This window comes from Paenibacillus sp. FSL E2-0151 (genome assembly GCF_037993015.1).
GTDB lineage: Bacteria > Bacillota > Bacilli > Paenibacillales > Paenibacillaceae > Paenibacillus > Paenibacillus amylolyticus.
The window spans coordinates 5127769-5185439 of sequence record NZ_CP150308.1; the positions used below are offsets into that span (position 1 = coordinate 5127769).

The window sequence follows — 57671 nt, forward strand, 5'->3', positions numbered from 1 at the left end:
AAGCGAGTCACTCGCAGTCAACGGTAATGTTGATACCTTTGCTATCCAGGACAATATCATCCATGATTCCGATAATATTGGTATTGATCTGATCGGGTACGAGGGTACGTCCGAGGACGACACGTACGATCAGGCTCGGAACGGCATTGTACGAGGAAACGAAGTATACGATATTACGTCCAATAACAACCCCTCCTACGGTAAAGACCTGCCCAATGATACCAACTCGGCGGGCGGCATCTATGTAGATGGCGGGAAAGATCATATCATCGACCAGAACCGGGTATATCAGAGCGATATCGGAATTGAGATTGCCTCAGAGCATGCCGGACGTTCAACCAGCAACATTACCGTGCGTGATAACCTGATTTATTCCAACAGATTGACGGGGATTGCCATGGGAGGTTATGACGAGGAACGAGGAGCTACCGAGGATAGCAAGATTATGTACAATACACTTGTGGGAAATGATACCCTGAATGCAGGCAATGGACAGTTATTCATGCAGTCACGGACAAAGAACAATACGTTCATGCGTAACATTCTCGTATCGGGCAGCTCGGAAGTACTGATATACAACGAATATACTAGCAATACCGGCAATGTGTTTGACCATAATGTCTATTACTCACCAGGTGAGCAGGAAGATGCCCTGTGGGTTTGGAAAAATAAAGCCTACTCCGGCATCGCTGCCTACATCAAGGGATCTGGCAATGATGCACACTCCATATATGTGAACCCGGCATTTATGGATGAACCGAGCGAAGATTTTCGTCCTCAGGCGAACTCTCCGGCTAAGGCGTATGGTTACCTTGCTCCGCGATAAATTAACCCTGAGTCTGCCATCTCAACTTAGTCAATCTTTTTCATGCAAATAAAAGGAGCCTGTGCATGTGGGATCATCTCCCTCATCATGCACAGGCTCCTTTTTGCTTTCTTTTGATGCAATCCAATTCTTAACTTTTTACCATCTGAGCTGCATGTGTCACCCGGTTTCGTCCTCCGGTTTTGGAGGCATACAGGGCGTTGTCCGCTCTTTGGAACAAGGACTTTTCCGTATCTTCCTCTACTACAGTGGCCGCACCGATACTCACAGTAATGTTATATTCACCCCAGTCGGCTGAAGCAACCTGTGAACGATATCGTTCTGCAATACCGATCGCCTGCTCCTCTTCACAATCTGGAAGAATGACAACAAATTCCTCTCCACCGTAACGTGCAACTACATCCGTACTTCGCGATACCGTTTGCAGCAGCCCTGCCAGATTGCCGAGCACCAGATCTCCGATCGGATGTCCGTACGTATCATTAATGCTTTTGAAATGATCAATGTCCACAACGAGAAGGGAGAAATAACGTTGTTTCTCCTGGAACATCATTAAACTTTCAAGCATTTTTTCCTGGAAAAACCTGCGGTTCTTCAATCCTGTCAACAAGTCGGTGGAGGCCAGTGTCTCCAACTGATCATTCACTTTGATTAACGCCTGCTCTTTAATTTTATATTCCTCATGCAGTCGTTCAAGCTCCTTGTTCGCTTCTTGCGTCGCTTGATACAGCTCCTGTAGTTTGGTTTTGGTATGCAAAATATCCTTCTCATGTTCGATTCGCTTACGCATGACTACAACGACACAATCTACCACGCTTTCCCCGTTACGTGTCTGACGAACACCGTTAAGCAGAACAGGAACAGCCTGCTGATCACGGGTACGGAACGTGAAGTACATCTCGTCCACATGTCCATATAACTGGATGTAGGGATAGAAATACGTATGGAAAAACACCTTGTTGCTTACCGACATGGTGGATTCAATATGTTGCCCTATGAGCTCATCGCGTTCATATCCAAGCATCGTAAGCATAGTTTGATTAATCGACTGTACGACGCCCGAATCAGAGATAGAGAAGTATCCACAGGGAGCCAGATCTAATTGTATATCCATGGAATAACTGCCTTTCTTCCGCGTTTTATGCGCTCGTTAAATAATCCTTAATCATTCGGATGGTTTCTTCCGGTTGACTTAGATGCGGATAATGTCCCTTGGCCGTCATCTGTTGCAACCTGCTATTCTTCAGATGGGCGTGTAGATAATCCCCTACTTCTACTGGGGCAATGCTGTCATCCGAGCACTGAAGAATTAATGTTGGCACAGTTGCCTGCTCCAGATCAATACGACAGTCAGATAAAAACGTCACTTCGGCAAATTGTCTCGCAATATGCGGATCTCTGGAGCAGAAGCTTTTCTCCAACTCTTCCGTCAGCTCTTTCCGTTCCGGATTGTTCATCACAATGGGTGCCAGATAACTCGCCCACCCAATAAAATTCATCTGCATCATCTCAAGCAATTCATCGATATCATTCCGATCGAAACCTCCATAATAATTCGGCAGATCATTCACGTAACGTGGGGAGGGCCCTAACATTATAATTTTTTTGAAATATTTAGGGTTCTGAATCGATGCCAGCATACCAATCATACTACTGACGGAATGCCCGACAAATATGGTGTCCTTTAGCTCAAGCGCTTCCATAACTTCCAGCACATCCTGGGCGTATCCTTGAAGGTTGCTATATTTGATAGCATCATAATAGTTAATTTGAGATTCGCCAGATCCAACATAATCAAACAACACCACACGGTAGTTCTCCATAAAACCTGGAATAATGTAACGCCACATATCCTGATCACATCCAAAACCATGAGCAAATACAATCGTTTGGCTACCCGAGCCAAGTACCTTAACATTATTTCTTACAAGTATATCAACCGTCATTGCATATCACCTCTCCGAGGTAGTATTCACTTGAATCATTTTATCTGATTAGTATACCGGAAAATGTTGGAATATGAATTAAAAATAATTAATAACTTCTCTCATCCACTAAAAAATCATGAACTCCTGCTCTGAATACGCGCTTTACAATCTGACGATCGTCAGGTAAAATCAGTTCAACATGTCGCGCGACAGAGATCAATATTACGGAGGAAAACCATGAGTACTTCAACACATAGCTCTACACCTCAGCAACTCTGGGGAAGATCATTCCTATTTATCATGTTAGCCAACGCATTATTGTTTATGGCATTTGAAATGTTGCTTCCCACCTTGCCTTTGTTTGTCTCAAGTCTTGGTGGCGAAGCCTCCCAAATTGGGCTTGTTACCGGCGTATTTATGTTTTCTGCCATCTTGATTCGACCCTTCACTTCTGTTTTGGCAGCTCGAATAGATAAAAAATATCTATTGATTATCGGCATCACTATCTGTGCATTAATGACAGGCGCATACTACCTATCGTCAGGTATTTGGATGATTCTTGTATTTCGAGTGATCCACGGATTCGGATTTGGTTTGGCAACGACATATTTTGCAACGATTGCCACTGAAAACATACCAAGAGATCGCCGGGGAGAAGGTATGGGGTATTTCGGCGTAGGGGAGACGGTCGCTATATCCATTGGTCCATTGATTGGAACAAGCCTGTTGTTTAGGTACGACTACCAGAGCCTGTTTATGGGAGGTATGTGCATTTTGCTGTTAGCTCTCCTAATGACAGTGTTTGTATCCAGAAAGCCGAAAACAGAAGGTAGTAGTGAGTCTATGCAAACTCATGTCCCTTCGGTGAAACTGATTGAAAAGAAGGTACTCTTCCCTTCCCTTCTCATTATGCTCGTTGGCATTGCAGCGGGTTCAATCATGTCCTTTGTGGCTTTATTTGCCGCCGAAAGAGGGTTCGAGAATATAGCCTGGTTTTTCTTCATCGTTGCCATTGCCAGCTTCGCCGTTCGACTGTTTTCGGGGAAAATGTTTGATCGATGGGGACCAGGTTCCGTGTTGTTACCTTCTGCCGTGTTTGCAATCGCGGGGCTACTGGTTCTGATTATCGCCCAGAGTGATGTGCAATTCCTGATCGCCGGTGCGTTATACGGCTTTGGTTTTGGTGCCATATTCCCGGCGATTCAGACCTGGTGTGTGAATCTTGTAGAAGAACATGAGCACGAAAGTGCGATGGCTTCCTTCTTTAACTTCTTTGACCTCGGAATTGGCGGTGGTTCGTTGATCCTGGGCGTTGTGGCTTCTGCATTTTCCTATACGGTGGTGTATGCTATCTCTATAGGCATTTTTGTGGTATATATCTTGTTATATTTGGTATACTTCCAAAAACAGCAGAGGTATACAGCTCGCCAACTGGAGGTAGACATTGAGTAAAAAACGAATCAAGGAAATTGCCATTCAACATTTTAATCGTCTGGGTTACGAGGGGACCAAGATGGCGCAGATTGCCGAAGAGGCAGGCATTCGCAAGCAATCCCTGGCTTATCACTATTCATCTAAAAAAGCGTTATTGCTGGAGTTATATGAGGAAGTTGTGCAGGAGGAACAACAGTTTGTACGCCAATTTTTCAGCGACTCTGTTACCCAAACTCTGGATCAGCAGTTATATGCCTTTTTGCATGAACACAAAAATCGCTTTCTAACTCACCCAAACGTTGCTTTTATGTATATCCTGTCCTTTATCACACCGCTGGAGGTACATGATTTTGTACTGGCCCAGTATCGAACGTACCTCGGGACACTGAAAGAAGAGCTGGCAGCCGTATTTACCAGACATTCCGATATACGCCTGAGTCCGGAAGAAGCCACCGTAGCTTTTGTCACCGTGATGGATGGATTGGATGTACAGCTCGTGTATGAGACACGGCAATCCTATGAACAAGCTTTGGCGATCACCTGGAATGTCTTCTGGTCAGGCATCCAGCGTTAACGGATCAATTACGATTAGACTACACAAATAAGAGGGGCGTCCCACCAGCCATGTTGATGACTTTTGGGACAGCCCCTCTATTTCTTTATTTCACAGTTAGGATCACACGTTGATAATGCTTCAACTGATGCTCTCCATCATCCTGTACTTCGGCAACGATATGAAGAGTATCACCCGATTTGGCATCGTCAGGAACGGTAAATGTCACCGCTTCAGTGTCACTGCCCTGCAATTTTATCGTATCCACCTGCTCATCCTTGGCAAGTTCACGATGTAATCCAAGCTGCAGGTCACCCGCCATTTCAGGCTGAACTTTGTTCGGTGTTACTTTGGAATCCTCATACGTGTCCGCTTCGAAATATCTCCACCACGTATAGGTCAGTTGATCTCCATCCGGGTCTTTACCCTCCGCGTGAAGAGTAACTTCCTCCCCAGGACTAACACTCAGATCCACCCCTTCCTTAATCGTTAAAGACGGATTATGGTTGGCACCTTCGTAAGTGTCTGCAACTGCCCAGTCTGCACGTGCTGCAAAATCATCCTGCACATCGTCAAACCATCTCATCAGAGAGTATTCGGCTTCATAGCGTTTGGTGTACGGATCGTAATCAAGCACATTGTTTCTAAACAGCTTGTCGTTCACAACTCCAAAACGTCCACCCCAACCGCCGTAGGAAGGGTCTTCCATACTGCGCAGCCCATTATCAATCAGATAAAAGAAGGAAGGAGAGTCACCCTCAGATATAAAATCGTACTTGTCATATTGTGGATTGTTCTTCAGATACTCAGCACTTCCCCGTTGTTCTTCGGCCAGTTCGCCTTCGATCATTTTACCATCACCCATCGATGCATACATATCCATCAGCTTGCCATGTCCGTTCAGAATATTCTTGACCATCCAGTCGCCATGAAGCTTACTGTTCACTTCTTCGGCATGCATCTTCCATGCATAGGCAAAATGCCAGAAGTTCGATTGGTCGTTGAGAATGCGGATATCCGGCCAATTCTTCGCAATGTATTCGTTGTAGCTGTCATCCTGATCGAGGATGATGTACAGGACCAGTTTGTCACTGACTTTTTTGCGAATCGTATCCCACTCGGCCGTATCTTTGTACTGTTCCTCAATCGATTTCAGCGCTCTGGCTGTGGTATTGGTGCCCCCCCATGTCTGAACAATCAGGTCTCGGGAGTCATCATCGAGGAAAAGAGTTTCGAGGAACTCGGAACCTTCGGTTTCCTTCTCCATCTCCCCTTTATCGGAAATATTACCGATCTTGGTCATCGCTCGAAGCTGTTCCGGCTCCGGGTACCCATCCGCATGTTTGGATAAGTTCGGGTAGATCTCGCGATAGGCATCGATCATATCGTACACCCACTGTGTGCCTGTCCAGCGGAAGGGTTTGATCCCCGCTTCCTCGTCTCCAGCATAATGATACACCGAGCTGGTCAGTACAATTCCAGCAAGGTCCATTTCATTCGAATATAAGAGGAAACGAATGACGGAGTTCATATCATCCACTTCACCGTCGGTTGTAATCACCGTTCTGCCTTTGGCAGCTTGGTTGTTTGCAGGTTCCTGGGTTTCATTCTCTGTCTGCTCTGTCGCCTGATTTGGTGTGTCACTCGCGGTTTGTGGCGCTTTGGATGCGCATCCACTAATCACCAGGATGATACTGAGACAACCTGCGGCAAAACCGTTTAACCATTTTCTCTTGTTCATAATGCTCCCCTTTCTTCTGTACAGCGTGATGTTAGTGTTGGGTTGGAAATAAGTACGTCCTCTGTTTTTCTATCCTTAATATGGACCGTAGAATGCAAAAAAACCCGAACAACATTATGAATGGAACAAAGTCCACGCATAGTGATGTTCAGGTTTTGCCTGCCCGAAGCAGTAACAATCCTTATTTGAGTGAAAGTATATCATGTCCACTCATGAATGTAAACGTATTCAAATGTTTTTTTGAATTTATCTTTGATATAGTATAATGCTTATAGCCAAGAATCAAACGAATCGGCCTGTTATTATATCAATGTTATTAGGAGGACTCAGACATCATGCAACAACTGGATGCGGCCTTAAGCCGTTTGGTGGAACAGCAGGATTTATATAATGAAGCTTATGGACTTTTCAAAAATCATGATCTGCGTCCCCGCGAACAACATCACCAGCCGGAAGTGGATACACGAATACCTCTTTCTCCAGAACTTCAGTATCTGTACAGTCATTATGAAATGATGGATGCGGATGCGGAAGGTACACTCAAAATGAAAAATGCCGCCGTCGAAATCGGTGATGCCGCACTTATTTCCTTTGTCGCACCTGAACATCTGCTTCGTCAGCAACTGGGGTTCCGCTGGATTGGCATGAATGAACCTTATGAGGAGTCCTCCACTTGGCCAAAAAATCACGTCGTCATCGCGAACTTTAACGATGATCCGTTAATTGTAGATGTGGAAGCACCAAACTCTCCTGTATATGCCGCTTTTACAGGTGGAGAACCAAACCGTGTTGCTGATTCGCTGTCAGACTTTTTCAGTGCACTAGCCATCCTGATTGAAGCGGCGCGCACCTATGCCGGAGAAGTAAAAGATGAAGAAACCTATGAAACTAAGCCCGAGTATCTGGAACAAGTGGAACCTTTATTGCAAGATCTGTTGGGAGAAGAGTATACTGCTCATCTGTTCGAGTATCTGTCCTTTTGTTAATTATATATTTACTCTGTAATAACGCTATTATCAAACTAGAACCCAACATTAATTGTCGGGTTCTAGTAGTTGTATCATTAATTCGATGTGATGCTTAACAGAAAGCTTTTTAGGGAATCCCAATTGATGGAAAACTCCGTCAGCTAGATTATCACGAAATTGTTTAGCTCCTATAGTTTCAGGAGTATTATTATACTCGTTTAGAAACTCAACAAGCTTACTTAAAGCTTGAAAATACTTACCTTGAACGTTCGAAGTGCCTTCTTTATCATCAGATACAAAGTGACGAATCCAAATTTCATTGCTCTCGGGACTATTTTTATAGGTTAAATGTAGGGCAACTGCATGAGCAGGTCCTCCTCCTCCTGTTCCTGAACCTATTACTTGATAATCTCCAAAGCCAAAAAAATCTGGCCTATACACGCAAATTAAATCTGAATAATACTCAGCAGACTGATAATCAGCATTGCGTGATAAACGGTTAAAACAATCTTTAATAATAACCCTATTAAATTGTTTAAAAGAATTAGAAAACGAATTACTAACTTTCCCATCTTGGAAAATGTGATAATCGATGTCTCTTTTCTCCTTGGATCCTTCTATAAAATTTAAAATATTATAATTACCCGCTATGTAGATAAAAGAGAACGAGAATTCTTTGTAAAAATTCATTACTTGCTCTAGTTCCGATATGCTTGTTGACTCTGTAATAAAATAGCCTAAACTTACTATGTTTTTATTTTCGAATACCTCTAATAAGGGATTATAAATTTCATATCCCTTATTACTTAAGTCTCCAGTTTGTGGATTAACAATTAGAACAAAAGGGACTCCCGAGTTATTTATTTCAGGAAGTATCCTCCTAGTTGTTGAATTGAGATTAACGGGTTCAATTATCGGAGTTACTTTTTGACTTTCTTTGATCAAAAAGTTTAATTCATTTATTGCAAAAAGCTCATTTTGCTTACCACGTAGAAAAGGAAAGTACATAATTTATCCTCCTATTAGATAACATTTAATGTATTATTCTACGAAACTGTAAAACTTCTGATCTTTTAAGAGAACCCCTCTCAAGTAGAAACCTAATAGATTTAGGCCAAACAAAAGAATTATCTATTTTGGCTTGAGCTCTAAGCTTGAGTTGTTTGACCATCAAATCATGTGCATCTAATGGTTCCAATTCCTTGAACAATTTTAAACACTCTTCAAAAATGAATGCATCCGAGACTCTTGGCACATCACCATAAGCTTCTTTAATCACTGCTTCATACTCATGTCTTCTTAGTGTCAGAAACATTGAACCAGGATTTAATTCGTTAGTATATTCTCCAGCTTCTCTATATACTTTTAATGCCCCTCTTTTACTCAAAAACATAATTCCTACATGATTAGGTACTTGTGAAAGTATTAATTCGATGTTTTTTTCATATGAGACAACCATAGTTTGCTTGAATAACTGTTGATAAGAATTTATCTGATTAGCTAATCTCCGATTGTTATCAATTTCAGTTTTTATTTCATAAGCTATTGAAGTCCCATTCAACCACAACAAATCTGCGACACAACTCCCACTTTTCACTTCGGTCAATATGCCATTTTTCATCTTTTTACGACTTTCTTTTTTCATTTTACCATATAGTTCCGATTTGTAAATATATTCACATCTATAGTGCTTCAAAAGTATACTATATGCTTCATCGAATAAGAGTCGAAAATCTCCATTAATATTAGCTTCTTTGACAAATTCAAAAGATTTCGAGAGTTCATCAAGTAATGGTTGGTATCCAGATGAGATAATTTGTCGGATAAATGAAGCAGAATATATTCTTGCTAAATCGCTAAGTGAAGACAACCTAAACACCTCTCAATATTTTTAATTCAAAGTAATAGAAATTTATAGAAGAAATTTCATATCAAGATTAAATCAATAGAACCATCTTTCATAATATCATACTCAATTTTGATTTGGTTACATTCCTGAAAATGGTTTATAGTTTCTTTTTTTGTATACTTATATATAATAACTTCAAAGAAATTATGTATTAATCTTCCTATATCATTCGATAGTTGCACATTATTCAATTAGACATTCTAAGTTATTCCCTATAATTGTTATTAAAGTACAGTTCATATCAAGGAGGGGCGCCCATATGATCTATGTGGCTTTGTTACGAGGCATTAATGTAGGCGGAAATAATAAAATCAATATGAAGCAGCTGAAAGAAACATTTGAACAAGCAGGCATGCTGGATGTCGTTACCTATATCAATTCTGGCAATATTATTTTTGCCGATCATCAGGAACATGCCAATGCGAATGTGGAGATATCCCATGTGTTAGAACAGGCCATCGCCGCCGATTTTGGCTTACAGATCAGGGTAATGGTGCGGAATATGGATGAAATTCAATCCGTTATTCAGGCGCTGCCAGAAGAATGGGTTAATGATGACACAGCCAAAAGTGATGTGATGTTCCTATGGGATGAGATCAATGATCCCTCCGTGCTGAACCAGCTGCCCATCAAACCGGGAATCGGCACACTAATCTATGTTCCCGGAGCGATTTTATATTCAGTCAGCAGAGAAGATGCGTCCAAAAGTGGCATGAACAAGCTTGTGGGTTCCAAAGTCTATGCTTATATGACGGTTAGAAATGTGAATACCACACGTAAGTTTTATGCCCTGATGCAAGCAGCAGCAGAGAAATAATACAGACAGGTGGAGATGATGCCACACAGCTTGTGGCAATTGGAGGTAGTCTAATGAACAGAGCATGGACATTAAACGTCAGTGTCCGATCCGTAGAGCGGGAACCTTTCTGGTATGCACCCCAGACTCCCTGGCAGATACAGGGACAAGGTTTTCGAGTGAAATTCCATACCAATAGGGCAATCGACTTGCTTGCTCAAGATCAACTGCTTGTTACCGTTGGTGAGGAAGGTACCGCGAACTGGGCTGCTTTTATCGGAACAGTCGTGGAATGCGAACCAGACTCTCTCCTGCTCTATACAAGTCCTCAGTACGAGGCACAGTTAATGGATATTCGGAGGTTGGAACGCGAATTTTCTCCTTTGGCTTCCATTCTCGGAGCGCAACATGTAATCGAAACTCTGGGCTATTTCCCTCCCTTCCATTATGACGAAATTACGGATGTGCAGCTGGAAACAGTCCAAAATATACAATCCCTCTCTCTTGTACTAACGCATAATACTGATCAGGAATGGGAACAGCAGGTGCACTTCCATTTTGAACATATTCAGCAAGAGATGTTCTCCCCTGTGGAGGCATCTAACGTTTGTTTACAGCTAAGTTTCACTTATGCAGCCGATCAGATTCGTGTTAACTTGGATGCCGTATCCGGCTTCTCCGCTACATTCCTATGCAGCACAATTCATATTCAATTCCATTAACCCGGTTATGTAAAAAATCCCTTCATGGGATAACATGACAAAACATCTTTACAGATGTTCTTCCATGCCTATTACCATAAAGGGATAGCTCAACTTCTTCAGCTACACATTTTGCATCTGGTTTAGTCAATTTGAATGCGTCTGCGAGATTGATCATCACCAGGACGTTTTGGAATCTCGAGCTTCAGCACACCTTCTTCCAATTTGGCCTTAATGTGTTCCTCATCAATATGATCAACATAGAATCGCCGGATAAACTCGCCGGAACGGCGTTCCTGCCGTATGATTCGATTGGAGTCATCCTTCTGCTCCACTACATCATTGCGTTTGGCACGAATAATCAATTCATTACCTTGAACCTGAATGTCGATATCCTCTTTGGCAATGCCCGGAAGCTCGGCTTCTACCGAATATTTGTCTTCTTCCTCACGAATGTCGGTCCGGAATGGCTGGGAGCCAGTTCCAAAAGGGGAGAGGAATGAGTTCTCAACCATGTCATTGAAGGATTTCAACATGTGTCCGAACGGGTCTTCATTTCGTTTACGAAACGGAATCAGATCAAACATGAAAATCAGCTCCTTTTGTGTGGTTGGTTTATTGGTGTTGCTTACATTGATTATTATAATACCCGTGCAAATAAGGCTCAAAGTCTGTAAAAGACGAAAAAAACCGATTTTCTTTCATCATGGTTCACTATTTTAAAATAGATCCTATTTTCTTTTGTTTTGACCTTATTTGATCTTCTGACTTTGTCTGACTATAACGAATGAATGGGGTCCGTTACAGTATTGGATTCATTCTTCCGCATTCCCATCATCATGATTGCCAGCAAGACAACCAGAACAGCTACGAGCATAAATGGAACATGTTTGTCCACCTGATAAAGTGTCGTTGTAAGTAAAGGCGTAATGACGGCGGATATCCCCTGAATCGCTGCTACCAATCCCGCTGCACCTCCCTGCTGTTCTTTGCTAACTGCCAGCGAAGCACCTGCCATGAACCCCGGCATCATCAGACCCGAACCCATGCCAAACAGGAAAAACGAGAAATAATACATGGATAACACATTAAAGACCAAAAACAGGATCATGCTTGCGATCAGGAAAAGGGACCCGAGCAAAATCATTGGGCGTGGCTGCCATTTCAACCATTTCATCTGAATGACCTGCATGATCAACATCGCTACTCCAGAGAACATGAGTCCAAACGAAACCATTCGAGCCGTCGCCGCTGAGGATAGAGCCAGTTGATCCTGAAAATAAAATCCCCCGACAACCTGTAGTGTCATGATACCCATCATCGTGACCAAGCCGGCAGCAAGGTACATTCGTAAACCACGTTGGAACGGGTTGACTTTAGGCGGTTTTACCTGAATGATCGGTTTCGCTGACGGGATTAACAACAAGGCAATAATAAACGCAGCTATCGCTATAAAAATGCCGAAATAAAGCGGCCAGAGCAGACCGATAAGGGTAAATGCTCCTGCAATCGCAGGTCCAAATACTAGGCCAAGTCCATTCGCAGCACTGATAATCGCCATCCCGCTTCCCCGCTCCTCCCCTTCTGTCACATCACCCATATAGGCCTGAGCAGAAGAAAGTACGGCAGGAATAAACATGCCAATCAGACTGCGTGTCACAATCAGAAGGGTTAACAGGAGCCCTCCTCCGATCCATGCATTTAATCCCCCGTACAATGCCAGTGCAAATAATGCACAGCTCACAGACATTCCTATGAACCCAATCAATATGATGGGTTTTCTACCCTTCAGATCACTCCATCTGCCCCATACCGGAGCCATGACAGCCATCATAATGGACCCAAGCGAGATAATAAGACCGGAATGACTTTCTTTCATGCCCAACTCGCGAATAAGTGGTGGCATAATGGGTGCAATTAGCATCAGACCCAACATGGCTGCAAATACGCTAAAAAAAATACTTCCACTGATTCTATTCATGTTTGTACACTCCTCTATATTTCAGTACAGTACCCACTGTACCTGGAGTATACAAGGCTGAATGAATCCCCACTGCCTCTATACGGAACAATTCACGGCAAGCCGGATTATTAATCTTATTTTAAATAAGATGAACCCTTAAAACTTTACACCAGACCACTACGATTACAGTACCATCTTCCGATCGCTGTTATCACCGGATTTCCGTGATTCCCTTCTATTAAAGGGAGAAATCCGTTGATAAAGGCGAACGCTCCGCTTCTCCAGACTGGTTCTACACTCTTCGTTCTCGTGTAAAGTTTCTGTTCATCTTATTTAATAAATCTTTTTCATCTCGGAAGGCTTCACGCCGAATTTGCGATAAAATTGCTGCGAAAAGGCACTGACATTGCTGTAACCGACCGCAATCGCGGCCTCGGTGACGTTGTTATTCTGATTGCGCAGCAACTTCATGGCGTTGTCGAGACGAACCTGACGCAAATATTCGAACACCGTGCTTCCGAAAAGTGCCTTGAATCCTTTTTTTAATTTAAAATCGTTAAGACCCACCTGTCTGGACAATGCTAGCAAAGATGGAGGATCTACCATACAAGCCTCCATAATCTCCCGTGCCGTATGTAACTTCCGGATGTCCTCTCTGGAGAATCCCGCGGGAATTGGCGCCAGATCAAACAATTGGATCATAAATCGATTTAAGATCTCCAACGCTGTCGCTTCCATCATTAAGGATGATCGATAACTGTTGTTTAATTCTACAATCAGACTGTCAATCATCGTTCGTATCCGGTTATCCAATTGAAATACAATCGGCTTGAACACTTTTCGTCCCAACACCTGATTAAACGCAATCGACTTGAAACCGCCCAGTTGTGCCGCAGCATAATTGAACAGAGAAACCGGAATCCCCAGCGAAAAGGACGTATACAGTTCCCTTGCCGGAGGATGAAACCACGCTTCGAAATCATGCATAAAAATAAGGGCCCCTTGCCCTATCGATAATGAATAATCCTGACCGGATATATCCACATTTCGCTCTCCTGACAAGGCAAATTGCAATTCCACAATGGGCGTTTCGGACGCAAAATACGTAGGATAAGGCTGATGATATTCAACCTGGGAATATAAAATCTCAATGCCACTGTATGTCGTTACTCTTTTAATATTGCCACTTCCCGCCTTGGGAGAGAGCAGATACGTGTGTTCATCTTGCTGACTGTAAGGCTCCTGGGTCAGGTAATGCTGATATACTACGCCTAATGCATCATCCGTGCGCATGGGTATTCACCTCGCCTATATCTTGATCAGACTTGTCAGTAAAAAAGCCCGAATTAATTGATAATGATTCTCAATTATAATTCTAGCGTATTTTCGCCCGTTCGACCAGTCCTATATATATGAAGGCTCACGTCTGCTTTTTTCTTCATGTGGCAACATCATTTTATACACTAACTTACATATCCAATTTGGAAAAATATCTCTTATCTAACCTTTTACACAAATCGCAGACTTCTCTTACCTCTCCTTAACATAAGCTCCCTATACTAAAACAATTGTACAACTCATTACACACGAAACGATAAAGGGGATCTGGAACATTGAAAAAGAGAAATCAATGGCTCGCCGTTCTGTCGATGACTGCCATTCTTACCGCAGGAGCAACCAGCTACACATCCATGATTCATGCCGCTGACGCAACTAAAACCACCAATGATCATGTCGTACTGCGCACAGCCATCCAAAATATGCAGGGTACGGCCACATGGAACGGAAGCAGTCGCAGTGTTGATATCCAGATCGCAGATACCAAAGTACAACTTCCTGTAGGGACGTCTTCAGCCACCATCAACGGTGTGAAAACCCCTTTGGACAGTAAAAGCTACATCACCAAAGGTACAACGTATGTATCTTCCCAAACGCTAAAATTAATTACGGATCAACTGATCCTGAAACAAAATAAAACCGGTTTTGAACAGACCGCATCGTTTCAGATGCCTGGTGGCAAAGCAGAAATATCAGCCTCCACGCCAGATGGACAGCGCCTGCTCGTAACCGAAGCGGACAATGGTAGCATTGCCATACTGGATATTGCTGACTTGAAAAACATTAACGTATTAAAGACAGTCAGCTTCCATGACCTCTCCGCCAAAGCTGAAGTCACAAGCGTAACCGTGTCCAAAGATGGCAAATACGGTCTTGCTGTTATTCGTACAGGGGATACAGACAGTGAAGCAAACAAAGGATTGCTTGCCATTGTCGATCTAACAACCTACAAAACCGTAAAAACGTATGAACTGGGCATTGGTCCTGACTCGATTGCACTGTCACCTGACGGTCTGCATGCGGTGATCGCCATAGAGGATGAAGAGCTGAATACAGCTGCGGATGAAATTGACTATGCCAACACCAAACGTCCGGGTAGCATTATGGTTGTATCTTTTGCTGGCGGGAACGTATTGGAGGGTGAAATCACCAATTTGCCAGTATCTCTGGACAATGTAGAAGGTGCCATCTATCCGCATGATCCACAACCAGAGTATGTTGCCATTAGTCCAGATAGTAAAACAGCAGCTATCACTTTACAGGAAAACAATGTCGTTGCCATCGTAGATCTGGAGACAAAAAAAATCAGCTCGATCTTCGCGCTTGGTACTACTTCACATCAAGCAGATCTGAAGGATGACGGTATCGTTCAGTTTAAAGAGACGTTGACCGCTCGTTATGAACCGGATGGGATTGCTTTCTCGGCAGATGGTAAATACCTGCTGACAGCTAACGAAGGGGATTTGGGCAAAAATGAATTTGAGGATGGTGTAAAAGCAGGCGGACGTAATATTGCTGTCTGGAATCTGCAAGGCCAGAGGATGTACGATAGCCAGAATCTTATTGACGAGGCAACTGCCATGGTTGGCTTGTATCCCGATGATCGCAGCCCCAACAAAGGCAGCGAAGTCGAGAACCTGACCGTTGCTACTGTAGACGGCACTACGTATGCAGCCGTAGCTTCCGAACGGGCAGATGCCATTTTGTTCTTTGATCTTGCTGATCCGGTCAATCCGGACTACCTGGGTCTGATTCCTACAGCCGGAGAATCACCAGAGGGAATTCATCGTGTTAACGGACGCAGCCTGTTTGTGAGTGCAGATGAAAGCACGGGAACACTTAGTTTTTTTGCCAAGAAATAGTTCGAGTGCCCTCGGTATGTAAAGGCTGAACTGAGCGGTGTCACGTTGTATTGAGTAGGTGGGGGCGAAAAGCCCCTATCCTCTCATACTATTGTACGCGCTATTCCACGTACCCACATATAATGCTGCAAAGGTTATCGACGCTTCATATTTTCCAATTCCCGCCTGTTCCGCTCTACTTCCTCTTGCAACACTCGTACTTCCATCCTTAATGCGGATACTTCCTCTTTGACGCCAGACCTCTTCATCACAAGATAGAAAACCAGATATAATACAAGACCAATCATAATAAAGAAAATTAATAGCGTTATAATACCTGCAATACCTATAGAGCTAATCATAACTTTACTTTTCCCCTTTCCGACATTCTATTAATTTATATTTACAACAATACCATAATTAAGCATAACGAACAGTATAAAAAGCCAAGAGAGCATGCTCCCTTGGCTTTCAATTTATCTATATATACCTTCCTATCCGGTGATCCTTATTCCCAGAAGAAACGACCTGCGAACACTTTTTCCGTCAACAGTTTATACGTTTCTTCAGGCAATTCTTTTTTCATCTTTGCCATAACGGCGTCTTTGTCTTGATTATATTGTGTGGACATGCCAATCTCTGCCGTTGTATTGCTAGCATCCAGACGCATGATTGGGGCTTGAGCATCTTTCGTCCAAGGTGTCCATGCCGCTAGATCAGGTGATCCACCCGTACCTGGATTGCCTGTGTACAGGAACTGCTTCAGATATGCTGCCATCGCGGCGGACAACTGATCACGTCCTGGTTTGTTTGTATCGCTAAAGTACCCATCAGGGAAGTAGGCAGCAATTCCGTCTGCGTGTCCTGTATAGAAGTCCATATCCGCACCATGTGGTGCGCCCAGTAACGTGAGCAAACGCTCAGAGATGACCCCAGGTTGTGTGCCCCATGCAAAACGATACGCATATACCGGTGGCTGACCTGCTTCACTGGTCAATTGCTCCGCTACACGCTCTGCATTAAAGCCTGCATAAGCTTCGCTACCGTATTTCAACGCAGCAGCATATTGTTCCGCCTTGGTTTTATCGGTAAACAAAGTCTCATCCGTGATGGATGGAGAGAAGTTTGGATCACCGAAGGCAAAACCGGAGAACTCCGTTTCCAGGCTGCCGAGCAATACAGGGACTTTCGTGTAATTGCCATTATTAATGGCGTCAAATCCTTCTTTTGGAATCACTGTGCCATCACGGAACAGATGCGGGAATGGGTCCATACGGATTGCCGTTGCACCAAACGCTGTGACCAACTTGTCCGCAGGCAGTCCACGCAGGTAGCTCTCCAGCTGTGCCTGAGATTGCTTGCCAATCCATGCTTTTGCTTCTTCTGCATTAGCCGCTTTCCCCTCTTGCACGAGTAGCTTCACAAGCACATCCTCGGATTTTTGCTCACCTTCTTCCGGTGATGCTGTCGTCAATCCTCCGCTGAAAGCAACTGCTTTTTGATACAATCCTTTGCTAAGTGGCGAGATCAGAGTTGCCAGCACATCACGTGCACCAGCAGATTGTCCGGCTAATGTAACATTGCCTGTATCTCCGCCAAATCCTTCGATATTATCCTGTACCCACTCCAATGCACGGAATGCGTCAAGCAGACCATAGTTACCTGAGTCATCCAGGGCATTGCCTGTTTTCAGTGCTGCATTCTCGAAGAATCCAAGGGCTCCCAAACGGTAATTCACTGAGATGATAATGCTGTTGGTACTCCGTGCAAGCTGTTCACCTTGAAAATCTTTACCTGATCCGGTCATATTCCCACCGCCGTGCAGGAACACCATAACCGGAAGTTTCGAACTGGTTGTGTCGGGACGCCAGATATTGAGATACAGCGAATCCTCGCTGCCTACAGTATTTTTACCAGAGATCTGCAAGCTGTTCGCTGCAAATTCCTTAGCCGATCTGGTTCCTGTCCATGATTCCGGTTCTTGCGGGGCTTTCCAGCGCAGTTCCCCTACCGGAGGTGCCGCGTAAGGAACACCGAGCCAACCGAGCGTGCCATATTGCTCATAGGTCTTGCCATCAATCGCGCCATACTTGGTCTGTTGCACCGTTTGAGGTTTGAACGCCCCAGCTTCTTTATGTTTCAACCAACTCTGCTCCAAGGTTCCACTGCCATTCTTGAGCTGTATCTGCAAAGCCTGTGCGGTTGCCTCTGCCATTAGGCGGTTGGTAAGTTGACTCGCTCCCTTCCCTTGAAGCGCCATGATTCCTTTCCCAGCCGCATAGGTGGAAGCTGATCCCTGCTCATAATCCGTACCTGCTTCATATCCAAGCACCTTCAGTAGCATTTCGGCATAACCTTCCGCTGTAAGGGGTGCATTAGGTTCAAACTTCTCCGTTCCTGTTACGATCTCAGATACATACGGATGCTGCTTCAAGTAACCAACGACCGGTTGCAATACTTTGCCTGCCTGAGCCGCATCGTCGTACGTTTCCGATCCCTGATAAGCGAGTGCTTCTTTCTCCAATCCGGACAAACGCAAGTAAAGTACTGCGGCCTGAATGCGTGTTGCCTTTTTGTTCAGATAAGCTGCATTAACACCTTGACCGCTGCCGCGAATAAGCTCGGATTGGATCAGCTTGTCCATCGCTGCAGAAGAAGTAGGTCCTGTATTGCCTGCTGCATAAGCTGGTAGAGCGGATACACATAACCCCAGAATTGTTGCTACAGCAATCGAACGTTTAATGGTTTTCATGTCATAAATCTCCTCGCTGTCGAATAGTGTGTGTTGGGATAATTTCATTGGAAATGTTCAGTTGAAATGCGTATCTAAGAATCAGTATTCCAATGTCTGGATGAGTCTATATCTCTATTTATGAAAAATTAAATCTGCTGCGCTCCTTTCTGCTCGAAATATCTGCTACGGCGCTTGCGGTCATGCCATCAGGCATTTTTTTATATAAAAAAAACCTGAACCGAAGGCAAACAGACATCGCTTTAGCGTGGTCTACTGCCCTCAATTCAGGTTTTGCCTGCAATCAGTAACAACCCTGAGGAATGAGGTTCATTCCATATGAAAATGTAAACGCAATCAATCGTTTGATGAACAAACAACCAACGAATGAACTGACACAGGTATTGCCCTAAACACGGTTACAATCCTGTTGTTATGGTGATGTTAGCACATAATGTAAGCGTTCGCAATATCTTTTTTTAATCGTCAATATATCTCTCTGAATGGGTAACATTAAAAACAAGCTCTGCAAGTTCCATATCATATCGAATCGGAACCTACATTGCTTCGGGTATCTGCCCAGCCAGAAGCCCATAAATATTGAGCATGGCGGTCGCTGTGCCCAGAGGTTGTAAGCTTTAATCATACAGAACCGCCGACATAACAAAACAGGCCATAGGCGCATCCACCTATGAACCTGCTCTGATATAACGTGATTTGCGTCAAATTTGTAGAATGAAATGTTTTTTTATTCCTGTAGCTTGCTCACTTGCTCAATCAGGCTATCCAGCCCCTTGTCGACCAGATAAGGTCCATAATTCCAATAGTTGCGAGAAACATTAATGATCCGATGATTTTTGATCGCAGGAATACTCTGATACACCGGCTCATTGAATAGCTCCATCATCTGCTCCATCTCTTCATCGTCCATCTGAGTGAAGAAGTAGTCTGCAGGTTTATCCGCCAGCTTCTCCAATGAGAGCACGGTTCCACCATCTGCATAGGCTTTGTACTGTTCAGGCATATCAAATCCGAAATCCTGGTATATCAACTTGCCCAATGTGCCGCCTTCTCCCCCAAGTAATACCTCCTTATTGTAGATAACGAAGGACATGGCCGTTGTTCCCGGTTCAATATTGATGTTCAGTTCATCCCGGATCCCATTCAATTTACTTTCGAAAGTAGCAATCCATCGCTCTGCTTCCTCTTTTTTATCCATAATCTCACCCATCGTTCTCAGGGTGTTGATGACATCTGGGTCACCGCCCCAGGCTACCGTAATCGTAGGCGCAATTTTCTCATAGGTGCCGATCACTTCCGTGCTTGTATAATCAGGTACGATGATCAGATCTGGCTCTAGATCCGAGACCACTTCTACGTTCCCCGTTCCTGATCCGATATCCGGTACATTAGCCATCTCTTCCGGGTACAGATCCAGTGTTTCCTTGTTGGCACCCGCTGGCTTCATTCCGAGTGGCAACAAATACCCCCCATATGTGATCACAACCGGTTTGGCAGATTGGGCTGGAATCTCAACCGTTCTCCCCGATGCGTCGGTATACATTTTGGTTACAGGCAGTGAAGCATCTTCATTTGCTGTTGACTGTGGATCAGCTCCTCCCCCGCAAGCTGCTAATAGCAGGGATAAACTAAATAATAAACTGACCGCCAAAGTAGGCTTAAAACGAACATTCAAGTCATTCACGCTCCAAGTGTTGTATTGATAATGATTATCGTTATTATCAATATAGCGTTGTGTGAGTTCTCCAGCAATGAACGATTCAGACTTCTTATTAGTACGATTTGAACCTTTAAACAGATGACTGTGCATTTTATATTGAGCAGGAGTTTCTCCCATCATTCGTTTGAAGATTCGGCTAAAGTAGTACAAATCTTTATATCCAACGCTCTCAGCCACATCACGAATCTGAGCCTCTGTCTCTGTTAGCAATACTTTGGCTTGGTTCATCCGGGTTTGGATGACGTAATCCATCGGACTGCAACCGAATTTTCGCTTGAATACCCGTGCCAGATAATGACTGCTGTAATGAAATTGGGCCGCCATATCCTCCATGGACACGGGATGTGCGTAGTGCTCCTGAATGTATGCTGCAATCTGCTCGGCTAATTCTGGAGGATCAGCTACCTGATCACTCGCCTGCTTCCATTGACGAAACTGTTCGTATACAAACTGATACAACAGTCCTGTAACCTGCAACCTGTCCAATTCTTCGCTGCTTGCCCAGCATTCATGCATTCTCTCCATTATGGGAATTAGCGACAGCGGATATGTTGCTGCAAAATAATACTGCTGCGGGGAAAATTCATACTCTTGTTGTACGTTTTCTACTCTCGACGGGTCGGTACCAGTGGAGCTTGGCTGGGGTTTATATAAAATAAGATAATATTCCAAGGGGAGATCCAGACACTGGATATGTATAGTTGTGCCTTTGCCAACATGCAGAACCTGCGTCTGGTTGGACCTAAGCTTTTCTTTACCCAAATGAACAATGGCTTCTCCTCTGACCATCAGCAAAAAAGCATGGGCTGGCAAAACATACGGCTTAATTGCCTGTCCCGGCTTCAAGACCAGATGACGAATGTCCATGAGCTTCACCTGATTTTTATTCCACCACTGAATGGCTTCTGACCATTCTTTCATTACAAACCACCTCAAAGCCGATCATTAGACGAGGGGCATTCCCTGGCCCGATTTTCTCCTTAACATACAAGAGTGGTCCTCATTTTGTCCAGTTCACCTGAATTCCAGCATCCTTCACTAATCGTAAATTTTACATATAGTTAACCCATTTCATACGTTAGTTTAGCAATTGTTGTATACACTTGGTTTGGGATACCAACTATACATATATTCTAGGAGGATGCATTCATGTTAAACCGGTTTAATGTCCGTGCAGCCAAAATGATGCTCGCGGTGACAACAATTGTTACGGCTACACTCGGAGGAAACAGTGCAGCGTGGGCTGTGGAAGATACCACCTCAACGACATCTGCATCACCGATCAAAAATGTGATCATTCTGATTCCTGACGGTATGGCTAACGATGCTACCGCTCTGGCTCGTTGGTATAAGGGCTCGTCCCTGACGCTGGACTCCATGGCAAGTGGCATGGTTCGGACACACTCCGCCGATGCGCCGATTGCCGACTCAGCTCCTGCCGGAACTGCTTTTGCAACAGGTTATAAATCTCATACCGGATTTGTTGGTGTACTGCCGGACAAGGCTACCATGCCTGGGCAAAAGGCTATTGCGCCTGGAGACGAAAGAAAACCGATCGCTTCTGTACTGGAAGCTTCCAAACTGGCGGGTAAAGCAACTGGCATTATCGCTACATCCGAGATTATGCACGCCACCCCAGCGGACTTCTCCTCTCACTATCCGGACCGTAAAAACTACGATGCACTCAGCAAACAACAAGTCTACAATGGCATGGATTTTGTGTTGGGTGGAGGTAGCAAATATCTTGAGCCAGCCGGACGTAAAGACGGCGAGAATCTGATTTCGTCCATTAAGGCACTGGGTTACGATTACGTCACTACACCAGCTGCAATGAAAGCATCCGATTCGAACAAACTGTGGGGTATGTTTGCACCCGCAGGCATGGCTTATAATATGGACCGTGATCCTGCGAAGCAGCCAAGCCTTGCCGAGATGACATCCAAAGCCATTGAAGTACTGTCCAAAGACAAAGATGGCTTCTTCCTCATGGTCGAAGGCAGTAAAGTGGACTGGGCAGCTCACGCCAATGATCCGATTGGTATTATCAGTGACGTACTGGCTTTTGACGATGCCGTAAAAGTAGCCATGGATTTTGCTAAAGCGGATGGAGAGACTGCCGTTGTGGCTGTTACGGACCATGGTAATGGTGGACTCACCATTGGTAACAACGCAACTTCCGGCACTTATGACAAAGAGCCGTTGTCCACATTTATCGGACCTTTGAAAAAGGCCAAGCTGACAGGCGAGGGCGTTGAAGCGAAGCTGAATGCCAAGCGTACAAACATCAAAGCAGTGATGAAACAATATTATGGCATTATCGATCTTACTTCCGAGGAGATTGCCACCATTAAAGCGGCCGAGCCGGGCAGTCTTAACTATGCAATCGGTCCAATGATCAGCAAACGTGCAGGGATTGGCTGGACAACCGGTGGTCATACAGGTGGAGATGTTGTGCTGTACACGTATGCTCCGAACAATGACCGTCCATTCGGTGTGATTGATAACACGGATGTCGCCAAATATATGGCACGTGTACTGGATCTGGATCTCGACAACGTGAGCAAACAATTGTTTGTACCTGCCAAACAGGCATTTACAGCCAAAGGCGCGACGTACAAGCTGGATCTGACCGACGCCAAAAATCCGAAGATCCTCGTTACAAAAGGAAACACCAAGCTGGAACTGCAAATCTACAAAAATATTGCACTGGTGAACGGCAAAAAGACAACTTTGGAGGGTGTCATTGTGTATAACGGCGTAGAGGCATTTGTACCACAAACGGCCGTTGATCTGATTCAATAATTCGTTAGAACTACTGGAACTACAGGAGATTACACCATTTAGCTGCCGAATATTTCGGCAGCTATTTTATTGTTTACTGATAAGGAGTAGGTTCCTGTTAACACCTATCGTATAATGAACGTAACAAAAATACATATGATGCAAGAAAAAGGAGAGATTCACCATGTTGATCAAATTAAACTGGATTACGCTGAGGGTCAGTAATTTGGAAGCTTCGCTCGGGTTCTATCACGACATGCTCGGACTTACCATTCAGCGCAGATTCGAAAGCCGTGGACGGCAGATTGCCATGCTGGGCATGGAGAATGAAGCCAAACTGGAACTGATTGAGGGCAGTGAATCGATTCTTAAACCTGAGGCCGGCGTGTCGATCGGTTATGAGGTGAACTCGCTGGATGAAGCCATGGAACGACTGGCAGAACTGAATATTCCAATTGTGCGCGGCCCCATCCAGCCCAATCCGCATCTGCGGTTTATTTACATTACAGATCCAGACGGCTTCGAGGTACAACTCGCAGAGCATGTCTAATTAGGCGAGAGCACATAATTGTGCGTATCACGATGATCAGTTGTGTGTGCAAGTGTGCAGTCAAATCAGATGCAAGCTCACACCTACATCGGGCAGCGCAAGCACGTTTTTTGTCTGTTTACAGCTTCATGCGGCGCATCAGCGGCACACCTACGCGATTCAACAACCGATCAAGCAGCAGCCAGCACCAGCGTCTGCCCCATGGAAGGTGGCGCTCATACACAGCCGAATATTCAAAATCCGCCACAGCACCGCGATTGCGCTTGAACTGCGCAGCCCCGGCGCTCTCATGTAACAGATGACCGTTCTCGCGAGCCTGTCCGATCAGACAAGCTGATAACATGCGGTATAGTCCGACGGATTGGGGCACCGCTGTATCGTAACCGAACAGCGGCGTTGTCATAACTCCATTGCGGCAGAAATAACCCATGACCGCGTCCAGGCGCCCTTCCTTCCGCAATCCATAGAGCCTGAGTGTCCCTGATGCCATCGCAGCAGCAATGAACTGCTCGGTGAATTGCGGATTGTGATAGGAGTATTTTTCAAGATATAACAGCTTGTACAGCTCAACGATTCGCGGAATATCTGCATCTGTCATATCTGCTTCGGATACGAGTTCGTAATCGTGCTTGGCCAATAATTCGAAATCCCGCTTCAGCAACCAGCGCGACTTGGAGTTGCCAAAATTCGGATCATGCGCTTGGTACAGGTAGATTTGTCGGCTCGGAATCAATCGACACCCCGCTTCTGGTAGCCTCGCCGTCAGATCGGGATGAAGTCCCGGACACAAGGAGCGAAACACAATGACATGCTCAGGGTACCGATCTTGTACCACTGCAAGCAAACAAGCTGCCTGATCACCAGACATGGCTGGATACAGATTGGTGGACAACAACCAGTTGTTCACATGCACAACTTTGTTGATCTTCGATTGCTTCATTCCCCAACCTATTAGACTGAGCAGCACAGAAAGACCTTTTTCCAACACTGGCTTCTGCAACATGGTCAGTTCCTGCTTGGCGTAACTCACATAATGCGTATATGGCGAACAAACGTAAGCATTATCATACTCTGTATCATTCACCGTCAGCGGAATAACGAGATTATCAATCCGGGCGAGCAACAATGTCGTTTCCACATTGGACATAAAGCTTTGGGTTCCGTCCAGCATCATAGGTTCCAGATAGACTCTGGCATATCTGCCATCCTCCGTATCGGGCCAGTCCATGTCTTTGAACGATTGCTGATCATAAAAACGTACGCGTGCAGCCCTATTATCATTCTTAACCTCATATGTACTGTCATCACAGTCCAATCTATCTTTCATTCCTTTATCCTTCAACCTTCTACTCCCCCATGAGGTTACATCTTCTTTTAACTACCATTTACAGTTTCAGTTCTACGCTCTTCATACTCTACACATCACTGTATAGGAAAAAAATGTCGGCATCAAGCTGTATTCAAGATGAAAAAAGCCCGTCTAGTACGCTAAATACGTACCGACAGGCCCTCAACTATTAATATTAAAGTTTATTCTCAACGGAAGAAACCTGATGATCCGAGACTAACTCATTCAGGTCTACAATCAGTTGCTCCAATTCTCCAAAGCTCTCTACCATCTTCTGTGTCAGGTTACGTTGTTCTTCCATGCTCGCCAGAATCTCTTCTGTCGCTGCACTGGATTGCTCCGTTACACTCGAAATCTCGGAAACTTCATTCACAACTCTGGTGGAAGATTCCTTCATGGTCGCCGAACTAGTCTCGATATCTGTCGCTTGATTCAACACATGCTGAGAGTTGCTGTTGATCGTACGGAATACTTCCTCTGCCGTATGGACGCTATCTCTTCCTTGTTGTAACGATAGACGAATACGTTCGAATCGATCTGTCAGTGCCTGCGTTTGTCCTTTTAATCGAGACAGGATGGTTCCGATATCACTTGCGGACTGACCCGAGTTCTCTGCCAACTTGCGCACTTCCTCTGATACAACGGCAAACCCGCGTCCATGCTCACCCGCACGAGCGGCTTCAATGGCTGCATTAAGCGCGAGCAGGTTGGTCTGACTCGCAATATCCGCTATGCTGTTCAGCATAAGCGTCATGGATTCACTTTCCTCGTTGAACTTTCGCATGTCATTTGCAGTTGTATTAATCGTTTCATATAGATCTTGCATCTGGATGTTTAGCTGGTCCATCTGTGTGCTTCCAGTTTGCGTGCTCGTTGCCATACTTGCGGACAACTCTTTCATCTGCTGCGAATACGAAGCAACGTCCTTGATATGCTGATCCGACATAGATAAGGATTCCGAGATCTCGGCCACACTGGTCGCCTGGAACTCAACACCTTTTGCAACCTCACTGAACCCAAGCGTCACCTCATTGGTGATAGAGCCGGTCGCATTCACTTTTTCCTTCAATTGATCTGTATAACGTGATAGACCTTCGACCGATTCCTTCACACGCTCCAGCATGGTTTCCACTCTTTGCTTAGAATGCTCCACCTCATTCTGGCGTACTTCACTTTCATGGAAGAGCCTTTGATTCAGCTGGGAGACCAGCATCAGAATGGCCCCCGTGAGAGCGAATAGTCCCACATTAACGATATTACCTATTAGCTCAACAGAGTCAACGGTATTCATAACAAATAATTGAAGAACACTGTTGACTAGTAATACCGAAAATCCAACCACAAAAAATTTCTTGTTAGGAAATAACAGTAGAACTGCGGTTATGACCAAACTTAACGCAAAATTGACCGTTCCCCAACCGACATAGACTCCACATATTGTCAGTAATACGGTAATCAGCCATGGAATGAGATGAATATGTTTCTTTTTCGCATTAGCGTATGTAATCCAAACTACAAAGACTAGAGCTACTCCATTGGACACAAGTAACTTCGGCATCGTAAAGGCCAGCCCCATACCAATGGCAATAATAATCCACAAAATGATACCGATTAATTTGTTCCTTTTCCAAATAATTTCGTCCATACGATCCATGCATACCCCGTCCTTTTATGTAGGTTAAATGTAAGTTGTAGGGCCTTTCTGTACTACATCTAGTAGTCTTTGGTCCTGCTTATGTGCAAATCGCAAATACGCAGCGCCTTAGCATAGTACATATTAACTTCATAAGTATGAAACCAGCGCTACTTTATGTATATCGGTATTCAACATTTAAAATGAATATGAAATGTAAAATGATATGTAAGCATATCATTTTACAAATAAAAAAAGGCCTGTCTTATGCGTTGTGACGCACAAGACAGGCCTTTTTGGTCATGAATCGATGTGTAGCAGCTCTTACTTTCCGAATACAAGTGTTGTATTGGAGGAGCCTGCATACTTGGTGACGAACTCACGCGCGTAGCTGGCACTTTCTACCTGATAACTGTAATTGGAGCTTGGTCTCCAGTTCGTTTTAGGAGAAATCGGACTATTAAGCGCTGGTGTACTGCCCGTATCCGTAAACTCACCTTTTCCTTTGTCATCCAGGATGCCTCCCTTTTCAGCGCCAGCACCAAAGTAGTTGTTTTCGGAATAAATCCGTGCTTTTTCACCAATTGTGATGGCCTGATTAAAGTTGTTTGCATAATTGTTTTTGAGATGGAAGTAACCATATCTTAAAAGCCCAGGACCACGTACATATAAATTTTCGAAGTAATTGTTGGACATCGTCACATGAGGTACGCCATTGTAACTGCTGTTACCATCATTTGGATGACCGAGGATGACGCCATACTTATGGTTCGCAAATTTGGAATTGCTAATCGTAATATAGTCGGCGCGATCGCCAATATACAGAAGTTTGTCCAGATCACTACCGCCAGAGCTGTAACTGTGACCAGCAAACGTCACATGATCAATCCAGTAATTGGAGCCTGAAGTGATATACATCTGGATATCATCATTGGCATTAATATTGGAAGCGTGTTCAAAAGTCAGATTCTGAAAAATCACATTGCTTGAACTACTTGTGGATCTGAAATGAATATTCGTTAATGTATGTTTGCCAAAGGAACCTACAAGTGTCTTGTTCGCTCCAAATTCAACCTTTTGCAGTGTAGAGGAAGAAATATTCTGTTCAACGACGACAATCTTGGCTGTAGAGCCTGCCATATGTGTTCTCAAGTCATTGAGATTACTAACGTAAACCACCTGACCGTTCTTGCCACCTGTCGTAGCTGACTTGGATACACCATTTTCATTCTTGGCACTGCCTGCAAAACCAGTCAACCCGTTCGTACCTGTGTTCGGATAGCTGGCCGCACCATATGTAGACGGGGCTGTGGAGACAGTTAATAACAATAGAGTTACAGCGAGTAAAAGCATCGAAAATTTCTTCAAAATTTCACCATCCTTTATAATATTATCCTCTAAGACAACTCGATTATATCGTGTAACTTTGGCTGTGACAATACAAAAATTGCAAAAAGACAACAATTATCATTTTTATGCAACAGCAGATCAGATATAGTGAAAAAACGTAAAACCAGGCCATTCTTTCACACAAAACAGAGCCGCTAATTAGCGGCTCTATTAACGAGTACTATGTGATCCAACTTGGAACTGATCCACCCCCGGATCAATTCCTAAAGCCTCTGACAAAAAACATCGCTTGCGGATAATAATATGTTACGACTTCTGATAGCTGCGGCGGAACGCGCCAGGTGTAAGTCGTTCCAGCTTCTTGAAGATGGCTCCATAATAGCTGGTCGATTCGAAACCGACTTGACGAGCAATATCCTCCATACCCCGTTGCACATTATCGAGCAGCAGTTCCTTACTCTTGTTGACTCTTACCTGATTAACATAACTGATGGGACGAATACCTGTCGTTTTCTTAAACAAATGACAGAAATATTCTGGTGTGACACAGATCAATCCAGCCAGCGTTGGCAAAGTGATCTCTTCAGCATAATGCTGTTCAATATAGTCCAGAACCGGTTTTAATCGCTCATACTGCTGCCCGACCGTATCGCTGCCCTCAACAGATACGCGTTGAATAATCTCTGTCAATAAGGTATAGAGAATGGCGGAGCAGGCGTAATTGCTTAATGTCTGCTCTTGTGGTGTTAAGGCAGCTTGCAGCAACTCCCGCATTCGGGATAGAAGGTATTCAGGTTGTGCAAGCGTGTATACGCATGTGTCGACAATGCCAACGGTTTCAAACAAGCTTGCTGTCCCGTTGCCATCGAAAATGATCCAGTCGACTTCCCAACTGCCGGATAGCGCATAGTATTCGTGCTTCTGTCCAGGGAATAACAGCATGCCCATACCTGGCTTGACAATATGTTCCGTTTCACTGAGCTTGAGCTTACCCACACCGCTGCGGCATTGTATCCACTGATAATCCTCAATGCCTTGGTCTCGGCGGATATGCTCCTGTTCATGATGCAGGCCGATGCCAAGTAAATAAAAAGGGAGCAGCTTGTCTCGGGAAGATAACACCGGAAAATTACGATTGGGATGAGGCATACGGCTAACTCTCCTAATCTTAATATTGTTATATCATATTAATTATTTAAGATATTCACTCGAATTAATATAACATATAATCGCAATATATTGATAAATAAAGGAGATCACAGGATGACAATTAAGATCGGAATTGATTATTATCCAGAGCAATGGACCCCGGAGTTATGGGAGAAAGATGCCATACTTATGCAACAGACAGGGGTTGCAGTTGTGCGAATGGCGGAGTTCGCCTGGAGCCGAATGGAACCGACTGAGGGTAATTATCAGTTTGAATGGCTGGATGCGGCCATAGAAGTATTCGCTTCGCGTGGTATGGAAATTGTGTTATGCACTCCCACCAATACCCCGCCAAACTGGATGACAACCCGTTATCCGGATGTGCTACCCATGGATGAACAACGCCACATCATTCGGCCAGGTGTGCGTGGACATCGTTGCAACAACAGCCCTTCCTTGAGAATGCTGGGCTCCAAATTTGTGGAAGCGATATCACAGCGCTACGGTAAGCATCCCGCCGTTATTGGCTGGCAAATCGATAACGAGATGCACTACCAGGAATGCCATTGTGATACATGTAATCGTTCGTTTGTCGCTTGGCTGCAAAAGCGTTATTCCAATCTGGAGGAGTTGAACCGGGAGTGGGGTACGGTCGTCTGGAGTGGTGAGTACAGCAGCTGGGCTGAGGTAACAACGCCACTCGGTGCCAGCAAACCGATGAATCCTTCCTATCTTCTGGAGTACAAGCGATTTTGTTCTGACAGCGTAGGCTATCTGCTGGGATGGCAGCTTGAGATTTTACGCCGTAACTGTCCAGGCCAATTTGTGACGCATAACATGTGGCAATATCCGAATAGCCTGGACTATTATGATATGCACAACGAATTGGACTTCGTCTCTGTTGATTATTATCCGAATGAGCTGTATCGCGATTATGGCGATCGGTTTCCGAGGAATGGAGCGCTTACGCTGGACTTGGTTCGCGGCATCAAACGCCGGAATTTCTGGGTAATGGAACAACTCAGCGGGGCACAGGGCGCCTGGATGCCGATTCAGCGCACGCCCTATCCTGGACTGATCCGAGCTCGCTCCTGGCAGACAATCGCTCGCGGTGCGGATATGGTTGTCCATTTCCGCTGGCGGAGTGCTACCGTCGGAGCGGAACAGTTCTGGCATGGGCTGATCGACCACAGCAATGTTCCTGGACGCAGGTTCAGGGAGTTCGCGGAGCTTACTCGCGAGGTGAACCAGTTAGGAGAACTCTTGGCCGACTCAACCATTGTTACCCAGGTTGCTATTCTGCATTCGCATGATCAGCACACAGCGCTTTCCCTTCAGCCGCAGGCGGAAGGGGGAATGCACTACTTAGACAACTTGTCCTCTATGCATAATGCATTTCTGAAAATGGGCGTCGGTACAGACGTTATCAACTGGACTGAGGAGCTCGATGGATACAAGCTGGTCATTGTCCCTTCCCTCTTCCTGTTAAGTGAAGAAGTAGCACAGCGGCTGGAGCGATTCGCAGCCAAGGGTGGTACGGTTGTCCTTACCAATCGGACTGGCGTGAAGAACATGAGGAATGTATGTGAGATGTTGCCTCTGCCGGGGCTACTGGGTGAAGCGGCGGGTGTTGTCGTAAGTGAATATGATGCCATCGGCAACAGTGAGCATCGGATACGGAACGCGGAGGGCAAGACTTTCGCTGCGAAGCAATGGTGTGATCTACTGGAACTGCGAGGTGCAGAGCCGATCGCCTGGTTTGACAACGACTTTTACGAGGGTGTACCGGCGGTTACTATCAATAAGTTTGGTGAAGGTGAAGTGTATTATGTCGGCACTTGGCCGGAGCCATCGTATTTCTATCAGTTGTTTGAAGGCATATTGAAGGAAAAGGATTTGGCGCCCAAAATCCAGTTGCCGGAAGGTGTCGAGCTGTCGATTCGAACGAAGGGGGAGCAAAACTTCCTGTTTCTGATCAATTTGACGAATGAGCAACGAGAGATTACGCTGGACGTTCCTTATCGCAGCTTGTTGACCAGCGAGAGGTTGGATCAGAAGTTGACCCTTCCAGCTCTGGGAGTAGATATTCTAACTGTATAAGATCAGCAGCTTGTCATATTTAAGAAGGGATGTCTCACAAGGCTTACGACCTTGCGGGACATCCCTTCACTTACTTCACTAACGTCTACCAATTCGAATAAGAGTTATTCCAGTTAGTTCATCTTATTTGATTTTGATTTTCAGTTCATCCTTCTTGGCTTCTTGTAAATCATCGTAGACCTTATCTGGTTTGCCACGAAGTATTAATATCATTGACTCCGGATTGTCCAGCAGATTGCTGCTGAAAGAATACATCATTCCGTCTTCCGTTCCGCTCCCGCCTACCATGGATAACTTGGTCTGCTTCCCATTCCTGGAGATCGAAATGATTTCGATAGGCCGAACAATCTCGTTGAGCGACAACTTCGTTTTGTAGTCCATCTCTTGATCAGGTGCATGGACAAATTTGACCCGCGTTACTAGCGGAGACATCTCCACCTCCGACAATAAGACCTCATAGCCTCCAACGGTAAAGGTCCGATTAACGTTGATGATTTCCGTTTTGGGGATAGAGAATTTGGGATCCAGTGCAAAAGAAAGATTCATTTTTTTGGAATATTTATATTTCCGTTCCTTTTCCCCTTTTTCTGAATTTCCCACCACATCTGGAACAACGGAAGAAAGCTGGAACTGAAGATTCACTTGCTCAGGGACCGGTTTATTTCGATTACGCTCAATTGTATTCCGGCCATAAATGGTATGCTTATCCTTCGAAAAATGCATACCTCCTATATTTCCGTTATCAAGGACATAACCTGTTCTTGCATCCGTCATCTTGGTATTGACTATCGAATAAATCTCTTGCGAAGCATCCGTTCTGGCGGTATACAATACCGTTATCCTGTTCTCATCTGCCAGAACCGCATTCACGGTAAACTGATATATGCCCGATGTAACCGTCCGATCCACGAGTTGCACATAATCATGATTTAGCGTTGAAGTAATCGTGGCACTATCCATATCCGAAGTTAGCAGGCCACGAAAGGGCTCTAGTACACCCCAATGGGTGACAGGCTCAGTATATGTTGCCGGTTGTTGCCCATAGTTTCCAAGCGGGCCCGTAAGAAACCAACCTGCAGCAAGGACCGTGACCAGCACTGCCGTAATCCATTTGACACGAACGATCCTACCTGATCGTCTTGTTCTGGCCTTTGCGATACCACGTTGAATCGCAGCAGTCGTGTCCGCCGGATTCCACTGCTGTTTCTCTCTTTTCACCTGATATGCGTCTGCAAGAAGTGCTTTCTCCTCCGGGTTAGTGGTCATGCCAATCCCTCCTGTTCTTCATCAACTTGCGCAACTGCTGGAGTCCCTTGTGCTGCCAGGTCTTGATCGTCCCTTCTGGTTTGCCAAGGATCGAGGCAATATCCGTCAGTGTCATGTCGTTATAATATTTCAGCAGTAGTACATGGCGATATTTCGGTTTCACCTTTTGCAAAAGAGATTCCATAGCGATTCGATTATCGTCAACACTAATCATCCAAGATGCCGGAATGCTGTCCTCCATATCCTCCTTCGCCAGAGGTGTCGCCCGCTTGCGGCGCCTCTGTTCATCGATGCAGACATAGATGAGAATCCGAATGATCCACGACTTGAACGCCTTCTCATTATTCAGCGTACGACGTTTGATCCAAGCCCGGCACGTCATCTCCTGCACAGCTTCCAGCGCATCTTGCCGGTTACGCAGGTAGCTATAGGCAATAGAAATGAGCGTATCTTGATGTTCCATAATGGATTGCACAAATGCCGTCTCGTCTTCGGTCTGCACATAGATCCTCTGGTTTATCTCTGCTTTTGTTTCCACCCCGCATCCCTCCTTCTCTCTCTTTCTGTGGTATAAGACGGGTGAGTGAAGCAAACGGTTTTTATTCATCAAAAAAAGCTCCGCCATCATCATGAGGGAGCTTGATTACATAGCACTTCTGCCGCAGGTATACTGAATTACGTACACGCATGACAATCCAAGATCAACTAACTTACAAGTTGCCGGTAACTTCGATCCCGTCAGCCAATTGCAGATGGTTCCTCACCCAAGCTGTGAACTGATTCAAAAACATCCGGAATTCCGGCTCTGCAACCACCTGTTGATCCAACTCTGATAAAATCCCCACCCACACTTCCTTTGTAATCGGATTCTCCCAGCAGGGATCAAATGTCTTCATCTCTTCTCCAGTTCGCGGGTCAGTTAAGGGAAATGCGCGATCCAATGCAGGACGAATGTAGTCAAAGTCTTCATTATATATGAACAGCATGTCTTCCATCTCTACTTCAACCGATTCTTCTATGTATAAAGGGGATAAAACAAAACCCACATTCCGCTGTGGACCTTGATACTGATAGATGAGCGCAGGAATTGTTTTCTTTGATTTTTTAGCCATATATGCTCCTCCTGTTTCAGGCAAATCTTCTACCGATCAGAGTTCAAACCAGATTAATCCACCACCAACCTGCCTGCCTTCTTGCTCCATCTGTTGCATCCAGCTCCGCCCCTCTTCACCCCAGATATGGAACAAACAGTAGATATACAATTCCCCATCCACAATCTCTTCTAAACCAGAGGCCTCTTCTATGCACACTTCAAGAGCTATAGGCCAGGAAGGATCTTCACGTTCCAATACAAAGCCTTTGGTTTGGTGTTCCAAACTATACATGTCGGTAAACGTTAATGCACCTGCCAGACGCTTCACAACTTCAGGTAAAATCACAGGCTCTGTTGCTCTGATTCCATATTCCCAGCCCATATGTACAACCTCCTTCAGACTTCGTTCGCTCCAGATTGTTGCTTTTGTTCATGCATTTGATGGATCGAACGATCCAACCACAACTCGTACCAGTCCAGAAAATGTAATCGATTCGTATTGCCCCAATACTGATCAGGATAGATTCCATTGCGGTTAGCCCGGTCATCAACCCAGATCTCTCCGTAGGAGGCTCCCTTAACAATCAGATTCATGGAGATGCCACAGCCAAAATCACTGATGCGCAGCATGCCTGCCGACCATTTTGGATCAAAATATTCATGTTCCAGCGCTTCCCATTCCTCTTCTTCCTTGCTATCATCGAACCAGTCATAGTTCCAGTTCCATGCTTCCGTGAATTGGAAAGGGTCCGAGATCGCATTCAGCTCATCATTATAACCCAGCACAGCGTATACGCCGTCATCCGGGTTTTCCAGACCATAATAAGGTCCTGTACCACCCGTTCCCATATGAAGAAGCCATACCTTATAGTCCTCCGGCAACTCAATTCGCCATTTCTGTTCAAATTGCGTAATATCCTCCTGTGTCCATACAGGTACCATCTCATATTCATGGTTTTCTGCGCCAAACAGCTCCAGATCCGGGTCCAGACTTCGGAGAGTGATCAACTTTTCACGCATACGCTCCAGTTGCACTTTGTACATGGCTTCCCTACCTCCCTTCTTTACTCTGTTAAGTTTGTTCGACGGGGTACCCGCGTTGCTGCAACTCACCCAGTGTGGCTGCCACATCTCGCTCAGGACACAACTGCTTAATCAGTCTGGCGGTCACCGGTTTTCCTTCATATACTTCAGCTACGGCTTCCAACGGCAGATCCGGCAAGTCATAGTACCCTTTGGCCCAATCAGCGTAATCTTCCGAGTTTTTTTCCAAATATCCCAGTAAAAATTCTGCGCCACCTCTGGCGTCCGCTTTGTCTTCCTTGGCCATCGCCATCTGAATCCAGTTACCAACCTTCCATGGCAAGTCGTTCCCTTCCTGCCATAGGCAAAAGGTCACATCCTCCATATCCAACGTTTCCTCATGATCTCGCAGTACAGCCATCAAGGCCTCCGGCACTTCATCGTACATGCCCGGATAGATTTCTCCGTCCTCACGAGCATGTGGGCTCAAGGGTGACTCATGATCAAATCCTTTGATCAACGTGCCTGAGTTCGTAAACAAGACATGCAGATGATCACCTGCGCCGTTATTGATGTTTCCCCATGCCAGACCTGGCTGAATTTTATCTTCATAATGATGAACGCGTAGCCATTCTTCCTCCGAAAAAATGATATCCAAAGCAGTGAGTATTCTCATCCGTTTACGCAGGGCATCTGCATTCATCATCGTTATCTCGTTCCATTCCTGCATATGAATCCCTCCTGTTCGTATATGTACACTATATCCGGATTAATTCATCCAGCGTGTTATTTCCCTGAATACTTGGTGTCATGACAATGGTGATCCGACTGGCTTCTCTGGAGACGATACACGCATAATTTCCCGGCTTTAACTGAAACAGAACCCCTTCACACGTCTCATCCGGCTCCAATTCACCGCCAGTGACATCATCCGCCGCTCCCAGATAGACGTGCCCAGACGGAACTTGCAGATGATACACCTTTTCCCGTTCCGCTGCGTGATCTGGATCTGAATCCTCATCCACATCCTCCAGGCTCCATTCCACCTCATACACTCCATCCGCACCCAGATTCAAGAACAGACAATGACCTGTATTCACCTCAGCCAGCTCATCCACTGGAATGGACCACCAGTCCGAAGTATCCTCAAGCCGATGTTTTAACGCTGCCAGATCATACAGGCACAATGTTGCCGTATCTGTAACCATTTGAAATGTTCCTCTCATATTCACCCGTCCCTTCTGTCTGATCCAAGTCTGACCTCAGAAATATATTCCATCATTATATCAAGCCTGATACACGTGTAAAAGGAACCCACGGACCATCTCTGCTTGCGCAACTCTTCATTTCTCGCTCCAAATGGTCGATATAAGCATAACTGACTTTTTTTGAACCTGATGGAGGAAGCCAAGCCATGTCAATTAACAATAGAAAAGAACCCTTTCGATACACATTGAAGGAACCGATCCACTTTGAGATCTATATTCTCAGCATCAACGGGGTTAACGCACCAGCCAAGCCCATTCAGGCTGAACTCTGTGACATCAGTCGATCCGGCTGTCAGCTGTCATTTCCGCTATCCCTTCCTGTAGAGAATAACGATATTCGGATTGGAATGAATATGCTGCTTTTTGAAGACCCTCTATATATGGAAGGCACTCTCCGCTGGGGTCAAGAAAAAAATACCTCATGGCACTATGGGGTTCAACTCGAAATGCAGGATGGGAACCAGGACCGCCTCTCTAGAGAGATGCGAATGCTTGCAGGACAAGGCAAAATCATTGTGAAATAGTTAAATAGCCTTAAAACCTGTAACAAAAACCAAAAAACAGCCCAATCAAATTGGACTGTCGCAAGATGAAACTCTTTATGCCGCTTTACTAACTGTCGCTGGTTGTTCCATTTTGGACCAGTTCACGGTTTTTTCAAGAACCAGTGAAACCAATACCCCTATGACGAGACCATTACTTATGATCGGAATGAGGTACATGGGCAAAGTTTGAAAGGCCTCCGCAGGAATATTCATGACCGCAACTCCCGTGAGGACCGGCAACGCTACACGATAGATCGTTTTAGAATTAAACGTCGTACCTTCAAGCGTTCTAAGTGCCGTGCCAAACATCTGAAGATAAGCCACGAACAAAACCGCACTGCCGACGCTTGGTGGTATTTGTGCAAAAAATGCTGTCACTGAAGGTGTAAGACCTATCACACATAACATCCCCGCTCCAATAATCAAGGCAGCACGACGCAGAATGCGAGTACTCTCCAGGAACCCGATCGATGATGCAAATAAACCAAAGGGCAGCACACCTACACAGGCTGACAACATCGTGAACAGACCCGTTAGCGCATAGGAATGCCTATACTGACGACTTGTTGTTTCTGTCCGGTATAGTTTCTCAACTGTGCTTAATGTGGTGATCGAATTCGTCATGTTCACCAGTCCCACGAAAAATGCAGTAATGACAATACCCGGTTCCCATCTGGGCGCTCCCCACGGAAACAGTTCGAGACCAGCCGGGGCCTGATTCGGCTGTCCGCTATGTTGTCCAGGAAACAATAGACTATAAGCGATCCAGCCTGCCACAATCCCAATCAGGATCGCGTAGTTCCCCAGCTTCCCCCTGCCCTTTAATTGAATCCATGCCACCAAAAATGCAATGACAACGGACAATGCGGCAACAGGCAGATCGAATCGACCAAACTCCGTATATCCAATCATACCTTTGAAAAAATTCATGGTTAATTGAATCGTCATTAAGAACAACATGGCACTCTTCACCATAGGTGTGGACAGCTTTTGCAGCACTTGCGCTGCTCCCAGCCAACCCAGAATCACCATCGTTAATCCCGCTAACAAAAAACCTGCAGCCAGTCCACCGCCAATACGCTCCAGACTCATACCGGCCGATGAAGCAGATACCGTCAAACTTAGCGTCAATCCCCACCATAACCCTGACGGACCATCCATAATCGCATATCGATGACCAAATACGGCTTGAAGAATACACACTGCTCCGGTAAGGATAAATGCGTGCTGCATGGAGGTAGCGATGGCATCCGGAGACAGATGAAAATTATGTCCAATGGATAGCGGAACAACAACGGTATTGGTAAACAGGAAGAAAAACCACTGTATACCTGCCAAAATCAGTGAAGATACGTCCTTCATATTCTTTTGTAAAAAATGCTCTTGATGTCTGTTCATTCGTTTGGAATATCCTTTCACTGTTCTGTATCATAAATGTATAGCCTTTTCAGACTTGGGTTAATAGTCGTTCCATCTCGGCATACCGATGCCGGCTCGCATGTGCAAGCGGTGTAATCCCGTCCCGATCCGCAATCTTTGGATCTGCACCATATTGTAAAAGCAAGACAACAATCTGCTGCTGACGCGGCCCACCATCTCCCAAAATGACCGCTTCCAGCAAGGCTGTCCACCCCAGGTTGTTGATATGGTTCACATCCACATCACTGCGTGTCAGCAGAAGCTCCACAATGTCCACATGGCCCCGATCCGCTGCTGGGATAAGAGCTGTGCCGCCAAAACGATTTGTTAACCTCGTATCTGCACCTGCTGTAATCGCCAATTCGACCATGTCATACATACCCTCAGCACTCGCGTATAACAGCAGGTTGTCCAATCGTGCATCCCGAAGATTAATGTCGGCTCCGGCGTCCACTAACATCCTTGCCGTGTCTATCTTGTTACCGTGCACCGCTGCCAGCAGAGGTGTCCGCCCCAATGTATCCCGTTCGTTCAACCGGTTACCCTGTTGTGTGATAAATCGAATGACCTCATCGGTATGGCCCGCTTGAGCAGCATCATGTATTGTTCTAACCACGTTGTTTTATCCTCCAATTCAAGGTCTTTCTCATGCAGTAATATTCATATAGAAACCAAACCCTGTTAGTCAGGTATGCAAATCTAATGTATGGTAACATAAGATCGTAGTATATTAAAAATACATGTTTTGTTGCCTTTCCATATGAATTACATATACATTGCAGGCGAAGGAGAACAACCACTTGGATATCAAACAATGTCGCTATTTCATTGCCATTGCTGAGGAGAAACAGATTACAGCCGCAGCTCGAAGACTGCACATGGCTCAGCCACCCTTAAGTCAGCAGCTAAAGTTAATGGAGGAAGAGCTTGGCGTAATTTTGTTTGAACGCAAAGGACGTATGATGGAATTAACGCAGGCGGGTCTCAGCTTCTATGATTATGCGGTTACCTTGACCAAATATATGGAGGAAGCTGTAATGGAGATGCAAAGTTTCCGTCACGGCATACGGGGCAAACTCGCCATCGGCATCAATACCATATCGGATCGCCTGATCCCGCAAGCACTGCAACAGTTTCGCACCACCCACCCACAGGTTACCTATAAAATTCAACAAAATGAATCTGCGCAATTATGCCGATTGCTGGAAGATGGCAAAGTTGAACTTGCCTGTGTACGCATGCCTGTCCAGACTGAACGTTATGAGGTGCTGCATCTGCCACAGGAACCCCTTTTCTACATTTCTTCAACACCGCTCGATAGTCCGACAGAGATGGGACCAGGAGTGGAGATGGGGACTTATTTTGAGCAGCTTACAGGTATCCCTCTACTGCTTCCAAGCACAGAAGGACTCGGTATGTTCGAGCTAATTTTGGACAAGTTTCGGGAGCATCAGGTTACCCCCTCCATCATGGGTGAGTGCTCAGACATTAATATGTTACTCGAGCTGGTCCGACTCGGCTTCGCCAGTTCCATCGTGCCTCACACGGTACTACAGCTATATCACGAGCACCCATTCCACGTATATCGCATCCAGGATCAGCATTCCACGGTCGGTTCGGCGCTGGTCTGGCTGCAGAACCGTTATCTGTCCAAGCCTGCACAACACTTTGTGCAACTGGTGCAGGGTATGCTTCCCGTGTAAAAGGCTATAAGCAAAAAAAACAGCAGCTTTACCGGATTACATTCCAGTGAAGCTGCTGTTTCATTTTTATGGTTAAGCTTTAGCTGTGAACAACAAGTCTTTTTCTTTGATCGTAGTGCGACCAGCAGACTCAATCGACTCATACTGATGCATATTTGTAATAATGACTGGTGTAATCGTTGTGTAACCGGCTTTTTCGATCTGTTCCCGGTCAAACTCCATCAGTACATCACCTACAGCAACCTTCGCACCTGCTTGAACTTTAGGAGAGAAGAATTGACCTTTCAGCTTCACGGTATCAATCCCGATATGAATCAACATCTCTGCGCCTGTATCACTTACCAGACCAATGGCATGTCCACTCTTCGATAACGAGAACACGGTTCCGTTGATCGGAGATACGACGCGACCTTCAGATGGTTGAATCGCGAATCCTTTACCCATAATCTCTTCAGAGAACGCAGGGTCTGGCACTTCGCTCAGCGGTTTAACTTCACCTGTGATCGGGCTGAATACTTGCTCATCTTGTGCTTTTGCTTCTTCAGTTACAGCAGCAGAAGTTGTTGCTGCTGGTGTTGCCGGCTCAGCTGCTGGTGCAGCTACTGGCTCCGATACATTTTCTTCTTGGAAGCCCAAGATATACGTAATGATTGCTGCCGCTACGATGGCAATCAAACCACCAACCAAAGCATAAATCAATGTGCTAATTGCTGGACTGACAAATGCCGCAATACTCGGCAGACCTGCAAGTCCTGTAATAACATACGATTTAACATTGAAGATTCCCATGAATGCACCAGCAATAGCACCCCCGCTGAGAGCTGCGATAAATGGTTTTTTGAACTTCATGTTGATACCATACATCGCTGGTTCCGTGATCCCCATAATAGCCGTAAGACCTGTGGAATAGGCCAGGGATTTGGTTTTGCTATTTCTCGATCTGAGACCTACACCAAATGCTGCACCACCTTGTGCCAAGTTAGCTGCAAACATCAGTGGAATAATAAAGTCGTAACCCAGTGTTGTCATTGAACCAACAACGATTGGCAGCAACGCATAGTGCATACCTGTAATGATCAGCAGTGACATCGTACCACCAATCAGGATACTTGCGAAGATGGACATGTTATCGAACAACCATGAAATACCACCGGACAAACCATTACCAAGAACCGTACCCAATGGACCTACTGTCATCAACGTCAGTGGAACCATAATTAACAAGGTAACTGTTGGAACAATGAGTAACTTAAGTGAAGCATGTATAACACGATCAACGGCTTTCTCTACATATGAAGCAATCCAAACGGCCAGAACAATTGGAATAACTGTAGAAGAATACGTTGCCGCTATGACTGTAATCCCCATAAAGGATGAGTTATGACCATCGGCCAGCAATGCTGTAATGGTCGGGTGCATAATGCCCGCAGCAAGCGCCGCGGCAATATACATATTACTACCCAGCTTACGTGCAGCACTGATCGCCAGAATGATTGGCAGGAAGTAGAAGGCACCGTCACCAATTGCCGACAAAATGATATAGGTTGAACTAGTATCGGACAACCATCCAAGTGCGACAAGGATAGCCACGATCCCTTTGATCATACCTGCACCCGTAATTGCAGGCAGGATTGGTGTAAACATACCTGAGATGAAGTCGAACAGCGCACTTATTGGATTTCTCTTTTTCTTCTCCCCAGTTGAAGCGCTTGAGGTTGCATTATCTGCGTTTGGTGATTTGGACATGTTGCCAACGAGTGCGTTATACACGATAGGCACATCGTTACCGATGATAACCTGGAACTGTCCACCGTTCTCCATAACGCCCATAACGCCTGGTGTATTTTTCAGCGTCGCTTTGTCCGCTTTTTGGTTGTCATTCAGGTTAAATCTGAGTCTTGTCATACAGTGTGTGACTTGATCGATATTCTCTTCGCCACCAACAAGCTTCAAAATATCCTTGGACAATTGTTGTTTATCCATTGTGTTTTGCTCCTTTTATGTGTAATGAAGGTTAAAAAAAAACCTAAACACTGAATAATGACAAAGCAGAAAAGCTTATCATTATTCAACGTTTAGGTTTTGCCTTTTTAGCAGTAACAATCCCAACTTTATTCAATTGTTTGTTCATTTCTGACAATTCGTTCAATATGAATGGTCAGATACAGTATTTCTTCCTTGGACAACACCCGATTATAGATCTTACGCGTATAGTCACTGATCCTTACTGCACATGCATGTGCTTCCGGATACTGCTTGCTCACCAAGTCATGAAGCGGATTATCTACTTCTTTATCTTCAATCGCCGTTCCTTGCAACACACGTTGGGCAAAGAACTTCAGATGAGTTAAAAACCGATAATAACTCAATGAATCTTCATCAAGTTCAATCACAAAGCTACGTCTTACGATGTTAAGTATGTCCTTAACGATGTTCGTAATACTGATCGTTTCCCTCATCTCACCGTTCATCTGGGCATTAACCAGATGCATTGCAATGAATGCGCATTCGTCTTCGGGTAGCAGGACACCTAATGTTTCCTCAATAATCTGTAGCGCCTTGAGTCCAATGGCATATTCCTTCCGGTACATGCGCTTGATCTCCCAGAACAATGCGTTACGGATCTGCAATCCTTGACGATGTCGATCAATGGCAAAATGAATATGATCCGTCAGTGAAATGTAGATGCTTTCATGTAGCTTCTCACCTAACACCGTCTCGGCATAACGGATAATCTCATCCGAGCACTCGACATATTCAACCGGGATATCAGACAGAAGTGTTTTAAGTTTCTGTGATACTTCCTTACTTTCAAGCGAGAATATTTTTTCGACGAGACTCTCGTCAATCGATTCACCAGTATGCTTTTTGAAGGCAATTCCACGTCCCATAACGACCAGTTCGTTTCCTCCCGGATCAATTACGGTAACTACGTTGTTGTTCAGCACCTTCTCAATTTTCATTTCTTCACATCACCTTGCACCGTCAAAGTAGTAAAAGGCAAAACCAAAGCAGGTCACGAAATATGCCCCGCTTCTGGTTTTGCCTGATTGAACAGTAACAATCCAGTATTCATTAGCCTTAGGCCCATCTTACCATATAATTATCCATATGACAATGTTTTTGTGAAAGCGGTTAATGTGCGTTAATGTGACATCAGAAGGTGCTTGCACAACTATGCTTATAGAACTAGTATTTACTCGTTGTTGTTCTTAAGACTTGCGCCATTTGTACTAATAACTTCCTTATACCAATGGAATGATTTTTTCTTGTAACGATCCAATGTTCCTGAACCGTCATTGTTGCGGTCTACATAGATGAAACCATAACGTTTCTTCATCTCTGCTGTTGAAGCACTTACCAGGTCAATACAGCCCCATGACGTATAACCCATCACTTCTACGCCATCCTCAAGAGCTTCGCCAACCTGTACCAGATGGTCATTCAAGTATTGAATACGGTAATCATCGTTCACCGTTTTATTGCCATTTTCGTCCGTAATCAGCTCATCGACTGCGCCCAGACCATTTTCGACAATAAACAATGGTTTTTGATAACGGTCCCAGTATTTGTTCAAGGTTACGCGCAGTCCTTGCGGATCGATCTGCCAGCCCCACTCACTCGCTTTCAGATAAGGGTTTTGCACACCTGCGAACAGGTTTCCTTTGCCTTCGATACGTTTCTCGGGATCACCAGTCTCACAGATACTTACATAATAACTGAACGAGATAAAGTCTACGGTATGCTTCAGAATTTCAGCATCGCCATCTTCAAACTTAATATTGATATTATTCGCTTTGAAATAACGATTAATGTATTTCGGATAATAACCACGTGCATGGATATCAGCAAAGATATCATTGCGCTGTTCCGCATGCATCGCTGCAACCACATCATCCGGGTTTGGAGTCAACGGATACGTAGGCATGCTCAGTACCATACAGCCGATTTTGGCTTCAGGCATAATTTCATGACCCAGTTTCACAGCTAACGCACTGGCTACCAATTCATGATGAATCGCTTGGTACAGATCCTGTTTGGACAGTTCAGCTTTTGGCGTATAGATGCCGCCACTCATGAATGGTTCCTCCAGGATGGAGTTGATTTCATTGAATGTCAGCCAGTATTTAACTTTGCCTTTGAAACGGTTGAAAAGAACTGTTACATAACGCTCGTAGAAATCGATCATTTTACGGTTAACCCAGCCATCATATGTTTTGGACAAATGCAGCGGTGTCTCATAGTGAGAGATCGTTACGAGTGGTTCAATCCCGTATTTGTGACACTCATCGAACAGGTCATCGTAGAATTGCAGACCCTTCTCATTTGGCTCCAATTCATCACCTTTAGGGAAGATACGGGACCAAGCGATTGATGTACGGAACACTTTGAAGCCCATTTCAGCAAACAGTTTAACATCCTCTTTGTAGCGGTTGTAGAAATCGATACCGATCAGTTTCAGGTTATCTTCTGTAGGTGCTTCCGTTCTAGGCGTTGTAATCCCGTGTGGCATTACATCTTGAACAGACAGACCTTTGCCATCTGTATTATAAGCTCCTTCAAGTTGGTTGGCTGCTACAGCGCCGCCCCATAGGAAGTCTTTCGGAAATGGTGTAGTCATATCAATCATTCCTCTCATTATTTATCATTATTAAGTTGGTTATTGAACTTAGTTTGTTGGCAATTGTTCCAATCGTTGCAGAATCAGCTCCAGCTGAGCACCTGTAACCGACTTCGATGAATCAAATTGATCTTTGGACATACCGGACATAATACCGGCTTTGGCACTATTTTGAACGGCTTCATAAGCCCAATGCTTATCATTCAAATCCTTGAACAATACTACAGTTGACTCGTCTGCATCATTCCAGCCGCGACTCGTCAAAATATGGTCTACGATCACTGCCATCTGTGCACGTGTTACTTCCTCTCCCGAGGCAAATATCTGATTGCTGACACCTTTCATCAATCCTGCCTTGGTCACTGTTGCGATGGCCTGACGAGCCCATTCAGGAGCAGAATCTGTGTACGGGTAAGCAGATTCGGATACTTCAGGAAGATTTAACTTGTCGGCAAGCACGAGGGCGATCTGCGCTCTTGTCACAGGCTCAGTTGGTTTTGTTCCATGTTCTATGTTACCTCCATCCTGTTCCCCTGAAGTACCTTTGCTTAGTTGGAACAGGTCGGCAAGTACTTCTTTGTTGTCAAAAGCCGGTACCCACGACCAATGCTTCATGCCACCGTACAGTCTTTGGCTATCCATGTATGCATCGTCATACAGCGTCATATTGACATGCTTGGCTCCAAGCTCAGTCAAAGCCTGATAAGCCAAAGAGCTTGTCCGGCTATCAGTGGTTGGATCATTTTTGGCATGCATAATCCATACTGGGACATCCACAATATCTTTCAGTTCTTTTTTGAATGCTTCTACAGATCCGGTGTAATCCGCTACCGTATCCTTGGCCGCTACAATAATCGCTCCAGCAAACAGATCGGGATATTGTGTCAAGAAACGGAAGGCACCACCACCGCCACTGGAAACACCAGACAGATAGATCCGATTCGGATCAACTTTACCTTCAGCAACCAGCTTCTGAATCAACTCATACTGCGCCACGAAGTACGCCTGCATCTGGGCCAGTTGCTCCGGGTTATCATAGATTTTGAAGCTGTAATTCTCAGGATACTGTACGGCCAGTACGGAAGTATCATACCCCGATTCCGCCCAGACTACAGCTCCACGATTTGCAGTAAGATGGCTGCGCCCATCCGTACCAACTTCGCCACCACCATGGAGCCATACCATGAGCGGCTTCGGTTCTTCGGACGTGCTTCGTTTCAGTTGATAGGACAAGTTCGCACCATTACTGCCTGTAAATTGTCCTTTTTCAAACTCATCGACCGTACGCGTTTTGACTACATTTACATTTTTATCGTCAAAAGAAAGTTCAGGATACGCATTGCTTGTGACTGCAAATGCTGACTTAAATCCACCTGGATATTTAAAAGGCTTTACCGCCATATGGATGGTATGATCCGTAATTGTCAATTTTATTCCGTCATCTTCATACTCATTCTGTATGATCTCTTCCGCTTCATTTAAAGGATAGCCATCATAATTGCCAGTAAGTTCGAAGTCTGAAGCTTTCAGATTCTGATATTTCTCCGGATTCGCTACAGTAATGTCAAAGGACTCTACCATCTCTCCAGGATCACCAACATAGGTATTGGCCTGGATTCGAGTAACCTGGGTGCTTTCCGCACCAACGGTTGCTGGCCAGATCACACTCAGACTTAGTGTCAGGGCAAGCATCCATCCCATACTTTTTGTGTTCATACTCCATCTTTTCAAAAGATATCCCTCCATATGTAATGTTTGCAGCACATAAAAAAGCGGACAAACGCTAATCAGCAGGCCCTCAGGAACATTAAATTCCATTAAACACTAACTGTTATATCAGGTTTGCCCGCTCAGAAAACGTGAGAACTACAGTTGCTCACCATTACTGGAGATTACGTTTTTGTACCAGTCGAATGAATCTTTTTTGGAACGTTTGAGTGTTCCGTTACCTTCGTCATCCAGATCCACGTAGATGAAACCATAACGTTTGGACATTTCGGAAGTGGACATGCTCACAAGGTCAATCGGGCCCCATGCTGTAAATCCAATCAGATCGACGCCATCTTTGATGGCTTCTTTCATTTGTTCAATGTGTTTTTTCAGGTAATCCACACGATAGGAGTCATGGATCGAACCGTCTTCTTCAACACGGTCATATGCACCCAGACCATTTTCTACGATGAACAATGGTTTCTGGTAACGATCCCAGAAGTTGTTCAAGGTTACGCGCAGACCGATCGGATCGATCTCCCAGCCCCAGTCGGATGCTTCCAGATAAGGGTTTTTCACGCCGCCAGTCAGGTTACCCGATGTTTCTTCCTTGTCTGCAGATGCAGATTTGGTTACGGACATATAGTAGCTGAAGGAGATGAAATCAACGGTATTGTTCAGCAAGATCTCGTCATCGCCTGCTTCTTTTTGAATCACGATGTCGTTTTCTTCAAAATAACGAGCCATGTAGTTCGGATATTTACCACGAGCATGCATGTCCGTGAAGAAGAGGTTGATTTGATTCTCGTGTTGAGCCAGACGAACATCTACCGGATTACATGTTGCTGCATAAGTTTCCATACGAGCAAGCATACAACCCACTTGGGATCCAGGCATAATCTCGTGAGCAAGCTTCGTTACCAATGCACTTGCTACAAATTGGTGATGCAGCGCTTGATAAGTGGTTTGCAGTTTGTTGTCCACTTTATCGATCAGAATGCCGCCGCCAGTGTAAGGGCTGAACAGCATGACGTTAATTTCATTAAACGTCAGCCAGTATTTCACTTTATTTTTATAACGGTTGAACACCGTTTCTGCATACCGAACATAGTGCTGGATTACTTCACGGCCAGCCCAGCCGTTATATTTTTGCGTCAAGCCAAGCGGTGTCTCATAGTGAGACAATGTAACGAGCGGCTCGATGCCATATTTCAACAATTCGTCGAATACTTCATCATAGAATTTCAAGCCTGCTTCATTCGGCTCTTGATCATAACCGTTCGGGAAAATACGTGCCCAGTGAATGGACAAACGGAATACTTTGAAGCCCATTTCAGCGAACAATGCAATATCTTCTCTAAAGTGATGGTAGAAATCGATACCAAAACGTTTCGGGAAACGTTCTTCAAATTTGCCGGAGAGGATCTCTTCGATTCGGGAAGAGGAAATTTCCATAGCATGTCCGCCTGTACGCTTCTCTTTGGGAACATGAGCGATCATGTCCGCTGTGGAGAGGCCTTTGCCGTCCTTATCGAATGCACCCTCCAATTGATTGGCAGCTGTAGCGCCGCCCCATAGGAAGTTTTCGGGGAATCCTTTTTTTGCCGTGGTCATGAACAACAACCTCTTTTCGAAATTTATTTTGGTTTTTCCAGGTAAAAAATGGTGTGATTTAGAGCAGAAAACAAGAAAAACCTAAACTCAAGGTAAAATAGCACCAAAAAAAGGAGCTTTCATTTCACCATCAGTTTAGGTTTTGCCTGTCTTCACAGTTACAATCCATCAAAAGATGTTATTGCATATTCTGTTGTATTTGCTCTTGTAATGTAAGCGTAACATATCTATTTTGCAAAATCAACTTCACTGGATCAACTGATCGTTCGCACACTCTCACCATCGAAAAAATTAACGCGGCATACGCATAATCGCTGCCCTTAATGCCTGCGCTCCTTCCTCCGTTTCCAGGTAAACAGCGGGACTTTGGTCCCCTAAAGCCGGGATATCTTTCGCCATCCATTCAAAAGCGTACTCCCCCATTTCACACAAAAGCACCCGACTTATATCTGCCGGAATCCCTTGTAATCGCGCATGTTCTACCCACGCGGGGTCCAACTTTTGTCCAAGTTCTTCAAACAGTTCGGAAAATGAGTCCCAGCTTGTATGATTAAACTCCTTTAAATAGATACCTTTCATACTCATGTAATTTCACTCCCTGGATTGCAATTAATAACACCGAAGTCCTATCTGACACAATTCATCCTTAAGCCGCTTGAATCCGTTTCTGTAACAGGTAGACTTAATTTTAAATGTTTTTCGGGGGAAAGAACAGTCAAGGAGGATTCAATAATGACTCAGGAAGAAAACACATCTGGTTGGGATGCGATTGATCAATCCATGCGTGAATTGTATGGGGAACAAGAGCCAAAACACTACGGCACTGCCCTTCCGTATATTCTTGGAGGTCCCGATCCACTCGATGGCATTAGCGTTTATGCTGTCGATTACCCTATGCCTCACTGGCATTTTGTTACCTACGGTTTCTCTGAATTGTATGAAAAAGAGATGCAGGATGCATCCAAGAGCGGGTATGGTTTTGAGCTCACCTTTCGTCTTACACGCAGTGAAGCAGAGACTGATCCGCCAGCCTGGGCGCTGAATCTGCTACAGAATGTAGGACGTTACGTGTTCAACAGCGGAAATATCTTTCAGCCAGGAGATTACATGGACGCCAATGGCCCCATCTGTCTGGAATCCGATACTTTGCTGACTGCTCTCTCGTTTATTGAAGATCCGGACCTACCCGCGGTCTCAACGCCTAATGGTTCAGTGCAATTTATTCAGATGGTTGGCATTACAGGTCGGGAACTGGAAATGATTCAAAGTTGGAATGCTCGTGGCTTCCTGTCTGCCTCCTCCATGTTCATGCCCAAATATGTGACGGATCTGATGAGAAATTCGTACGCAGATATTCCTTCGGTTATACAAGCGGTTGAGGATGGAATGGAACAGGACGGGTCCAGCACAGCATTTTTATTCATACAACAACTGGCTTGGGAATCTCCTCGCAAAAAATTGCTGCAAAAATCGGTTCCGGCCAAACTCCAGCTTGGAGCCAAACAAGCCGTATTAGTTGGCACCATCCTTCGTAGCCGAATTTCGAAAGGTGCCTCTCTATCCTTGATCGGACCGGATACTAATATTCTGTTCGAAGCAGGAGAACATCCAGCTGTATTGGAATCGGACAGACAAGTTACCCTGACGGTGAACAAACAAATTGTTGATGAGCTGGCAGAGAACCTTCGCCCGTTTGAAGGAACATTTGAGATAACTTCATTGGATCATATTATCGTTCAGATTGTTAGAACAGAGATTAAGAACCAGGAAGGACACGTCATTCAAACGATTGGATGAGAACTGTGCAGCAAGGAGGAAACAACATGCCTGCCATTACATTTACCTCACGCCACGAAGAGTCTCCGACTTGCTCACATTCAGCAGGAACGGCACCGTTTGACTATTTACCAAAACCCAGTCTGGACAGGCTTCGTAAAATCAATCATTTCCTGATTCATGCATTCCAGAACAGTATCTCGGTTATACAAGAGAATTTAACGGGCACTTATCTTTTTTTACTCACAGATAGCAACGGTGTGCTCCTCTCGATGAATTACAGTTCAGATCTTAAAGCTGTAGTAGAAGATTCCCCCATTCGTCCGGGCATGTTCTTCACTGCACAGAGCTGTGGAGTTAACGCCATATCTGTAACGATGGACAGCAACGAGCCTGTAGTGCTGCTGCCCGAGCAGCATGAAAGTCCTTATTTTCAAAGCTGGCATTGTTACGCCGCACCTCTGTTCATGGGATCGCAACATGTAGGTTATCTGGATGTGTCCACCATTAATGCAGATATGCAAGGTGAACTGATCGCCATTGCCAAGCTAATTCCAGCGTACATGCAGAACTGTTATCAGAGTCAACAGACTGCTGAAGTGTGCGACAAACCGGCGGTGGAGTTCACCGAGCGTCAGTTAACCATTCTGGAGATGATAGCCGGAGGTCTCACGGTAAAAGCCATTGCTTTGAAATTAAAGATCAAGGAATGCACCGTGAATCATCACAAAAAAGTGATTTTTAACAAATTAGGTGTGCAATCCAGCACAGAAGCTGTTTCAATTGCCAGCCGAATGTCTTATGTATAGAAGACCCCTATAGATTCCTATAGGTAGTATATGAGAACGTTTGTGCTACAATTTAGGAAGCAGGCAACATGTAGAGAGAGAGAGAAACAAACACACACACATTTCAGGAGGGTAATATGACAATTCCAAAAAAAGCTTCTTTATTCGCCATGCTCATTATGATTATGCTGGTTGCAGCCGCTTGCGGTGACAAAGCAGATAACACAGCCGAAACAGAAGAGACTACCCCGACAGAAACAACGACTGGTACTGATTCTGATACAGCGAATACAGAAGAAACAGAGAATACAGAACCAGCAAGCGAAGAGCCCAAAGAAACTGATAATTCCCAAGACGTTGAGCTGGGGACTACGGAAAAAGGTTCTTACACCAATGACTATTTTGGCGTATCTCTGAAATTCCCGGAAGCATGGGAGTTCCAGGATGCTGCAGGCATGAATGAGCTGACAAGTGCTTCATCCGAAGCGATTGCTGGTGATGATGAAACAAAGAAAAAACAAATTGAACTGTCTCAGACCAAAACATTGAATCTGCTTATGGCTTCAAAGTACCCATTGGACGGCGGTCAAGTTGGCCCTTCCGCTATGGCCATTGCTGAGAAAGTAAGCTTGTTGCAAGGCATTCGTACAGGTAAAGACTACCTGGAAGCAACCAAAAAATTCATGGTGGATAGCCAGTTCCCTTACGATTATAAGGAAATGACAACGGAAACCATCGGTGGTAAAGAGATGGATCTGATGCAAATCACGATGGATCCAGGTGACGGTTCAACCGTTACTCAAGATTACTATAGTACAATTATTGAAGGATATGCTTTCAACTTCATATTCACTTACGTGGATGATAAGACCAAAGCCGAGATTGATACCATCAAGAAATCGGTTCAATTCAAATAATCGCTTTTGATTACTGCCAATTATACGAAGAACATATAACTCAACCCCGATAACGATCTGTGGAGATCATCGTCGGGGTTCTTTTGTCGTTGAAACAGACTATATATTTCACTATCTAACTAGATATGGCTACCCAGTGCCCTTCCGTGACTTCTACCCACTTGGAATGTTCGAGATTATAACGGTCCTCTACTTCAACATTCTCTCTTGTTGTTTCTTTCACAACATGTCTCTTTTTCTTCGCTTCTACCGCCGGATCAGGCACGGGAATAGCAGATAGCAAAGCCTTGGTGTAGGCATGTTGCGGGTTGGAATAGAGTTCTTCACTCTCGGCCAGCTCTACAATTTTCCCGTTATACATCACCGCCACTCGATCACTGATATGTTTAACCATGGACAAGTCATGCGCGATGAAGAGATACGTCAATCCGAGTCGCTGCTGCAACTCTTCAAGCAATTGTACGATCTGAGCCTGTATCGACACATCCAGTGCAGACAATGGCTCATCACATACGATGAATTCAGGTTCCACAGCCAGAGCTCGTGCAATACCGATCCGCTGTCTCTGCCCACCCGAGAATTCATGTGGATAACGCTGCGCATGGGTGGGATCAAGACCTACCATCTCCAGCAATTCCTCCACACGCTTTTCCCGCTGAGCGGCAGTGCCTGCAAGTTGATGAATATCAAGCGCTTCTCCAATGATATCCATAATCCTCATTTTGGGATTCAGAGATGCATAGGGGTCTTGGAAGATGATTTGCATATGTCTACGCATCGTTTTCATCTCCGAAGCCGACAAGCGATTGAGCGGGACTCCTTTAAACAGTACATCTCCACCTGTTGGCTCATGCAATCGCAGAATCGCACGGCCCGTGGTTGATTTTCCGCTACCGGATTCCCCTACAACGCCAAGCGTCTCTCCTTGACGAATATGAAAGCTAATATCATTCACGGCCTTTAAGGTATTGCCTTTCCCCAGATTAAAATGTTGTCTGAGTGATTTCACCTCAAGCAACGGCTGATCATCCTCCAAATCTCTCGGGACCAACGATACCGGTTTGGGCTTTTTCTTCTGATCCAGCCGTGGTAATGCATTCAGAAGTCTGATCGTATACGGGTGTTTGGGATTAGCAAAAATCTCTGTTGTTGTCCCGGTTTCCACAATCTGTCCTTCTTTCATAACAACAACCCGATCACACATGCCTGCTACTACGCCCAAATCATGCGTGATCAGGATAATCGATGTGCCCAGTTGGTCCTGCATATCTTTCATCAAATTAAGAATTTGTGCCTGAATCGTAACGTCAAGTGCGGTTGTCGGCTCATCGGCAATGAGTAATTCAGGACGACAAGCAAGTGCAATACCGATCATGACCCGCTGGCGCATGCCTCCGGAGAATTCGTGTGGATATTGGTTGTAGCGTATTTCACTACGAGTTATCCCCACCCGCTCCATCATGGCAATCGCCTGTTTCTTGGCTTCCCTTTTGGACACCTTCTGATGTTTGATTAGACTTTCGGAGATCTGTTTACCCACTTTAATAGTCGGATTAAGAGAACTCATCGGGTCCTGAAAGATCATGCCAATATCACGCCCACGAATGCTCTCCATCTCTTTCTGCGTTTTATTCGCCAGATCGACCCCTTTGAACAGAATCTCTCCATTTTTCATCTGTGAAGGCGGCGATGCAAGCAGCCTCATAATGGAACGTGCGGTTACACTCTTGCCACTACCCGATTCGCCTACAATGCCTAGTGTCTCTCCTTTGCGCACTTCAAAACTTACCTCTCGTACTGCATGAAACTCACTCTCTCCAGAATGAAAAGAGACCGATAGATCATTAACTTTCAATAAAGGTTCCATGTTATCACCAGCTCTCATCCGTATTTCACATTCACTTATCTCATATGTATACCATTTAATTCCTTGACAATTGTTTAGACCCTAAATAATATATACTATATCAATCGGAATAATGCAATTTAAACCTGAATGAAAGGAGGCACGCTTGGTTTGAATCTTGCAGAAAGCAGCAGACTCTCGCGGTTGGTGCACAATTTAAGTTTTATTTATGGCAAAATGCTGCTTCATCCTTCCTACCGATATGTTCTGTTCATTCTTGGATTACCGATCAATCTGGTCGTGTTTCTAATATGGCGTTCGAATCGAAAAAATGACGGCTGGGTAGCTGCCAGGCAGACGGCTGAGCAAGAACTGCTCGCTTCTTCCTATCGGAACAAGATGAAGTTGGAAGTCGAAGAACAGCTGCGACGCAAACATCGTTTTTTCCAGCAGCAGGTCAGTGAGGAAGAATTCAGACGTCAGACCGAGGAATGGTTGGAAGAAACGGTTCAGAAAGAGTTGAAGGAGCGGACTTCTCGCATACTTCAGGAACAGGGAAGTCAACGTCTTACGATGGCCGATACATTCCACACCCTTATCGACAAACCGTGGTTTTTCGCGATATCCATTATTCCTGGCTGTCTGATGTATGGCATCCTCTTTTTGTATGGAAATCCTTATCTAAAGTACATATTTGAAAGAATACTGATGACGGTATTTGTCATTCTGGGCGTAGCCACACTCGTATTTACGATTTTGTATATGTCTCCGTTCAACCCGGCAGCTAACATTCTCGGAGAGACAGCAACGCAGGAACAGATTGCAGCATTCAATCAGGTGTATGGCTTGGATCAGCCTTATCTTACACAGCTCTGGAACAATATTAAGGGAGTTGCTCTCTTCGACCTTGGCAAGTCTTTTGCAGGAAATGAAGACGTAACAGCAACGATTGCAAGGAAGTTTCCAATTACATTGACGCTGGCGGTTATCTCCCTGCTGCTAGCACTTGTCATCGCATTGCCCATCGGTATCATCTCAGCGATTAAGCCTAATTCATGGTTCGATTATACGTTTATGTTCATCGCTCTGATTGGATTATCGATCCCGAATTTCTGGCAAGGACTTATTTTCATTCTGAACTTTTCGATCAAATTACAGTGGCTTCCCGCCACCTTCAACCCGCAGAACTGGCTGTCGATCATTATGCCAACCATTGTGCTGGGCACAGGACTTACGGCTGCGGTGGCACGGATGACCCGGTCTTCTACACTGGAAGTCATTCATGAGGATTATGTGATGACCGCCCGCGCCAAGGGGTTAAGCGAACGTCAGGTCATGCTGAAACACGCTGTACGTAATGCATTGATTCCAATCGTAACTGTGGTTGGGCTTCAATTCGGAGCCATGCTTGGCGGGGCAGCAGTGACGGAGAAAGTGTTTAATATCAGCGGTCTCGGCAGCTATATTGTGGATAAACAATTCATCCCCGATATTCCGAGTATCATGGGCGGAGTAATCTACACCGCAATTACGATCTCCATTATCAATGTAGCGGTTGATCTGCTGTACGCTTTTATTGATCCAAGAGTGCGCTCCAAGATGAAACAATATTAAAGTGTGTGTTGAACTACCTCTTAAAGCAGGTGTATTATGACAAACTCGTCCTTAACACAAGAAATGCGTTTCCGGCTTAAGTCTTCTCGAGAATACAGTCAGGCAAGCTTCGCTTGGATCACGTCCCTTCTCTTGACTGCCTTGTTGCTGTTCAACAGTTATGACTGGAGCGGGCAGACGTTCAAACCATTTCTGCTAACGATACTTGGGATCTATGTATTCTTCACACTGGTCCAAAGTGTCATCACCCTTCGGATTCGAAAAGACTTAATCCGTACAGGTACGATCTCTACTTTGACCCGCAGGTTAGCCTGGGTTCAGCTACTTGCCATCATTTCTGGCAACATATTTATCGTAACGGCAGCCTTTCATCTGATTCGAAAAGCCAGGAATGTGGAGTACACCTTTGCGGTATATATGCTGTTAACCCAGCTGTTCGTCATCGGTGTATCTGCGTTAAATGTTTTCAAACCCTATGTGGCTGACAACTTTCTGCCAGCTATGGCGGTGCTCATATTTATTCTGGTCATCGACCTGGTCGTACTGATTATCGTATCCCGATATAACGCGACCTCTATCCTCCCTCGCTGGATGATCGGTGTCAGTGTAGTACTGATTCTGACCTCAATCACAGGTAATGTATTTGCCCTATTGCTCGGCATTTCCATTATTGGGCGCATTCGCAGACAGGGGAAACAAAAATCAAACTTCTGGAATGATCTGTGGGAGCGACTTGCTCCGAATATGACTGCCATGTCCGGTTTGTTTTTTATCATTTTTCTGTTCTCGATATCGATTTGCAGCTTCTTTACTTTTGATTACAGCATGGCTGTGGAAAACAACTACTCCGCTCTGCTTCAACCCCCTTCCCTTGCGTATCCCTTGGGAACGGACGACTTCGGACGATGTTTATTTTCCCGGATTGTATTTGGTGCCCGGATCTCCTTAATCGTAGGTTGCATGTCGACCATCATTCCTGTGTTGATCGGTGGAGTCCTCGGAGCATTCTCCGGTTTCTACGGAAGGCATACGGATAACATCATCATGCGGCTGCTGGATATTCTCTATGCGATTCCGGGAATTCTGCTCGCCATTGCCATTATTGCGGCGTTTGGAGCCAATACGGTCAATCTTATTCTGGCGCTGAGTCTGGGTTCGATCCCAACTTACGCCCGTACCATGAGAGCCAGTGTGCTCTATGTATCTACTTTTGAATTTGTGGAAGCTGCACGTGCACTGGGGTACAACAATCGTACGATTATTTTCAAACACATTATTCCCAACTCCCTTGCGCCCATGATTATCAAGTCCACACTCACGATTGGTGGAGCAGTTATTGCTACCAGCAGTTTGAGTTATCTGGGACTCGGCGTGGAGCCGCATATTCCGGAATGGGGTAACATTCTGAAGCTCGGCAGTACATACCTGGAGACCCACTCTTATCTGGCGATTTATCCAGGCTTGGCTATTATTCTGCTGGTTCTTTCGTTTAACTTTCTCGGTGACGGCCTGCGTGATGCGCTTGATCCCAAGCTGGAAAAGGCATAACTGATTCGTCATTGAAATGAATGATATAGAAAAAAAATTCACACATCACACATTCAAGATATGGAGGGTAATCCCATGAAAAAACGTACACTGATCTCATTACTATTCATTCTCGTCATTGTGATTTCCGGCTGCAGTGTAAAAACGAAAACCGAATCCCAGGCGGAGACCACACCAGCGGATACAACAGAAACTGCACAAAAACCGGCAGACATTGAACTGCTCGCCATGAGTTCTTCCGAAAATGATGTAAACATTGTCCGCGACCAACTGACTAAAAACGGCTTCAATGTGAAGCTGAACCTGCAGCCGGATTACGGTAGCTTTAAATCCCAGCAGGATGCAGGGAATTATGACATTGCCTTGTCCAGCTGGACAACGGTAACGGGAAATCCCGATTATGCGGTGCGTTCCCTTTTCAAAACAGGTGGAGATTACAGTATCCTTGCGGATGGGGAACTTGATAAACTCATCGATCAGGCAGCTACTCAAACTCCGGATGAGTACAAAGACACGTACAAACAATTGGAAGATCGCTTGGTAACGGATCAGGCGTATATCGCTCCTTTGTACATTTCCCTGAAAAGTCAGGCTGTGAACCAAGACATTCTGAATGTCGACACTGTTCGTCTCTCCAAATCCCGCGCCATGGCTTGGGAACCGATTGAGTTCAAGGACAGCTCCAAAAATGCCAAAGATCCGTTGATTCTGACGCAAAGTGCATCCGTACTGACTTCCCTTGATCCAATCAAAGGAAACGACGGCTCCATCAACCAGTTGAACACCAATATGTATGTACGTCTCGTTAACTTGACGGATGACGATCAGCTGACAGCAGATGGATCACTGTCCCATAATTTCAGTATTGCTGAAGGTAATTCGGACTACTACTTCATTCTCAGAGACGATATCAACTTTGCGAAGATTGATAACAAAAAAGCCGTAGATACAGGAGAACGTGTCGGTGCAGATGATGTGATCTTCTCCCTGGATCGTGCTAAAAATAAAGATTCCGTTCCGGATCACCGGACGTACAGTCTGCATGAACACATCAAAGAAGCTGAGGTTGTAACGGATCTGAGTGCATTACAATCCATCAAACAATCCAGCGGTAACGGCACAATCCTCGAAGCATTGGAACAAGGATTGGGCAGCAAAATTACAGAACTGGTGACGGACAAAACCAAAGCAGATAATAGCGCAGGTAAATATCAGGTCGTTAAACTGACAACAACTGAACCTTTCCCGCAAGTACTGAACTATCTGGCTCACCAATCTGCGGGCATCGTGTCCAAAAAACAGGTGGAGAGCATCAACACATATGATGTAGCTTCCTTTGACGTCAACAAAGATATTCCTTACGGTGATCAGAACACGGTGACTGAAGGCGCAGCATACAATAACACCCTTTATACTAGCGGACCTTATATTTTGTCTTATAAAAATGACTATGAAGGTGTATTCTTAAAAAATCCAGCTTACCGTAAAGGCACGGAAGATGAGCCGAAAATTGCTCAGGTTAACGTCCGATTCATCGCG

At 45.0% G+C, this 57671-nt stretch carries 49 protein-coding genes (2 of these 49 only partly in view); 18 read left to right on the forward strand and 31 right to left on the reverse strand.

Going from position 1 to position 57671, the window contains the following annotated elements; translation table 11 throughout:
• Window positions 1–826: the 3' portion of a DUF5123 domain-containing protein gene (locus tag MHI55_RS22935; RefSeq protein WP_340390632.1), read on the forward strand. 587 nt of this gene lie to the left of the window's left edge; 826 of the gene's 1413 nt are visible here — the last part of the coding sequence; the start codon falls outside the window, past its left edge; its stop codon occupies window positions 824–826.
• Between the two features lie 130 nt (window positions 827–956).
• On the opposite strand, the gene MHI55_RS22940 is transcribed toward MHI55_RS22935, so the two are convergent.
• Both MHI55_RS22940 and MHI55_RS22945 read right to left on the reverse strand, forming a co-directional pair.
• The gene (locus MHI55_RS22940; protein WP_340387061.1) at window positions 957–1940 is read right to left on the reverse strand and encodes a sensor domain-containing diguanylate cyclase; all 984 of its coding nucleotides are present in this window, start codon (window positions 1938–1940) and stop codon (window positions 957–959) included.
• A 25-nt stretch (window positions 1941–1965) separates the two neighbouring features.
• Window positions 1966–2772, reverse strand: a complete 807-nt coding sequence (locus tag MHI55_RS22945; RefSeq protein WP_036617433.1) for an alpha/beta hydrolase — start codon at window positions 2770–2772, stop codon at window positions 1966–1968.
• 219 nt (window positions 2773–2991) lie between these two features.
• Between MHI55_RS22945 and MHI55_RS22950 the strand changes: the two genes are divergently transcribed.
• Window positions 2992–4206, forward strand: a complete 1215-nt coding sequence (locus MHI55_RS22950) for an MFS transporter (RefSeq protein WP_340387063.1) — start codon at window positions 2992–2994, stop codon at window positions 4204–4206.
• Complete coding sequence (locus MHI55_RS22955) at window positions 4199–4762, forward strand: TetR/AcrR family transcriptional regulator (protein WP_339186295.1); 564 nt, start codon at window positions 4199–4201, stop codon at window positions 4760–4762. The genes MHI55_RS22950 and MHI55_RS22955 overlap by 8 nt, the downstream gene beginning before the upstream one ends.
• Before the next feature lie 85 nt (window positions 4763–4847).
• Here the strand turns inward: MHI55_RS22955 and MHI55_RS22960 are convergent, their stop codons facing one another.
• A complete protein-coding gene (locus MHI55_RS22960; RefSeq protein ID WP_340387065.1) occupies window positions 4848–6482 on the reverse strand; it encodes a nucleoside hydrolase-like domain-containing protein in 1635 nt (544 codons plus the stop codon).
• 335 nt (window positions 6483–6817) lie between these two features.
• On the opposite strand from MHI55_RS22960, the gene MHI55_RS22965 reads away from it, so the two are divergent.
• Window positions 6818–7468, forward strand: coding sequence for a hypothetical protein (locus MHI55_RS22965; RefSeq protein ID WP_340387068.1), 651 nt, complete (start codon window positions 6818–6820; stop codon window positions 7466–7468).
• A 48-nt stretch (window positions 7469–7516) separates the two neighbouring features.
• Here MHI55_RS22965 and MHI55_RS22970 read toward each other — a convergent pair whose 3' ends face one another.
• Window positions 7517–8458: a sce7725 family protein gene (locus tag MHI55_RS22970; protein WP_339186291.1), complete on the reverse strand. Its 942-nt coding sequence runs from the start codon at window positions 8456–8458 to the stop codon at window positions 7517–7519.
• A gap of 25 nt (window positions 8459–8483) precedes the next feature.
• Window positions 8484–9320, reverse strand: a complete 837-nt coding sequence (locus MHI55_RS22975; protein WP_339186290.1) for a sce7726 family protein — start codon at window positions 9318–9320, stop codon at window positions 8484–8486.
• Between the two features lie 298 nt (window positions 9321–9618).
• Between MHI55_RS22975 and MHI55_RS22980 the strand changes: the two genes are divergently transcribed.
• Window positions 9619–10176, forward strand: coding sequence for a DUF1697 domain-containing protein (locus MHI55_RS22980; RefSeq protein ID WP_340387070.1), 558 nt, complete (start codon window positions 9619–9621; stop codon window positions 10174–10176).
• Between the two features lie 53 nt (window positions 10177–10229).
• Window positions 10230–10877 (forward strand): Imm50 family immunity protein, encoded by a 648-nt coding sequence (locus tag MHI55_RS22985; protein ID WP_340387073.1) that lies wholly within the window; start codon window positions 10230–10232, stop codon window positions 10875–10877.
• A gap of 122 nt (window positions 10878–10999) precedes the next feature.
• Here MHI55_RS22985 and MHI55_RS22990 read toward each other — a convergent pair whose 3' ends face one another.
• The 3 genes from MHI55_RS22990 to MHI55_RS23000 all read right to left on the reverse strand — a co-directional run bounded on the left by MHI55_RS22990 (window position 11000) and on the right by MHI55_RS23000 (window position 14112).
• The gene (locus MHI55_RS22990) at window positions 11000–11443 is read right to left on the reverse strand and encodes an Hsp20/alpha crystallin family protein (protein ID WP_074096020.1); all 444 of its coding nucleotides are present in this window, start codon (window positions 11441–11443) and stop codon (window positions 11000–11002) included.
• Window positions 11444–11634: 191 nt separating this feature from the next.
• On the reverse strand, window positions 11635–12837 hold the full coding sequence (locus MHI55_RS22995) for an MFS transporter (protein ID WP_340387075.1): 1203 nt from the start codon (window positions 12835–12837) through the stop codon (window positions 11635–11637).
• A 315-nt stretch (window positions 12838–13152) separates the two neighbouring features.
• Window positions 13153–14112, reverse strand: coding sequence for an AraC family transcriptional regulator (locus tag MHI55_RS23000; protein WP_339194927.1), 960 nt, complete (start codon window positions 14110–14112; stop codon window positions 13153–13155).
• A 320-nt stretch (window positions 14113–14432) separates the two neighbouring features.
• On the opposite strand from MHI55_RS23000, the gene MHI55_RS23005 reads away from it, so the two are divergent.
• Window positions 14433–16019: a stalk domain-containing protein gene (locus tag MHI55_RS23005; protein ID WP_340387077.1), complete on the forward strand. Its 1587-nt coding sequence runs from the start codon at window positions 14433–14435 to the stop codon at window positions 16017–16019.
• Window positions 16020–16153: 134 nt separating this feature from the next.
• Here the strand turns inward: MHI55_RS23005 and MHI55_RS23010 are convergent, their stop codons facing one another.
• The 3 genes from MHI55_RS23010 to MHI55_RS23020 form a co-directional block, all read right to left on the reverse strand.
• Window positions 16154–16360: a hypothetical protein gene (locus tag MHI55_RS23010; RefSeq protein ID WP_036668655.1), complete on the reverse strand. Its 207-nt coding sequence runs from the start codon at window positions 16358–16360 to the stop codon at window positions 16154–16156.
• A 146-nt stretch (window positions 16361–16506) separates the two neighbouring features.
• Window positions 16507–18750, reverse strand: a complete 2244-nt coding sequence (locus MHI55_RS23015) for a carboxylesterase family protein (protein ID WP_340387079.1) — start codon at window positions 18748–18750, stop codon at window positions 16507–16509.
• 727 nt (window positions 18751–19477) lie between these two features.
• Window positions 19478–21391, reverse strand: coding sequence for a helix-turn-helix domain-containing protein (locus MHI55_RS23020; protein ID WP_340387081.1), 1914 nt, complete (start codon window positions 21389–21391; stop codon window positions 19478–19480).
• A 228-nt stretch (window positions 21392–21619) separates the two neighbouring features.
• Here MHI55_RS23020 and MHI55_RS23025 point away from each other — a divergent pair, with 228 nt between their 5' ends.
• Together MHI55_RS23025 and MHI55_RS23030 are read left to right on the forward strand one after the other, a co-directional pair.
• The gene (locus MHI55_RS23025) at window positions 21620–23272 is read left to right on the forward strand and encodes an alkaline phosphatase (RefSeq protein ID WP_340387083.1); all 1653 of its coding nucleotides are present in this window, start codon (window positions 21620–21622) and stop codon (window positions 23270–23272) included.
• Between the two features lie 163 nt (window positions 23273–23435).
• Window positions 23436–23801, forward strand: coding sequence for a VOC family protein (locus tag MHI55_RS23030; protein ID WP_340387085.1), 366 nt, complete (start codon window positions 23436–23438; stop codon window positions 23799–23801).
• Window positions 23802–23919: 118 nt separating this feature from the next.
• Here the strand turns inward: MHI55_RS23030 and MHI55_RS23035 are convergent, their stop codons facing one another.
• The 4 genes from MHI55_RS23035 to MHI55_RS23050 form a co-directional block, all read right to left on the reverse strand.
• The gene (locus MHI55_RS23035; protein ID WP_340387087.1) at window positions 23920–25128 is read right to left on the reverse strand and encodes a GNAT family N-acetyltransferase; all 1209 of its coding nucleotides are present in this window, start codon (window positions 25126–25128) and stop codon (window positions 23920–23922) included.
• Between the two features lie 196 nt (window positions 25129–25324).
• Complete coding sequence (locus tag MHI55_RS23040) at window positions 25325–26803, reverse strand: methyl-accepting chemotaxis protein (RefSeq protein WP_340387089.1); 1479 nt, start codon at window positions 26801–26803, stop codon at window positions 25325–25327.
• 303 nt (window positions 26804–27106) lie between these two features.
• The gene (locus MHI55_RS23045) at window positions 27107–28135 is read right to left on the reverse strand and encodes a pectate lyase (RefSeq protein ID WP_235193745.1); all 1029 of its coding nucleotides are present in this window, start codon (window positions 28133–28135) and stop codon (window positions 27107–27109) included.
• A 303-nt stretch (window positions 28136–28438) separates the two neighbouring features.
• Window positions 28439–29281 (reverse strand): AraC family transcriptional regulator, encoded by an 843-nt coding sequence (locus tag MHI55_RS23050; protein WP_340387091.1) that lies wholly within the window; start codon window positions 29279–29281, stop codon window positions 28439–28441.
• A 114-nt stretch (window positions 29282–29395) separates the two neighbouring features.
• On the opposite strand from MHI55_RS23050, the gene MHI55_RS23055 reads away from it, so the two are divergent.
• Window positions 29396–31381: a beta-galactosidase gene (locus MHI55_RS23055; protein ID WP_340387093.1), complete on the forward strand. Its 1986-nt coding sequence runs from the start codon at window positions 29396–29398 to the stop codon at window positions 31379–31381.
• A gap of 123 nt (window positions 31382–31504) precedes the next feature.
• On the opposite strand, the gene MHI55_RS23060 is transcribed toward MHI55_RS23055, so the two are convergent.
• The 7 genes from MHI55_RS23060 to MHI55_RS23090 form a co-directional block, all read right to left on the reverse strand.
• On the reverse strand, window positions 31505–32647 hold the full coding sequence (locus MHI55_RS23060; protein WP_340387095.1) for a DUF4179 domain-containing protein: 1143 nt from the start codon (window positions 32645–32647) through the stop codon (window positions 31505–31507).
• Window positions 32637–33185 carry a sigma-70 family RNA polymerase sigma factor gene (locus tag MHI55_RS23065; protein ID WP_235431599.1) on the reverse strand — a complete coding sequence of 183 codons (549 nt, stop codon included), beginning with the start codon at window positions 33183–33185 and terminating at the stop codon, window positions 32637–32639. Before MHI55_RS23065 ends, MHI55_RS23060 begins: the two co-directional genes overlap by 11 nt.
• A 172-nt stretch (window positions 33186–33357) precedes the next feature.
• Window positions 33358–33759, reverse strand: coding sequence for a hypothetical protein (locus MHI55_RS23070; protein WP_047843898.1), 402 nt, complete (start codon window positions 33757–33759; stop codon window positions 33358–33360).
• A 36-nt stretch (window positions 33760–33795) separates the two neighbouring features.
• The gene (locus MHI55_RS23075) at window positions 33796–34122 is read right to left on the reverse strand and encodes a hypothetical protein (RefSeq protein ID WP_047843899.1); all 327 of its coding nucleotides are present in this window, start codon (window positions 34120–34122) and stop codon (window positions 33796–33798) included.
• A gap of 14 nt (window positions 34123–34136) precedes the next feature.
• The gene (locus MHI55_RS23080) at window positions 34137–34784 is read right to left on the reverse strand and encodes an SMI1/KNR4 family protein (RefSeq protein ID WP_340387097.1); all 648 of its coding nucleotides are present in this window, start codon (window positions 34782–34784) and stop codon (window positions 34137–34139) included.
• 28 nt (window positions 34785–34812) lie between these two features.
• Window positions 34813–35493 (reverse strand): hypothetical protein, encoded by a 681-nt coding sequence (locus MHI55_RS23085; RefSeq protein ID WP_340387099.1) that lies wholly within the window; start codon window positions 35491–35493, stop codon window positions 34813–34815.
• A gap of 28 nt (window positions 35494–35521) precedes the next feature.
• Window positions 35522–35989: a DUF6386 family protein gene (locus MHI55_RS23090; protein ID WP_340387101.1), complete on the reverse strand. Its 468-nt coding sequence runs from the start codon at window positions 35987–35989 to the stop codon at window positions 35522–35524.
• A gap of 188 nt (window positions 35990–36177) precedes the next feature.
• Here MHI55_RS23090 and MHI55_RS23095 point away from each other — a divergent pair, with 188 nt between their 5' ends.
• Window positions 36178–36555 carry a PilZ domain-containing protein gene (locus MHI55_RS23095; protein WP_036617371.1) on the forward strand — a complete coding sequence of 126 codons (378 nt, stop codon included), beginning with the start codon at window positions 36178–36180 and terminating at the stop codon, window positions 36553–36555.
• A 75-nt stretch (window positions 36556–36630) separates the two neighbouring features.
• Here MHI55_RS23095 and MHI55_RS23100 read toward each other — a convergent pair whose 3' ends face one another.
• The gene (locus MHI55_RS23100; RefSeq protein ID WP_340387103.1) at window positions 36631–37974 is read right to left on the reverse strand and encodes a uracil/xanthine transporter; all 1344 of its coding nucleotides are present in this window, start codon (window positions 37972–37974) and stop codon (window positions 36631–36633) included.
• Window positions 37975–38023: 49 nt separating this feature from the next.
• Window positions 38024–38611: an ankyrin repeat domain-containing protein gene (locus tag MHI55_RS23105; RefSeq protein ID WP_340387106.1), complete on the reverse strand. Its 588-nt coding sequence runs from the start codon at window positions 38609–38611 to the stop codon at window positions 38024–38026.
• A gap of 184 nt (window positions 38612–38795) precedes the next feature.
• Between MHI55_RS23105 and MHI55_RS23110 the strand changes: the two genes are divergently transcribed.
• Window positions 38796–39698, forward strand: a complete 903-nt coding sequence (locus MHI55_RS23110; RefSeq protein ID WP_127550065.1) for a LysR family transcriptional regulator — start codon at window positions 38796–38798, stop codon at window positions 39696–39698.
• A 72-nt stretch (window positions 39699–39770) separates the two neighbouring features.
• Here MHI55_RS23110 and MHI55_RS23115 read toward each other — a convergent pair whose 3' ends face one another.
• From MHI55_RS23115 to MHI55_RS23140, 6 genes are all read right to left on the reverse strand, one after another.
• Window positions 39771–41681 carry a beta-glucoside-specific PTS transporter subunit IIABC gene (locus tag MHI55_RS23115; protein ID WP_340387108.1) on the reverse strand — a complete coding sequence of 637 codons (1911 nt, stop codon included), beginning with the start codon at window positions 41679–41681 and terminating at the stop codon, window positions 39771–39773.
• Window positions 41682–41809: 128 nt separating this feature from the next.
• Window positions 41810–42661 carry a PRD domain-containing protein gene (locus MHI55_RS23120; protein WP_036617363.1) on the reverse strand — a complete coding sequence of 284 codons (852 nt, stop codon included), beginning with the start codon at window positions 42659–42661 and terminating at the stop codon, window positions 41810–41812.
• A gap of 233 nt (window positions 42662–42894) precedes the next feature.
• On the reverse strand, window positions 42895–44325 hold the full coding sequence (locus tag MHI55_RS23125; protein WP_200868526.1) for a glycoside hydrolase family 1 protein: 1431 nt from the start codon (window positions 44323–44325) through the stop codon (window positions 42895–42897).
• 42 nt (window positions 44326–44367) lie between these two features.
• Entirely contained in the window at window positions 44368–46035 is a 1668-nt protein-coding gene (locus MHI55_RS23130) for an S-layer homology domain-containing protein (RefSeq protein ID WP_340387110.1), read from the reverse strand.
• A 150-nt stretch (window positions 46036–46185) separates the two neighbouring features.
• On the reverse strand, window positions 46186–47643 hold the full coding sequence (locus MHI55_RS23135) for a glycoside hydrolase family 1 protein (RefSeq protein ID WP_036668687.1): 1458 nt from the start codon (window positions 47641–47643) through the stop codon (window positions 46186–46188).
• Between the two features lie 291 nt (window positions 47644–47934).
• Window positions 47935–48228, reverse strand: coding sequence for an MbcA/ParS/Xre antitoxin family protein (locus tag MHI55_RS23140; RefSeq protein ID WP_340387112.1), 294 nt, complete (start codon window positions 48226–48228; stop codon window positions 47935–47937).
• 147 nt (window positions 48229–48375) lie between these two features.
• Between MHI55_RS23140 and MHI55_RS23145 the strand changes: the two genes are divergently transcribed.
• From MHI55_RS23145 to MHI55_RS23155, 3 genes are all read left to right on the forward strand, one after another.
• Complete coding sequence (locus MHI55_RS23145) at window positions 48376–49440, forward strand: suppressor of fused domain protein (protein WP_036668689.1); 1065 nt, start codon at window positions 48376–48378, stop codon at window positions 49438–49440.
• Between the two features lie 26 nt (window positions 49441–49466).
• Window positions 49467–50228 (forward strand): LuxR C-terminal-related transcriptional regulator, encoded by a 762-nt coding sequence (locus tag MHI55_RS23150; RefSeq protein ID WP_340387114.1) that lies wholly within the window; start codon window positions 49467–49469, stop codon window positions 50226–50228.
• 116 nt (window positions 50229–50344) lie between these two features.
• Window positions 50345–51124: a hypothetical protein gene (locus MHI55_RS23155; RefSeq protein ID WP_047843906.1), complete on the forward strand. Its 780-nt coding sequence runs from the start codon at window positions 50345–50347 to the stop codon at window positions 51122–51124.
• Between the two features lie 115 nt (window positions 51125–51239).
• On the opposite strand, the gene MHI55_RS23160 is transcribed toward MHI55_RS23155, so the two are convergent.
• Window positions 51240–52991 (reverse strand): ABC transporter ATP-binding protein, encoded by a 1752-nt coding sequence (locus MHI55_RS23160; RefSeq protein WP_340018102.1) that lies wholly within the window; start codon window positions 52989–52991, stop codon window positions 51240–51242.
• 150 nt (window positions 52992–53141) lie between these two features.
• On the opposite strand from MHI55_RS23160, the gene MHI55_RS23165 reads away from it, so the two are divergent.
• From MHI55_RS23165 to MHI55_RS23175, 3 genes are all read left to right on the forward strand, one after another.
• Window positions 53142–54584: an ABC transporter permease subunit gene (locus MHI55_RS23165; RefSeq protein WP_338706768.1), complete on the forward strand. Its 1443-nt coding sequence runs from the start codon at window positions 53142–53144 to the stop codon at window positions 54582–54584.
• A 36-nt stretch (window positions 54585–54620) separates the two neighbouring features.
• Complete coding sequence (locus MHI55_RS23170; protein ID WP_076328215.1) at window positions 54621–56132, forward strand: ABC transporter permease; 1512 nt, start codon at window positions 54621–54623, stop codon at window positions 56130–56132.
• A gap of 75 nt (window positions 56133–56207) precedes the next feature.
• Window positions 56208–57671, forward strand: the 5' portion of a protein-coding gene (locus tag MHI55_RS23175) for an ABC transporter substrate-binding protein (RefSeq protein ID WP_340387116.1). Its footprint extends 357 nt past the window's final position; 1464 of the gene's 1821 nt are visible here — the first part of the coding sequence; it begins with the start codon at window positions 56208–56210; its stop codon lies beyond the right edge, outside the window.

Coding starts and splice junctions, on each gene's coding strand:
- MHI55_RS22940 (WP_340387061.1), bottom strand. CDS start 1,940: ATGGATATACAATTAGATCTGGCTCCCTGTGGATACTTCTCTATCTCT.
- MHI55_RS22945 (WP_036617433.1), bottom strand. CDS start 2,772: ATGACGGTTGATATACTTGTAAGAAATAATGTTAAGGTACTTGGCTCG.
- MHI55_RS22950 (WP_340387063.1), top strand. CDS start 2,992: ATGAGTACTTCAACACATAGCTCTACACCTCAGCAACTCTGGGGAAGA.
- MHI55_RS22960 (WP_340387065.1), bottom strand. CDS start 6,482: ATGAACAAGAGAAAATGGTTAAACGGTTTTGCCGCAGGTTGTCTCAGT.
- MHI55_RS22965 (WP_340387068.1), top strand. CDS start 6,818: ATGCAACAACTGGATGCGGCCTTAAGCCGTTTGGTGGAACAGCAGGAT.
- MHI55_RS22970 (WP_339186291.1), bottom strand. CDS start 8,458: ATGTACTTTCCTTTTCTACGTGGTAAGCAAAATGAGCTTTTTGCAATA.
- MHI55_RS22980 (WP_340387070.1), top strand. CDS start 9,619: ATGATCTATGTGGCTTTGTTACGAGGCATTAATGTAGGCGGAAATAAT.
- MHI55_RS22985 (WP_340387073.1), top strand. CDS start 10,230: ATGAACAGAGCATGGACATTAAACGTCAGTGTCCGATCCGTAGAGCGG.
- MHI55_RS22990 (WP_074096020.1), bottom strand. CDS start 11,443: ATGTTTGATCTGATTCCGTTTCGTAAACGAAATGAAGACCCGTTCGGA.
- MHI55_RS22995 (WP_340387075.1), bottom strand. CDS start 12,837: ATGAATAGAATCAGTGGAAGTATTTTTTTTAGCGTATTTGCAGCCATG.
- MHI55_RS23000 (WP_339194927.1), bottom strand. CDS start 14,112: ATGCGCACGGATGATGCATTAGGCGTAGTATATCAGCATTACCTGACC.
- MHI55_RS23010 (WP_036668655.1), bottom strand. CDS start 16,360: ATGATTAGCTCTATAGGTATTGCAGGTATTATAACGCTATTAATTTTC.
- MHI55_RS23015 (WP_340387079.1), bottom strand. CDS start 18,750: ATGAAAACCATTAAACGTTCGATTGCTGTAGCAACAATTCTGGGGTTA.
- MHI55_RS23020 (WP_340387081.1), bottom strand. CDS start 21,391: ATGAAAGAATGGTCAGAAGCCATTCAGTGGTGGAATAAAAATCAGGTG.
- MHI55_RS23025 (WP_340387083.1), top strand. CDS start 21,620: ATGTTAAACCGGTTTAATGTCCGTGCAGCCAAAATGATGCTCGCGGTG.
- MHI55_RS23030 (WP_340387085.1), top strand. CDS start 23,436: ATGTTGATCAAATTAAACTGGATTACGCTGAGGGTCAGTAATTTGGAA.
- MHI55_RS23035 (WP_340387087.1), bottom strand. CDS start 25,128: ATGAAAGATAGATTGGACTGTGATGACAGTACATATGAGGTTAAGAAT.
- MHI55_RS23040 (WP_340387089.1), bottom strand. CDS start 26,803: ATGGATCGTATGGACGAAATTATTTGGAAAAGGAACAAATTAATCGGT.
- MHI55_RS23045 (WP_235193745.1), bottom strand. CDS start 28,135: ATGCTTTTACTCGCTGTAACTCTATTGTTATTAACTGTCTCCACAGCC.
- MHI55_RS23050 (WP_340387091.1), bottom strand. CDS start 29,281: ATGCCTCATCCCAATCGTAATTTTCCGGTGTTATCTTCCCGAGACAAG.
- MHI55_RS23055 (WP_340387093.1), top strand. CDS start 29,396: ATGACAATTAAGATCGGAATTGATTATTATCCAGAGCAATGGACCCCG.
- MHI55_RS23060 (WP_340387095.1), bottom strand. CDS start 32,647: ATGACCACTAACCCGGAGGAGAAAGCACTTCTTGCAGACGCATATCAG.
- MHI55_RS23070 (WP_047843898.1), bottom strand. CDS start 33,759: ATGGCTAAAAAATCAAAGAAAACAATTCCTGCGCTCATCTATCAGTAT.
- MHI55_RS23075 (WP_047843899.1), bottom strand. CDS start 34,122: ATGGGCTGGGAATATGGAATCAGAGCAACAGAGCCTGTGATTTTACCT.
- MHI55_RS23080 (WP_340387097.1), bottom strand. CDS start 34,784: ATGTACAAAGTGCAACTGGAGCGTATGCGTGAAAAGTTGATCACTCTC.
- MHI55_RS23085 (WP_340387099.1), bottom strand. CDS start 35,493: ATGCAGGAATGGAACGAGATAACGATGATGAATGCAGATGCCCTGCGT.
- MHI55_RS23090 (WP_340387101.1), bottom strand. CDS start 35,989: ATGAGAGGAACATTTCAAATGGTTACAGATACGGCAACATTGTGCCTG.
- MHI55_RS23095 (WP_036617371.1), top strand. CDS start 36,178: ATGTCAATTAACAATAGAAAAGAACCCTTTCGATACACATTGAAGGAA.
- MHI55_RS23100 (WP_340387103.1), bottom strand. CDS start 37,974: ATGAACAGACATCAAGAGCATTTTTTACAAAAGAATATGAAGGACGTA.
- MHI55_RS23115 (WP_340387108.1), bottom strand. CDS start 41,681: ATGGATAAACAACAATTGTCCAAGGATATTTTGAAGCTTGTTGGTGGC.
- MHI55_RS23120 (WP_036617363.1), bottom strand. CDS start 42,661: ATGAAAATTGAGAAGGTGCTGAACAACAACGTAGTTACCGTAATTGAT.
- MHI55_RS23130 (WP_340387110.1), bottom strand. CDS start 46,035: ATGAACACAAAAAGTATGGGATGGATGCTTGCCCTGACACTAAGTCTG.
- MHI55_RS23135 (WP_036668687.1), bottom strand. CDS start 47,643: ATGACCACGGCAAAAAAAGGATTCCCCGAAAACTTCCTATGGGGCGGC.
- MHI55_RS23140 (WP_340387112.1), bottom strand. CDS start 48,228: ATGAGTATGAAAGGTATCTATTTAAAGGAGTTTAATCATACAAGCTGG.
- MHI55_RS23145 (WP_036668689.1), top strand. CDS start 48,376: ATGACTCAGGAAGAAAACACATCTGGTTGGGATGCGATTGATCAATCC.
- MHI55_RS23150 (WP_340387114.1), top strand. CDS start 49,467: ATGCCTGCCATTACATTTACCTCACGCCACGAAGAGTCTCCGACTTGC.
- MHI55_RS23155 (WP_047843906.1), top strand. CDS start 50,345: ATGACAATTCCAAAAAAAGCTTCTTTATTCGCCATGCTCATTATGATT.
- MHI55_RS23160 (WP_340018102.1), bottom strand. CDS start 52,991: ATGGAACCTTTATTGAAAGTTAATGATCTATCGGTCTCTTTTCATTCT.
- MHI55_RS23170 (WP_076328215.1), top strand. CDS start 54,621: ATGACAAACTCGTCCTTAACACAAGAAATGCGTTTCCGGCTTAAGTCT.